Genomic DNA, 57,671 nt, shown 5'->3' with positions numbered 1-57,671 from the left:
ATTTTTACTCGTCAAACCCGAATTGACTTCACGCCAGGTCTCACCATTGTCCGTTGATAGAAAAACACCGCCGCCTTCGGTTCCGGCAAACATATTAATGCCGCTGACCGCGAAGCAATGGATGTAGCCGCCATAGGGGCCGCCGGTCTGTATCCATTGTCCGGAAGACGGGTTTTTGGGAACACAAGATAAAAAAGCGAACAATAGAAAAGACGCGATTAATAGAAGATGAAAGCGTAGAAGAGTCCGGTACATCGTTTTCATAATTTTTTCTCCATGATCGACGCATTCCAATGCAATTTCACAGCGTATAGTTGAATTTCAGGATTAATGTTACTATAGTACCAGAAGATGATTAGAAAAGCAATATCAGGTTCAATCATAATTATTGTATTTATTTTTTTCTTTATTTTTGATGCACATGTAGCTCAATCATCGACGACTCACATATCGATTAAAATAGCACTTATTTTACTGCTTGCAATTATTTCATTTAATTTCATAGGATTTCCTGTAAAGATACTGAATGTAATTAGTGATTGTAACGATAGATAATTAAATATAAATTTCAAGAATTTTATCTATGGGATTTTTATACCTTCAGGTGTTTTAATATCGATTTGTGATTTATTGACCAATATAATTGTTAACCATGACAGAACTCAAATATTTATCGGATATATAAATTCGTTTATTCCCTATATTCTTTCTATTTTATTTGCAATATTATTAACAAAAAACAATTCATACATAAAAAAACTGGAAATGATAGATCAATATTTTTCACCTATTTACTACAGAAAGATATACGATTGTATGCTGGATCAAGTATATATTGAATTGTTGAACAAAGGATTCCTGAGAATCGATGCCGCTGAATCCGGACGTGATCGTTTCCGTCAAAAAACTGCGGACTGATCCCGAAGATCAGGTGCGTAACGTCGTTTTTGATTTTATACGAATGCTTACCGATACAAATGATGTTCTATGAATCTCCGATCGTATCCGGCGCCCATTATTTCAGGCAAAAATAAATTGACTAACCCGTTGCATTACTTTACACTTTTCCGGACAGATATGCAAAGCGTACGATGGAGGTATATATCGTGAGAGAAATATGCAGGGTGTTGAAAAATAAAGGATATTTTACGGTTACGGGGTTTTTTTTGTTTTTGCTGATCTTGGTCGGAACGATATCCGGCTGCGGTTCTTCGGGAAATACCGTCATCGAAGATACCGGCACTTCGGAAGCAGCCGCTGTTGCCGAAGATACCGGCGCTCAGGAAACCGCCGCTGATGCCGAAACTGCCGGTACGGTTGACGATACCTGTATCACCGAAGACACAACAACGTCTCTCTATAAAAAATATGCCGATTATTTTCCGGTCGGCGCGGCGGTCGACTCCCGGTCGTACAAAGACGCCCATGTCTATTTACTGAAAAAGCATTTTAACAGTATTGTCTGCGAAAATGAAATGAAGTGGGAGTCGTTGCAGCCGAGTGAAGGTGTGTTTCGCTATACCGTGGCCGACAGTATCATCGGGTTTGCCGAAGACAATAATATGACGGTCCGCGGCCATTGTCTTGTCTGGCATAATCAGACTCCCCGCTGGGTGTTCCGGGATGCGTCGAACGCACGGGTCTCGAAAGAAACGCTTCTTGAAAGGATAAGAAATCATATCACCAACGTGATGACCCATTTCAAGGGAAGGATTTGCTGCTGGGACGTTGTCAATGAAGCGATCGCCGGCAACGACGGGAACGGAAACGACGCGGGAGAGGACCTGTCACGTGTCGAATCCTGGGGGTATCGCAACAGCGAATGGTACACCATATGCGGCGAAGACTATATCTTTGAGGCATTCAGGGCCGCTCGTGCCGCCGATCCAGGCGCGCGGCTGTTCTATAACGACTACTGGAATTATCTCGATGAAAAACGGGAAGCGATCATTGTCATGATCAAAAAATTACAGGCCGAACATCTGATTGACGGCGTGGGGTTGCAATGCCACCTGAATATCAGTGTCGCACAGGAAAAAATTTCGAACCAGACGATATTTCAGACAGTCGAAAACCTCGAAAAAGAAATCAGGGCATACGCCGCGCTGGGGCTTGAGGTTCAGATTACCGAACTCGATGTTTCAATGTACACGAGGGATTACACCTCGAGCGACAAATCGAGGTGGTATACGGAAGCCGAATTGAATGACGAACTGGAAGATAAACTGGCAGCCCGTTACGAAGAATTCTTTAGTATGTTCCGAAGAAACGGCGAACTCATCACCAATGTCACTTTTTGGGGAATCGCCGACGACAACACATGGCTGAGTGAGTTCAGTTCGGGCAGGCCGGATCATCCTTTGTTGTTCGACAAACACCTCAAGGCAAAGAAGGCTTTTTTCGCGATTACCGATTTTTAGCAAAAGAGGTTTTTTCGCATATAACCCGAATGACGCCTTCGCGGTGTTTGATGTGTCCTTTTTTTAAATATAGCCGTTAACGGAGGTATTGAAACGGATAGGAGAAAAGACGGTGCATGAAAAAAAAGCATGGACGCCGATCGATTTTGCATGGTCTCTTGAGCATGGGCCATTCTTTGGATTTTTGCACAAAATCTCAATGTCTGTTGTTGTCTTAATGTCGGTGTCAGTAACGCGATTATTATTTTATTACCGAATTAATTATTAAAGAAATCAAGTCGGAGTGTAATCATGAAGGAAGAATATTTGGATGTATTGGATGAAAATGGAAATCCACTCGATACACCGGTCAAAAGATCTGAAGCACATCAAAAGGGGATATGGCATCGGACTATATCGATATTTGTCATAAACTCTTGCGGAGAAATATTGATAGAACAGAGAAGCAAACACAAAGATTTGTTTCCCGGATATTACGATATCGTCGGGGGACACCTCAAATCCGGTCAAAATCCTCTTGATGCAGCAGTAGAAGAAATATATGAAGAAATATCTTTAAAAATAAAAAAAGATCAACTCGAAGCCATTTCAACTGATGATGAAGTGATCGAACGTGTAATCATACCGGAAAAAGGTATTATTAATCTTGAAAGAAAAACAATATACATTTTAAAAATAACAGGCCAACATGAAGATCAGATAATTCACCATGCAACGGAACAAGCCGCATTGTCACCGGAAGAATTGAAAGTGAAAGGGTGTATGGGCGAAGTTTCCCACATCGAGTTTTGGTCATGGGAACAGCTTATAAAAGCCTTTTATTCACACTCTGCTTCTGTATTAGCAAGCGGAATATATTCTTCACTTTCGATACATTCGATTCGTAAAAAGCTAGAGGTTTACTGTAAAGAATGTAGGATGGAAAGTTCAAAAAGATTTCTCATCAAATATCCGTTTGTTTCCCGCTATTTCGATCACGAAGAAGGCTTTACAATCAGCCTGCTGAATTATTTTTATGATCCCCCGGGCAAGAAGGCGAACATCTCGACGGTATATGAAATATTTCGGCATGGCACCAATCAAATGGCTGGTTCTTATCAAATGGGACAATTTCGGAGACGTTTTTTAGACAATTCATTCTGGAAAGAAAAATATAATGATCCCTGCGAAATATATATTGACAATTTGCTGGAATCGATTGCATATAATCGGAATAATGAATTTCGTGATTATTTAAAGGCGGTTGAACCAAAAATAAAACAATTTGTATCGGATTTTATGGAATTGCCTTTATCAAACGGTTCGCGATTGAGGGATTCATTGAGTAATCTGCAGGATATCGAAGTTGCCCGCTGTGCGGTATTGAGATGGCTGGAGAATGATTCCGATATTATTTCCCGTGAAGTATTGAAATATCCTACTCGGACAATAACAAAACAATGCCTTGAGCTGGGAAAGATACTTTTTAATGATCATAAGGGGAAAATACCGGAAAATGGATTTGAACGTTTACATTATTTAATTAAGCTTGGGCTGAGTGCATCTAAAGCAGATTTTAATAATCCGTATTTTCAGAAAACGCTGCGAGAAAAAGATATTAGTGAAAATATCCGTTTCAGTATTCAGGAATTGTCACCAAAACTCGGAGGAATGCATTTTTTATCTGATTTTTATCAACGATATATAAAGGATGAACCTGTTATAGATATTGTTTACCTTCCGGGTACGGCCGAACAAGCCATTGTCAGTATCGCAATCGTCCAGGAGATACTTGATCAGAATAAACATGCACGAATTAGATTTATTCCAAAGTCAGGATTCCCGGGCAATGATTTATCCTATCATGAGACAGTTATCCTCATGGATTCATTGGATGATTATTTTAGAAATCTCCTGGTTCAATATACAGGACGGTTTGAAATACTCAACAACGGACCGCGTATCCACGGTCTTGACCCGGCAAATCTGGATAGAGATGTCGCGCAAGCAATTGCCGCTTCGGATGTGATTGTAGCTGAAGGCCAGGCATATGCTGAAATTCGTGGATGGAAAAAACCAGTATTCATTGCTTTCAGGGTAAATGGACGGGTCGCAAAGGCGATACATGGCGATACTGCGGAAGGTGAATGCGGGTTTGTAAGGTTGACACCCGGAGTAGATCATTTTATCAGTTTCAGTGACGAGGATAACGGTATTCATGAAACATCTTCTTTCATTCTTCAGACAACGGTAAACTATGTCAAAGCCATACTACATGAAAATTTTAAATTAATTGTCAAATACATATACCGTGGCAATCTGGAGGAAGCGATAAAGCGTATACAAATAGAGGCAAAAAAACTCAAACGGACATTTACAAGCATCATATTAGGGATCATGGATGAATTACCTGGAGAAAAAGAAATACGGGAATTCCGACAGCGTCATTATCCTGTATTTGCGATAGGAGGAGGAGGGGGATTTAGTGCCGTAACCCTCAGGGCATTAAAACAATTGAAGATACCGACAGTCGCAGGTGTTCCATGTACCGATGACGGGGGTAGTACCGGTTTGTTACAAAATGCACTGAAAAAGGAACGTGGATTTGTATTTGGAGTGGGTGATCTCGCCGCCATTCTTCAGGACGCTATGGATAACAACGGGAAACAGGCTATTCTGTCGTTCCGCTTTTCGGAAAATCCTCCATCGATGGTTGAAGGTGTCATCAATCGAATAAGTGATGAGTTGTTATCATCGACATCTGATATCGGCACAGCCGATGATTTCCTTTCTTTTGTTTCTAATCAGCTAAATCTGGCCAGAATAATTGACGAACGTTTTTTAAAAGGTGTCAGTTCAATTTTACCGCTGAGAGATTCAAGCATTCGAAACTTGAATGTTATCGCGGCATTTGAATTATTCGATGCACTCGGCAACAGGAAAAGAATAAATACCAGACAACAAATTTCCGCCTTGATAATACTTGAGAAAGCCCTTGCATTATCTCCATTGATATTGTCGATTCCCGTATCATTTGATGAATGCTCGCTTTATCTTGATTATGAAAAACCCGTCCCCCGATTAATTAAAAAAGCGTATAAAGATGCCTATGACGGAGTCAATAACAGGATAACCGGTCAAAAGTATATCGATAAATTCCCCCATAATGGCGGAAGAAAAATGACAGGGATAGTAAGTCCGATTGGGAAACCGCCAAAAAGCAACAGGGAATATATAAGATTATTGAAATCTTCCGAACTCATCATAATGGGAGCCGGTTCTCTTATCAGCAGCCAACTCTCTCAGCTTGTCATCCCCGGAGTCATCGATGTGTTTCTTGAGGCACAGGATAAACGGCGCATCCTCATTCTCAACCATGTGAAAATGGATGAAACCAGGCAGATGACCGTTACTGATCATGTTCGCTTTATCGAAAAGGTAGTCAATAAATATTGTTCCGTAAAACTAAAGAATAAATTAACATCATGTAACCGTGAAATTAGGATTTCGGATATTTTCACGGATATTGTCGTTCCACGGATAATTGCAAAAGAACTTGAAGGGGAGATGAAAAAAATAAAATATGTATGGATAAAACCGGATCTTGCAAAATTCAAGGACGGGACAAAGCGTTTCCCGAATAAATATGTCGATTTTCTGAATAAAAACAAGGATATAATAAGGAAATATCATATTACCGATATGGAAATGGAAATATTGTCTTACCTCGACCAGCCGGAAGAATTGTATTCTCACAGAAGCGAAAAAGGAAGATACCGCGGAGCTTTATACGCTACAAAAAAAGACTTCGATTACCTATTAAAACAAGGGATACAACTGCGAAATATTCACGAAGTTGATTCAATAGGTAAAAATGTTAAAATAGTCAAGTCAAAAGGTGCAACGCGTGTAGAATATTTTCCGGGGTTGATTCCCGAATCACTCATGGGTATTTTCCGTATTGCGCTGGAAAGGGGGATGTAAGCCGTATATATGTATTCCGCCTAACATCCGGGCGGCATTATCCTTTTTAAATAGTTAATGACAAATCCGCGTATTTCTTCAGCTTCGGTATTCTTGTCGGTTGAACAGCATTCTTGTTTATGTAAATTCCATAGTGATTCGAATGCTGAATCAAAAGCGCTGATTTCATTTTTTATTGTCGTGGTATGATGAGAAACGATTGTCACATCAAAACCGGGTGTTCCCGAAGTTTTAATGCCGTTGAGCATTATATTATGATCGAAAATAAAAATATTTCTATTGTAGGAAAATCTTCCATAGCTCTCCATCGTATTCGGGAAACCCAAAACGAATCGTACTCTTTCAAAATCCTTGTTGGCTTCCAAAAAATCGATAAGATTTATTAGTCTCTTCTTTATATATTCGTTATTATATTTCTTGGGCCATATAATCACCTTTATTCGACAGATTTTTATCATTTCCGATAGTGCTTTCTGTTCGGCCATAAGCAATGACGTCATTTCTGCCGAGTTGTTGTACCAGCATGATAAATCATCGGAAAATGAAAACGACGAATAATTCGACTTGGAGCGTATTATATAGTCATTGTCAATGTGCCTTTTTTGTTCTTGAATAATACCCAGTAATGATTTTGTACGATTCTCCAGACCGATATAAAATTGATCGGTTTTTGGACTGAAGTTGCTGTAACAGGAATCGTCTGTCATCTTTTTCTTTATTTCTATCGCAAGCGCCCTGATCTTTTCACAAGGATCTTCGGCTGTATGCAGATATGATCCCTGTGTATTGAAGATAAAGCCTCTGAACAACGAGGTGTTATTGACACTCATGTCATCTATTGCGATAGGCCAAACCGGTTTTTCAAGTCCCTTTGCAATACCTATTTCCTGCTGCACCCATGTGGATTTTATTGAATAAGCACTCCATAAAACGATGAGCAACCGGGCACTTCGTATCTTAGATAATATTTCCTTATCAAAGTATGAACCGATATGGATATTCCTTTCGGCAAAAAAACAGTCAATCCCTTCTTTTATGAAAATATGATAGATGATTCTTGCCAATACCGTATCTTCATGACAATAACTGATAAAAACCATGTAGAATAGACTCCTTTATCCGTTTTGATTCAATTGCCTTTTAACCGGGAATAAAAAATATACCCGGATATAAACGGCATAGCCATTAACAAGAAATCTGCTAAAGTCTTTTCAACGATCTCCAGGGGAGTGCCTTGAACGGAAGTGGTTTGTATTAAATAATCAATATCGAACCTCTCTTGATATTTCAACGGATCATTATAATCACAAATCGAACAGAATTTCAAATATTTTTTTTAATATAAAGCGAATAATAAGATGATCATTTTTCTTTAATTATCACTGACATAATGATTATACATTTGATAGAATAGATACCATGACCGGGGTACAGGCAGCCGAAACCAGGCTGCAATGGATATATAGAAACAGGGCAGCCGACACATTCATCCCCTTGCAATGGAGTGATATCTGGATTCATAATAAGGAAAAATCGAATCTGTATGGCACCTTTACAAAAGAAATTGAAAATCGTATGGAGAAACGAAACACCGGACTTCCATTCGCCTATATCCTTCATGAGGCCGCTGAAGCCGCATCACGTCACCACAATGATGAAATATGCAGTTCCTCTGCATATGTGGGAATAATGCCGGGTTCGTTTGATCCCGTTCACTATGGCCATATAACTGCGGCCCTAAACGCCGTCGTTCAGCTGAAATTGGATGGCGTTCTGTTTCTCATCGGAGGCACGGTGCCGGAAAAACCGGAAATCACCGCTTTCCGTCATCGATTGCATATGGCACAGGTGTATGCAAATGATAAATGGGGAACCTGGATACGGTATTGTCCTCTTCGATTTGATATGGCCGAGATATATAAGGCCGCATTATGGCCGCTCCCCTCCTCTTTGAAGCAAGGTGCTGTATCCGGTACAATGGCATTAACCATTATAAGGAATATAACGGATATAGCCGCTTTTTGCCTTCTCTTTGCCATGAATCCCCGCGTACAATGGGTTTATATAACGGGGTCTGACAAGATAAATAAATACGGCAATGAAAACGAAAAAGAGCTTGTCTTACATACACTATTCAAACACGGCATACAGGTGTTTTATTCAAACAGAAAGGATTTTCCGATTGATTTGAATCTGATCGGAAAACAACGTTGGTTACTTGATTTATGGAATGGGGGAATGTTTATTGCCGATGACTTGACGCAAAACGACAGGGTAAGTTCGTCAAAAATCCGGCATGAAATAGCCTGCGATACCCCCCTCGTTGAACAGGAAATACACCCGGAGGTCCTGCATTATATCCGCCGCTCAGGTATCGGAGACCTGTATCGCTTCCGGGACATGATAAAAAGCGGCAGGATAAAGAAGAATTCCAAGGAGTATACCACACAGCTATCGGCTTTGTATAATGCCGGTCTTGTCGATTGTCCCGGTACGGACATGTGATCCGCTGTCGGGGCTATTCCGGTACTACTTTTTCGAGAAACTCGAGTACCGCCTGCGGAGAACGGCCGATCCAGATTGTTTTATCATGGGCTCCGTCGATATTGTCGGAATTAACGGCGAAAGTTTGCACAAATGAAAGATTCGGGTCCCTGGCGATGACTTCGTCGTTTCCAAGCTGTGAATCCCTTTCATAAAATTCATCCCCGAAATAGTAAACCTTTCTTTGGGCCAGATCATTTGAATCGATGAAATCCTTTACCGCGGCCGTTTTATCGGCTCCTTTAAGGGTAATATCGGTTGTGGACCGTCCGCCCGAACGGATATTGAACTGATTTTCCTTACCAAGCTTTTCTATTATACGGCGTTGCAGTTCATCACGGATGTCAAACGCCATATCGCCCTCGACCATTGGAGTCGGTTTGATGGCGATACTGGCAATTGTGTTGTCATCTTCCGTTTTACCCCGCACTTCCACCCACGGAAAAACTATCTTTTCCTTTTTCTTTTTTTTATCCTGGAGTTCTTTCGGGGTCACCCATTCGGGCTCCCATGATTCAACATCCCAGAATGGAATAAGATCGAGGTCCTGGTATTTCTCGGCTGCTTCTTTTTTAAATAATTCCTGTTGCTTTTTATCCTCTATAATTATATTGATATCATTTTTAATGTCTTTTAATGCTGAATCGATCGCATTTTTAATGGTTTTATAGCTTTCCGGATCAATTTTGTTATTATGTCTCCTTTCAGTATCTTCGATACAGTCTCCATTATTGTCGAATTTGATCTTTGTTGCGCCGCCGTCGACATAGAATGTCAGATTCTCGAAACCGAATTTGTCGTTTTTCATTTCCTGTTGTATTGCCTTGATAATCCGCGGTATTTGCTCTTCCTTGCTGTTGCCTGAAATGATGGCAACAGGAACATGAATACGCAGGAGTTGAGTAAACAGATAGGCCAGCTCAGGGTAATCGGTAAGGAATTCCGCTTTTTTCGGCAGCATCGTCATATCGACATCGAAACAAAAGCATCCGTCATATAAATTACTGCTTACATTTTGAATACTTCTTTTAACTTGTTGCAGGTCGAAAAGACCGAATCCCGAATATTTCATTCGTTGATTGTTTTCTTCGTTTTCATTTAATGTGCATTGGATATTCTGTGACATAAGCCCGTATTGGGAATCGACGACAAAACCCGCTTTTGTAATGCCCAGCAGACTAAGTATTATCTCGGCTTGAGCTGTTGCCAGAAAGAAACCATACCTGGAATCTTTCGCCTTATCTATATATTGAGTAAAAACTGTATCTGCCGTGAAATTATGAATATTACTGTCCAAAGAATCTCCAATAACACCGATCGTATAATTGATGAATTGATGCAATTCCTTCCAATCATTTTTCTTTAGGGGATTTAAATTATACACAAGATACCGGTAGATATTTTCCAGATTTCTTTCAGCCTTTAATTGAGCCCGGATCTCATCGATGTCATCCGAATCCATGCCCAGAAGACATATCTTCAAATTTGAGGTTCCTTTAAGAACATCCTTTAAATCCGGGACAAGGAGTGAGCCCGCGATATTTGTTTCAAGATATGCATCGGAAAAAATGATAATATCGGCCCGCCTCAGAATTCCAACGACCTCATCTTCAAGTTTCAATTCTTTTGAAATTCCGGCGTTATTTGAACTTTTTCTATCCATATATTTTTTGATGTCATCGAGGTATTTTATGTCGAAACGTCTGATTGTGCTTTGTGTTCTTTCTCTGAATGGTTCCGGAACGGCAGCAATATCCATATCATCAATTATTTTTTGTGCTCCGGAGTAATTTCCTTCAATATGACTGACAAGTGAGTTGATGAAATTGTCATCAACACTTTCGTTTATAAGCCACATCCCGATAAACGGGATATCATCATGGAAAGTGTCATGATAATAGGTTATCGCATTTTCAGAAAAATAGAGTGTGCCCATTGCATCGAGTGCGACAAGATGCTGCCTTTCCTCCGTCACAAAAAAAACCTTGCTTCCTTCTCCAAGGCTGAATAAATTAGTACTCAATTCGTCAATGATCTCTTTCCAGGACACATTTTTATTCTTCTCTCTGTAATAATAATAGGCGCCTTGTATAATAATGCTGCGGAATGGTATGCATTCTAGTGAAGAAAGTGCATCTTTACAATCTCTACGGAAAAAGTCTAGATATGATCTTATTAATTTTCTTTTGACTATGTCAATTTTTAACGCGGCAAAAAAAGCTTTTCTGATAGAATTATTTCGGATTTCATAATGATTATTGCCCGGATCTTTCAAACGGTGAATAAGGTTGTTAAAAGAAACCGAAATATTTTCACCTGTATTGGTAATTTCAATTGAAAGGAATTCCTTGACGTGGCGATCCCCTGCGAGATCGAGCAATGCCTTTCCCAATCCGGGAATACCGGGGGTCCTGAACAGCCGTGAACCTTCGAACCAGCTCCCGGAATCATCGGTACCGCTCAGAAGAATGGTTGTATTGACGTTCGGAAGGGCCTTCAGCAAATTTGTCAGTGCCCTTCCGCTTCTCCCCCTTCTGAAAAGGACTATCTCGATCGGATTTTCCAGTGTACTCAGGAATTCTTTCTGATTGAATATACTGTTATAGAGGAGTTCGGCCGCCGCGTTATCTATCCCTGAAAGCGGCCGGAAAATATCTTTGGACTTCACCCCCCCGATTTCAGGCCGGTTTCTGTTTTCAAGCATATTCAGTTTCCATAGCAAAACCTGCCGGATATTCTCCGGTTTCTTTAAAACACTGTAGCTTTGAATGAATTTGATCAATTCGTCTCCCTGATCACCAAACAACGAGAGATCGGTACCGTGAATCATCGGAATGATTTTCTCCGTTTTCAGTTTTTCTATCAGTCTGATAATTTCCAGATTTAGTTTATTCATAATTATCTCCTGAATACCTCCGTATCAAGATTTCATAATTTTAAATAAAAACACGACTATTCGGCTGTAATAATATCCCACTATATAAAAAGTATCAATTACCCTGAAAAAATATAGATGTCGAAAATAAAAATGATAAAATAAAGACTTTGAAAATCACCGGAACGATTGTGCCTGTCTGACATCTATAACGAGATATCGATGTTCGCAAACGAAAGCTGTTCGGGCGTGAATATGCTGTCGTGTTCGTAATCAAGACCGGTCAGCCCGTTCCATTTTCCGCTTGTATCGTGAAGACGGTTGACGAAGCAGTCGAAACCCATAAGGATATTTGAAGTGTGTCCGCGATCTGCGATCCGTGTCCTCACTTTCACCCCGAGATCACGCCGTTGAATCCAGGCGATGAGTGTTTCGCAAGATAAGCCGGGACGAGTATTGCCGCGGCACTGGCTTCCGGATTGCACGGCGTATCGTCGATTCTGTTGAATTCAGTGATAAGCTTTACGTAATATCGGGCGATCAGGAGTGCATCGACGATATCGACGGTCTCGGAAAGATTAACATCCGCGTCTTCGAGATCTATCAGGACATTCGTTTCCACGTCGTAGCGGGCAACAATGAGGGCGTCAACGATCGAGACCATACCGCTATTATCGAAGTCACAGAAGCAGCTGGCTTGAAGTGGCGCGGCAATACAAAGAACAATCAGGAAGACTACCGGAAGTGGCTTTGACATCATATTTTATCTTTTTTAACGACATATACACTGGCTATACTATATCATACCGGGAAATTGATGTCTCCACATTTTGTATATGAATGAGGAAATGGCGCCCGTCATAGCGGCGTCACGATTGGCCGATAATGTCAAGGGAGAAGTAAATTGTGCTTGTGAGGAAGATCGAAAACATATGAAATACATCGCACACGCTAAAAACAGCGAAAATAGGCCGAACGGTTGAAATGAAAGTTGTATGCAAGGAGATATTGTGAAAGATGAGGAATATTCTCATATTGAAATGGATTCACCGTTCAAAGGCGATTTCTTTTTCAAAAATAAAAACGAAAAGGCGGTCATCGCCCTCGGCGGCAGTGAGGGGGGGAGACTGTGGTCGACAATCGAAAGTAAATTAAAAGACCTGCTGCAATTGGGGTATGACGTTCTCACTCTGGCTTATTTCAGGGAAGAAAATCTGCCGCGGAAACTCGAACGGATACCGCTTGAATATTTTAGACAAGCCATTGACTGGCTTTCCGGCAAAGAATATTCAAGCATCGCGGTCATGGGATTGTCCAAAGGGGCCGAATGTGCCCTGGTCCTGGCGAGTTATTTCAACCGGATCGCCGCCGTTGCAGCAATCGTCCCTGCCTGCGTTGTCTTTCAGGGAATAAACGGGAGCGCTTTCAGGAGAACCTCATCATGGTCTTATGAAAAAAAGGAACTGCCCTATGTAAAATTACACCACTTTCATAAAGGTTTTTTAAAAGAAAGATTGAAGGGGGAGTATTATCACTGCTATATGCATTCGTTATTGAATAACCGGAATGAAAAGGCAATAATTCCGGTCGAGCGTATCAGGGGGCCGATATTGCTCTTGTCCGGAAAAAACGATACAATGTGGCCTTCAGAGTTCATGGCGGACATGATCGTTAAGCGTCTCAAAGAAAAGCAATTCGGTTATTCCTGCGAACATCTTGTTTTTGATACCGGGCACGATGTCTTCGAAGACAGTGAAAGCTGGGGAAAAATCATGGATTTTTTCAAGAGAATACGTATGTAGCTGTCAATTTATAAAGAGCCGCCGACATGTATCGAGCCTTAACGGAATCAAAGGAGGTTATGATGGATTACAAGCGTCATGTCGATCAGCTCGAAAAAAACAGCGGGATCGTCGCGGACCTGGCCGCGAATTTTTCCAGTGAACAGGCCGCCTTCAGGCCGGCCAAAACCAGATGGACGGTGCTTGAAACCGTGAATCATCTCATCGATATCGAAACCATGGATTTCCGGTATGTCTTCGAGCTGATCCTGTTTCATCCCGCAGACAGCTGGCCGAAATTCAGTATCGAGACGTTACGGACCGCGGGGAAATACAATGAGCGGGACCTTTCAACCTCCGTCCGGAATTTCATCCGCGAACGGAAGAAATCGGTCGCGTGGCTCAGGAAACTCGGCAATCCGGACCTCAACGCCCTTCATTCGGGAAAGGGTTTCACGGGCGAAAAGATGAGGGCGGGGGATGTCCTTGTCTCATGGGTGGCCCACGACCTTTATCATATCAGGCAGCTTTCGCTTTTGTACTGGAATATTCTGAACGAGTGGGGAAAACCCTTTTCACCCAAGTATTCCGGATTCAAACAATAGATGCGGCAAGACAACCCGATATCCCGTCCGGTATAGGAAATCAAAACTCAATAACAGACGTAAATGCGTTTCCGGGTGCACAATGCCATATCCTCACCTGTTTGTTATACCGGACGGTGTGTACTATAATTGATGAAACGTGTCGAATAATTAATCCGGGGATTGAACCAGGGAGGATATATGAGACAATATCTTTTATTCATCTTGATGATTGTATCATTGACCTGCTGCCTTTCCGATAACAGCCGGCCGGCCGTGCGGTTTGACAGTGAAGGCCTGAAACGGGAACCGGTCTCCTCATCATCACTCGAACGGACGAAAGTCATTCCGTACATCCGGCATCAGCGTATCGAGCAAGGCGTCAACTATGTTTATTGTCCTGCCTTTCAACTTGCATGGAATATGTTGTGTGAGAATATTATACACGAGGAGGTCGAGATCGAACCGGAAACCGAACTGGCCGGATTTCTTAACAAACGGTATTTTACAAAGGAACAATTATCGGAAGGATCATTTGTCGCACTGGCGGGCTATGCCAGTGAAGGAATCGTCGAAACCATCAATAATGAATTGAAAAAAAAATTCACGAATCCTCCCGTTTTTCGGTATGAAACAAAGGATCCCCGAGAAATCATCACGTACTCGTATATGTTCAAGGAATTGTCGTTTGCAGTTCCTTTTGAAGGCGAACACGATCTGACGTTCGATCCTGAAAACGTCGGCGTTACAGTCGAGGCGTTCGGTTTCATGGACACAAGCGGCAGCAGGGATATGAAAAGCCAGGCGATACTTGAGTATCGTGGTAATCGCGGAGAAGAGTTTATCCTTTCGATCCGGACGGAAAACCATAACGATGAATTGATTCTTGCCGTGGTTGCGCCAGCCGGGACGATCGAAGAAACATACGACGAGATCATGCAGTTGCGCGCGAATGACCGTCACAGAGAGCTTATGGGAGATGTCGTTTTATTGATACCAAAGATAATGATTAATGTCGAACATCGCTATGATGAACTCAAGTATAAACATGTACTCAATTTCGGCGACGGTTCATATTTTTTCGCTGAAAATGTGCAGACGATCGTCTTTGTCCTGAATGAACGGGGCGCGATTGTCGAATCGCAATCGGCTTTGATCATGGCAATGGCGGGTCCGGAAGCGTATATTTTCAATGAATCCTTTATGCTGATTATGAAAGAAAAGGATAAAACACTTCCATACCTCGTTCTGTGGATCGCGAATGAAGAATTGTTAATGAAGAAAGAGGGGTGATACGTCAGTGTTGTTCCGGCGTGAAGTGTATCGGAATGAAAGGAGACTTCCATCTTCGGGTACCTCGGTCCGAATGCCGCGCTGGATGTCAAAGCCTTTCTTTCCCTGAATTTCACGGTGTGGCTTTTGGCCCTGGCAATGTCGTCGATCGCCTTCTTTTTTTCCTGCTTGTGGAACAGAATGAAACACGCAGCCGCCTCGAGTGTCGCCGTCATGTGCTCGTTTATCGTCTTTTCCGCGATCGGCAATGTGGGACGCCATCACGGCGTGTATACGATCGTGGAGAGTTTTTCCGTTTTTCAACTGCTCAAGGCGAGGGACATCGTCGCGGGCCGGATCGGCATGGCGGTCAACAACGGAATACTCCTTTTCATTATCGCGGTTTTTATCGGGGGCGGAATTTCCGTTTTCAGGAACAAGGATCTGCCGCTGTAGAATAGATAAAACCATCAGTTTCCGGCATGATGATTTCTGCGTCAAACGGTGCTCGTTAGGACGGCTTTTAAAAAAGGCTACAACGAAAAACGGCAGGCGATGACCGGGGAAATCGAAGCAATAAGCATTGATGTGATAATGACCGGATTGTATGCGTGAAGCGATCCGTTTTACATTTTTTTTACGATTCTTTTACACATGCCTGACAAAGCCCGTCCTCTTTTTTATTATCTTTATATCGGAAGACAATGGACATGCCCTTTATGAAACCGCGTAAGGAGGCGCGGTGAGTGAATCCTTGCACAATGACTTTGAACGTGAGATAATATAAGGGGCATACGGCAGCCTGCGCGGAGGTGAGGCGGTATGAGGAAATGGACGGTATGAGGATACAACCTAAAATCGCTGTTATTTTTGTTCTTTGCGTGCTGGTTCCCAGTTTCATACTGGGAATTCTCGCCGTGAGGGCGATCGACATGCAGGAGGCGTATATTGAAAAGCAGATCGAAGGAACCGTTTCAGCCGAAATCCTTCACCATGTGACGCTTATCAACAACAGGCTGAAAGAAATCGAGGACGATCTCTCGTCGATATTCGATGCCGCGGGAAACGGGGATGACGGTACGGCTTTTCTCCCCGACGCATCGGAATACGAGGTGATCGGGATTCCGTATCTCCTTTCGCCCGATCTCGCCATTATGGTCCCGGATCAAAGCGGCCGCCTGAGCGGGGAGGAAGCGGAATTTATTGAGGAAAACGCTTTATTCCTGACGGACAAAGCGGCGGTGCCCGTGTACGAAAATATCGCGGTCGCCTACAGTGACGTCATCATGGATGAGATCACCAGGAAAAAGGATATACAGCAAAAAAAGAAAGAGGAAGATACATGGGATACAGGCGGCTCGTCGGCGACCAACGATAACGGGATGGAGGTCAACGATGATTTGATCCAGCAGACCATCCTCAATGAGTTCGAACAGTCGAAGGAAATACGCAACAAGGTCTATGACAGGGCATCGGAGGAGGGCCAGGAAGTTCTCATGAGGAATGTCACACAGATGGACGTGGAACAAAAAGAGAAAAAGAATCCCGAATCGGTTTTTATTCAGAATGACCGCACATTTTCCCAGATCAGGGAAGGAAGCGAACACGGCATTATTCCCAGGATTATCTCCGGCAGCCTCGAACTGCTTTTCTGGAAAAAGGCGGAAGGGGGAGGCGTTTCAGGATGCCTGATCGATACCGGATATATCAGGGATGAGGTCGCGGCGGTCGTCATTCCTTCCATATTTTCAAGTATCCGTATTTTGACCGTTCTGGACGAAAACGGGACCCCCCTCATACGCCGGGGCGCCGATATCATATCCGACTGGAAGACGCCGTTCGCCTCTCGCGAAATATCGACAATCCTGCCCCGCTGGGAGGTCGCCGCCTATCTCACCGATCCCTCTTTTATCTCCGAGGAAGCCGGTGTGATTTCACTCATCATGTGGATTCTCATCCTCATCCTTATCGTCGCCATTACGACAGGCGGTTTCGTCGTTCTCAAATCCTATTATTCGGGAATCACGTTGGCCCAGCAAAAGACGACCTTTGTCTCGAACGTATCTCATGAGTTGAAAACACCGCTTACCTCGATACGGCTTTTCGCGGAGATGTTGCGGGAAAACAGGCAGACCGATGAGGAAAAACGGCGGCAGTACCTTTCCTATATGGTCTCGGAAACCGAACGCTTGACGCGGCTGATCAATAATGTCCTGGATTTCTCGAAGATGGGGCAAGGCACATTGACCTATACGATGGAACGGGCGGATATTGTCGAAGTCTGCAGGGAGATCATCGAAGGCCAGCGGCTGCGATTCGGCCAGTCGGGTTTTTCGTTATCGTTTATCGAACCGAACGAACGGATCGAGGTGACAATCGATGAGGAAGCCGTCAAGCAGGCTTTTCTCAATCTCCTTTCGAACGCCTTCAAATATTCCGATGCAGCCAAGGAAATCGAGGTCGAGATAAAGCGGGAAGGCGGGGAGGCGGTCGTTCTTGTAAAGGACCGCGGCATCGGCATACCCTCAGGCGAGGCAAAAAAAATCTTCAGGGAGTTTTACCGTGTCGATGACCGTCTCACATCCCGTGTGCGGGGAAGCGGTCTCGGACTCGCCATATCCCGGAAAATCATTACCGATCACGGCGGTGAGGTGACGTACGCGCCTCGACCGGGCGGCGGGAGTATCTTCCGGATCGGGCTGCCGGTCGCGGGGAGAAAAGGAGCGTGTGATGAGTAAGAAAACGATCCTGGTCGTCGAAGACGATTTACCGATTCTCACGGGTCTTGTCGATCTCCTTGAAGGGGAAGGATATACGGTCGTTACCGCGCAGGACGGAAACAGGGCCGTTTTGCGTTATCGTGAAAATAAACCGGATCTCGTCCTTCTCGATATCATGATCCCGGAAAAAAGCGGCTACGACGTGTGCCGGGAAATAAGGAAAGACGACGCGGCCACTCCCATCCTTATGCTTACCGCAAAAGGCCAGGAAGTGGACAAGGTCGTCGGGCTCGAACTCGGCGCGGACGATTATATCGTGAAACCCTTCGGGGTTCAGGAGCTTTGCGCCCGAATACGGGCTTCATTGCGAAGGGCGGCGGGCGGTGAATCGGAAGGGGATGTCTCCGGTGACGAAAAACCTCTCTGTTTCGGCGATGTGGCGATCGAACCGTCGACACTCACAGGGAAAAAGGGCGGGAAAGAGTTCACGGTAAGCCCGCGTGAAATCCGGCTTCTCAGGCTGTTTCTTTCAAACAGGGATAAAGTACTGCACCGTTTCACGATTCTCGATGAGGTATGGGGAATACGGTATGAAGGAACGACGAGGACACTCGACCAGCATATCGCAAAACTCAGACAAAAAATAGAGGACGATCCGTCGCACCCCCGTTATATCCTTACGGTTCATACGGTGGGGTACAAGTTCAGTTCGTGCCCCTGAAGCCGGTTCGTCTTCCCGTACCGGACAATGCGTGGTTTTCCTTTTTACGGCGTTATAATAAGGGAGGGGGAGGAAACCTGAGTGAAATCGACACAGGCTGTCGTAACGCTGCTGGTGACAAATCAAGGTTTTTATGCTATCAATTGCACAGAGGGTAAAAAAAGGGGAATGACGGAGAGGTATCCCGATAACACAGACGATCGCCTGAAGCAGGAAGAACTCTACACATCCGGATGGTTTTCGAAGGCAAAGGAGAAAGACGAAGAAGGGCTGACCGTATTCTATCATCTGTATAAAAGGGAGCTTTTCGCCTATATCGTGCGCCGTCTCGGAAGGTATGAGGATGCGGAGGACCTTCTCGTAAAAGTTTTTGAAAAGATTTTTCTCAATTTTCACAAAATATTTTCCATGTCGGCACTCAGGCCTTATATATACAGGATTACCCGGAACGCGGTCTTTGAATATTACAGAAAGAAAAAAACGGTGAAAAGCCGGGAAACGGTGAACCTCGATGACGTCGTACTTGAAAGTCATTACGGTAATCCCGGCGATATACTCGAAAAAAAAGAGGAAATTATCCGCCTGCGCGAAGCAATGCTTATGCTGCCAGCCACCGAATATGAGGTGCTGAAGCTTTTCTATGACACGCGGAAATCGACAAAAGAAATCGCGTCTGCGGCCGGTAAATCGGTCAGATCGATCGAATCGATCCTTTACCGCGGAAGAAAGCGACTCGGCACTATCCTGGAACAACCTGAATCGTCCGTATACCCCGGAATCGTCAATGCGGGAAAGGATTCGGCCGTGGATGGAACGGATTCGGCCGTGGATGGAAAGGATTCGGCCGTGGATGGAAAGGATTCGGCCGTGGAGTGGAAGGAGTCGGTATGAAAGGTCAAAACAAGTATTTCGATTATCTTGAAAAAGGAGTCAATATCAGGCTGCCCGATGGCCTCGACGAACGGATGAAACACGTGATCGGAAAGGCAAAAGAAGAAAAGCCGTCTCCTTTTTTCGCTTTACTGTTCAGACCGGGATTTGCCTTTGCGGCGCTTCTTATCCTTGCTTTGATTCCGTCCGTGATCGTCATCCTGGGACAGTGGCGGCAGACGGGGGGAGAGCGTTATTCGGAGGTGAACGGCACCATCAGGGTCGTGGATAAAAGCGGCTATTCCGAAGCCCTGTACAGGGAGAATGTCACGCCGCTTATCGCCAGAAAAATTTCAAAAGGGGTGGCCCTCAAATGGAAGAATCCTCAAAGCGGTTTTTTTAAAACGGTTGTCATTGAAAAATACAGTAAGGGACGGGAAAAGCCAGAATATATTCTTCCCGCCGGTCTCACCTCATATTTTGACAAGGATTATGAAAAGGATACCTATTATATCATCAAGTGTGTTTCGATTGACGATGAGAAATCCGCCGGGATTCGGATCAAACCCGAGTAATAATACACCTGTAATGGACGTGTTCCGAACGGCGGCGAAATTTTAAAAAATCAGTAATAATAGTTTATCCTGAAGTTTTCGCGTATGGAAAAACCGATTTTTCTGTACAGGGTAATCGCCGGCGTGTTGTTCTTTTTGACGAAAAGAGTGGCAAGCTTGTGTTTTTTGAAAATGTCGTTCAAGAGTCTCGCCATAATGGCATAACCGATCCCCCTGTTCCGAAACTCTTTCTGTGTAAAAACCCCACCGATCTGATCGACCAAAAACCCCTGCGCATTCGTTCCCGCTTTCGCGATCGGTATCCCGTTAATTTCAGCAAGGTAGTTGATTTCCGTGCCGAGATTTCTTTTCAAATGGGCGAGACAGCCGGACGGTTTGAATCGCGCCGGATTGAGGAATACCTCTTCGAGTTCGTACTGCTTCTGGAGGGGATAAAGCAGTCCCGCATCACGAATACGGGCGCGCCTGATCGTTATGTAGGGGATATCGATTCTTTCCGGAATTTTCGCTTCATGCGGGGCTGCGGTCATGAGATAGTAATCGACTTTTTCCGAAGGCTTGTCTCCCAGGATCCGTTCGATCGTGACAACATGTTCCATCAAGCCCATCACCGAATGAAGTTTTTTCATGTAATCGCCAAGGCATTGCAGAATCCCGTTCAACGATACTTCCCCGGACGGCGGGTTCGATTCGAGAACAGGAAGGATGAGTCCGTATTGCGTGAACATGACCGCCTCACGGATACGTTGGGGATGGGTGTCTTTATTGATGATAATGATGCAATGCTCTTTCTGCTTGAGACTGATTGAATGCATTCTTTTGAATCTGTCACTGAACGACGCACAACTCCATTCTCTCGCGAGAAGAAAATCCTTTATTTCCGGATACGAAGTGCGCCCTGCGATCTTCCAGCCCATCGCTTATAAGTATGCCTGTCCTTTCTGTTCATCGATGTACTGGGAAGCGGCGTGCGCTGCGATGGCCCCTTCTCCGGCCGCGACGACGAGTTGCCTGAAAGGGGTTGCCCTCACATCTCCGGCCACATAAAGCCCGGCAACTTTCGTTTGCATCTTCTGATCGGTGATAACGGAGCTGCTTTCATCGTAGTCCAGATCAAAGCCTTTTACCAGTTGTGTCTGTGGTTCCGATCCTATGAAAATGAAAACAGCATCGGCCGCTTCCGAAAATTCCGATTTTTTTTGATTATCGTAGAGGAGGACACTATCGACCATGACACCGCCCTTTATCTCCTTCAATTCGGTATTGAACCGTACTTCGATATTGTCGTTGTTCAACACCCTCGCCGCCAGGGCTTTCTGTGCACGGAAACGGTCCCGCCTGTGTACCATGATAATATTATCGGAAAGTTTGGCGAGAAACATCGCTTCATCACAGGCCGCATCACCGCCGCCGACGACGAACATTTTTTTCCCCTTGAACAGGGGGCCGTCGCAGGTCGCGCAATACGAAACACCCTTGCCGCTGAACTCTTTTTCACCCGGTATGTTCAGTGTCCTGTGTTTTGCCCCTGTCGCAAGCAGCACCGTATATGACGTGTAGTTCCCCCCGTATGTCTCCACGTAAAAACACCCGTCTTCTTTTTTCAGCGAGGTTACCGTATCATTGAGGATCTCGGCACCGAACCGGCGGGCCTGCTCTTCCATTTTTTGTGAAAAAACATACCCGGTCACCGGTTCGACAAAACCGGGATAATTCTCAAGCCTGTCGATGATCATTGCCTGTCCTCCGGCCGCCATCTCCTCGATCAACAATACGTTAAGATTCGCCCTCGCCCCGTATTGTGCAGCACTGAGTCCGGCCGCGCCGGCCCCGATAATGATCAAATCCCTGTCAGGTTCCATTGTTCCTCCTCATCGGAATATTGTTTTTTTACCGTATTCTGTTGAATATTATACCATCTCTCTATAAATTTAAAGATATGGACCGACAAAAATGGATGGGATGTGGTTTTGTTTTTCTACTTTGTATCGCGGGAATACCAATTGTGTTTCCGGACGACATGGCGGGAACTCCGCGGCTCGAACCGCAGGCATTCGTGAAAGAACTCGCCTCATCGGAGGAGGTTCTCACGGACCGCGAAATCGTCACGGCGGCGCTTGTATTTTCGGGTGCCGCTTCGGAATCGCTCACCGTATATATCGATATGATCGACGCGCTGTGTTCGGATTACGAGATCCTGGGGCGTGAATATAAAAGCGAAAAGGAGAGTGCGGAGAACGCCCTCCTTTACCTTCACAAGCATATACTGGATTCATATGATGAATACCAGACATCGGTCGACGTGGTCCTCGAAAGCGGCCGGTACAATTGTGTTTCGTCGGCCGTATTGTACATGATTCTCCTCGGCCGGCTTTCGATCGAGGTTTGGGGCGTGAAAACCACGGATCACGCTTTCTGCCGGGTGCGGGCGGACGGCGTCGAATACGATGTGGAAACAACCACCGCTTTCGGGTTTGAACCCGGCAAAAAAAAGGAGTTTGTCGACGCGTTCGGGAACGCGACGGGATACTCGTATGTGCCGCCATCCAATTACAGCCGGCGTCAGAATATAAGCCGGCTCGAATTGCTTACCCTCATTCTCCAGAACCGGATTACCGCCTATACCAATAAAGATATGTTCGGGGAAGCGGTCGGTCTGGGCGTCGATATTTATACACTGCTGAAAGACGATTTTTCCTTCGACAACATGGTCAAAACATTCTACAATATCGCCGCTTTCTATGACAACGAACGGAGGTACGAAGAGGGATGCCTGTTTTTCGACAGGGCTATCGATATATACGGAGACGATGAAAAGATAACGCGATTACGTTTGCAGCTTGCCAATAATTACGTGATTCACATGCTCACCGCGTACAGGTTCGACGACGCAGAAACCTTTATCAGCCGCCGGTATGAAGCGGGCCGTTTGGGGGAGGCGGAAAAGACAGAGTTTTCCGTCATCATCGCGCTGAAAAAAAGTGAATACACGGCAAAAGGGTCCTATGAAGATGCTCTTCGTATTATCGATAGCGCAATCATGATGTACGGACCGGATAAACGGCTTTTGGAGACAAAGGGAGGACTCATCAATAACTGGATTGTCGGTCTTCTTGAAAAAAAAGAGGTCGACGCGGCGGAGATTTTGCTCGAGACATTGAAAAGACGGGGTGACGTCGATGAGGCAACATGGAAAAAGTTCATGGTTATCGTATATCAGGAACGTGCGGCAACCATCGCGGAACGGGATGGTTATCTCCCGGCGGCTTTTTATCTGGAAAAAGCCATGGAGATTGTGGGGAACGATCGGGTATTACGAAAAAATCATGAGGTGTATCTCTATAATTATTCAGTCGATATTCATAACGAGGTTATCGAACTCTGGAACGCGGGGGATTACGAAGGGGCGAAAGCACTCCTCGAGTCCGCGCTGAAAGCAGTCCCGTCGAGTACGATACTCCAGGGGGATCTGGATAAAGTAAAGAAACTGCTCGGTCAGGGACAGCGGGGAAAATGAGAGTATGAAAACACACGCGGCTTTCATATTGTTCTCCTCGATGCTTGTATTTTCATGGGGGTGTCGAAATATGGAGACGACGATATATCGTTACTCAGACGGAAGCGGTAACAGTTACGTTATCAGAGGGAATTCGATCGAGTATATACCCGTCCAGCCGTCATTCTCTTCATCAGGCATTTACAGCGGTGGGGAACGGAGCGTCACCGGAATCATGAAGGCCGACTATAAACGACTCGTCTCGCTTTTTGAAAGGGCGATTGAAAATACATCGGTGCATATCGGAGAACGGCGGATGGGTTCGGGGTATATCGAAAAAGAAACGGACGGCCGCAGGTTCAACATCATAGTGGAGCCGGATTCGAATGCACGGCATGAAATTGAAGACATGCTGCGGAAGCTTGTCGCAAAAGGATTGTAAAAAAAATATCATGGAGTAGACCATGAACAAAATAACAGTCATCCTGTTAATCGTTTTCGCGGCATTTGGCTGCACGGGTAAAAATCCGGCCGTCGATCGCGGACCGGGCAATCACGAGAGAGGAGTGGAGGATGTCATGGTAAATTTTCAGACAGATACATTTCAGTTGGAAAACGGAACGCTGAGCATTTCGTTTATCGGACATGGAACGCTTCTCATGAATTATAACGGTAAAATCATTCATATCGATCCGGTTTCCATGTATGCTGATTATTCCGCAATGCCTGCGGCCGATGTGATACTTGTCACGCACAGCCACCCCGATCACCTGGATTCGAATGCGATCGAAAAAATACGAAAAATCTCGACCGTCGTCATCCTCGACGGGGAGTCTTCCCGGCGGATACAAGACGGTATCGTCATGAAAAACGGCGATATACGGGAAATCGACGGTATAACGATCGAGGCGGTTCCTGCGTATAATACGACAGCCGGTCGAAGCAATTATCATCCGAAAGGGAGGGATAACGGGTATATCCTCTCGCTTGGCGGGAAACGGGTATACATCGCCGGAGACACGGAAAATACCCCTGAAATGCAAAAACTCGAAAACATCGATATCGCATTTCTCCCCATGAATCAACCGTACACGATGACACCGGGCCAGGTGGCGGAAGCGGTCAGCGCATTCAAGCCGGGAATTGTCTATCCGTATCACTATGGGAAAACGGACACATCGCTTTTAACCGGTATGCTGGCACGGCAGGACCATACGGAAATTCGCATACGCGACCTTCAATAACGGGTGATTCGGCCCGGTTCGACCGGTGTTCGTGTCTCACCGAAATCCGATGAAAAAACCTCGAACAGAACCCGCCTTTTCTACGGAAAGAAAGCAGGAAGCAGCTATGTTTCCATGAGCGGAACATTCCCGGGCGCAGCGGGATCCCCGGTTGCCCGAAGTGTTTTTTCCCTTGCAATATCGGATTGGCCGGGATATACTGAATCGATTATATCATGAAAACATCCGATCATCGACATCACATTCACATCCGGGACCTTGTTGCCATCGGTATCGTGATGGCGGTATGCGCGATCCTCCCTTCATGCAGCATCATCGGAAAGAATATCAGCGTACCGGTCGTAAAAGGGGGCGTTCTCGATCTCCGCGACTGGAATTTTCGGAAAAACGGATCTGTCGCACTGAACGGGCAATGGGAAATTTACTGGAACCGTCTGCTCGTTCCTGAAGATTTTATCGGAGAGAATAAACCCGCGCCGACCGGTTACATCGATGTTCCCGGATTCTGGAAGGGAAAAACGATCGGAGGCACACGGCTCGATGAAAGCGGTTTTGCCACCTACCGTCTCAGGCTTCTGCTGCCGGATAACGAAAGGAGAGTGGGACTCAAATTCCAGATCGTTTTTTCCTCTTACCGTTTATTCGTCGGGGACAGATTCTTGCTTGAAACCGGAAAAGTGGGCAGAACCGGAGAAACCTCACGGCCGGAGATGAAGCCGCGTATCGTCTTTATTGAAGCGGTAAAGGAAGCCGATGTACTGCTTCAGATATCGAACTTTGAGATGGAACAGGGTGGAGTCTGGACTTCGATGACGATCGGGGACCAGGAGCATATTCTGCAGGAACGGGAGCAGCGCCTCGGTTTTGAAATATTTCTCTTTGGAGCGATTCTCATCATCGGCTGTTATCATCTGGTTTTCTTCGCGAGTAAACTCCGGGAAAAATCTTTTTTGTTTTTCGGACTGTTCTGTATTTTTATCGCGTTCCGGATTATCCTCCATTCTGAGCGTTTTTTCCTCTCGCTTTTCCCCGACATCAACTGGCGGCTTTTTATTAATCTTCAAGTGCTTACCTTTTACCTGAGTGTCCCCTGTTTCATCCAGTTTATTTTTTACCTGTATCCCGATGAAACTTCCAAATACTTTCCCCGTATTTTTACCGTTCTGCACGCGGTCGCCTGTTTTACCCTTTTGCTTCCATATGTCATAAGCAACGCGATCCTGACCGTTATGCAGCTTGTCACCGTGGCCGCGTGTCTTTACATATTCATTATCATCGCTAAAGCCTTCAGGAACAAACGGAACGGCGTTATCGTGTTTTTGATCGGATTTTCTGTTTTATTCGTCACCGTCGTTCACGATCTTCTCTACACACAGGAAATTATCGTCAGTACGCATCTTATTCCCATCGGACAGTTTGTCTTTATTTTCTGTCAGGCGATTCTTCTCAATCTTCGTTTTTCATCGACCTTTGTCGAAGTGGAAAAAATGTCGAGAAACCTCAACATGCTTTTGGAGCAGCGTAAGAAATATTCGGAAGAACTCGAAAAGGAGGTGGAATCCAGAACAAAAGACGTGATCGAAGTCAACAGGGCACTGGTAAGGTCGATGGACGAAGCAAACAGGGCGAATCAGGCAAAGAGTATTTTTCTGGCGAATATGAGTCATGAACTGAGAACACCGCTCAATGCAATTTCGGGATTCGCCGAAATTATCGAAAAATCGAACGATATCGAGGAAACAAAGAAATTCTCGAAAACCATTGTCAAGGAATCGGAAAAACTACTCGAACTCATCAATCAGGTGCTGAACATGTCGAAGATCGAGGCCGGTAAACTCGAACTCGAAATTGTTCCGTTCCTGCTTTCCGAGCTTCTTTCATCGATCGCCAGTTTTTACGGTCTCCAGGCGGAAGAAACGGGCCTCAGTTTTTCGATGACCGTCGATGACGATGTCCCCGCCGCCCTGAAAGGGGATCCCCTCAGACTGCGTCAGATTCTGGTGAACCTCATCGGCAACGCGGTGAAGTTTACCGAAAAAGGTGGTATTTCCGTCAACGTAACAAAAAATCGTAAGCGGGGAACGAGAAAGGTCGAACTGAAGTTTTCCATTACGGATACCGGTATCGGGATTCCCGACGACAAGCAGGATATCATATTCAATAATTTCGAACAGGTCGAAACATCGATTGCGAGAAAATACGGCGGCACGGGGCTCGGAACCGCGATCGCGAATCAACTGACCGGCCTTATGGGCGGGAAGATGGGGGTGAAAAGCAAACCGGGTGAAGGAAGCACGTTCTGGTTTACCGCAAGCTTCGGGATCCCTCGTGAAGACGAACTGAAAGACGTACACAAATTCGAGATAAAGAAACTGCCCTCGAAGATCGATGCGACCGTACTTATCGTCGATGATTATCAGACGAATCTGAAAGTCGCACAGATACATCTGCAAAACACGGGATGCCATGTGCTCGCGGCGGAAAACGGGAGAAAAGGGATCGAGGTGTTCGGGGCTCACCATTGCGATCTTGTTCTGATGGATATACAGATGCCGGAAATGGACGGATATGCGGCGACACGGTATATACGAGAGGAACTCGGCAACAAGGATATACCGATCATCGGGCTTACCGCCCACGCATTCGACAGCGACCGGCAAAAATGTCTGGAAGCGGGAATGAATGACGTACTTACCAAACCCTTTCAAAAGAAACAACTCATTGAAAAGGTGACGTATTGGCTTGTCAGTTCCGCGGCATTCGACGCGTCGAAAATCTGTTACAAACACGAATATGTGCGGCCTTCCATAAAAGACCGGGTTGTCGCGGAAGAACCGGATGTCCTCAAGCCGGTGGATATGGAACGGGCGTATGAGGAGTTTGAAGGGGATATGGAATTTTTTTTCAATATTCTTTTTAAATTCCTTGAAAACCTCAAAACACAGATTATACTTATGAAAAGTGCGTTCGGAAAAAAGGATAAACGGACACTGGTCATGGAAGCACATAAATTGAAGGGGGGGGCGGCGAATATCACCGCGTACCGTATCTCGCGTGTCGCCTTCGCGATACAGAAAGGTGCGGAAAACGAACGGTGGGATACCGTTCGATCGGCCATTGATGAACTTTCATCCGAAACCGATCTGCTCAATGATTTTTATATCTCCGAGAAAGTAAACAGTAAGGAAAAAGGAGCGGAAATAAAGCGTTCACAATGAAATTATTAATCGTTGACGACGAACTGGTAAGCAGGGAAAAATTGAACCGTTATATCACGGATATGGGGTTGGAGACCATGGTCGCGCATGACGGTCTTTCGGGCTATGAAATCTGGGAAAAGGAACGGCCGCATATCGTCGTTACCGACTGGCTCATGCCGGAGATGACCGGAATAGATCTTCTAAAACGTATCCGCAGAAAAGAAGGAGATAAGTCGACCTATGTGATTATCGCAACGGGTAAAAGTGAAGTAAAACAGATGGCGTTCGCCCTCGAACACGGGGCGGATGATTTTATCACAAAGCCGTTTCAGAAAGCGGAACTGACGGCTCGCATCAAATCAGCGGAACGTATCATCAATTTAGGTGTGAGGGATTCCATTCTCGTCGCACTCGCGGAAGTCGCCGAATCGCGCGATCCCGCAACCGAATATCATCTTTCCCGTATCCGGTATTATATAAAAACATTGACGGACGAACTCGGGCGCAGGGGAAACCTTACCTCAGAAACGGTCTATACATTCAGCGAGGAACTCGCGCTTGCCGGTCAGCTGCACGATATAGGAAAAATCGGTATACCGGATGCGGTGTTGCTAAAACCCGCTAAACTGGATAGAGATGAATACGATATCATCAAACGTCATTGCGTAATCGGGTACCGTACCCTGGACCGGGTAGAAAAGAATCATCATGAATCATCTTTTTTAAAGCTTTGCAAGGATGTCATCCTCTATCATCACGAGAAGTATGACGGAAGCGGATATCCGTACGGCCTGAAAGGAGAGGACATACCCCTTCCCGGCGCGATCGCGGGACTGGCGGACGTCTATGATGCGCTTGTGACAAGACGTGTGTATAAAAAGGCCCAATCATTCGAAGAAGCGCATGATATTATCGTGTCGGGTACGGGCACACACTTCAATCCCTCCGTAGTGGAGGCATTTTCCGGATGTCACCGGACCCTGGAACAGATCGCCTCCGATTTTAAGCCGTACGCGTAATTGCCCTTATACAGATGAATAACGGGAATTTCATGAGGTCTTCATAATCCTCAGGGGAGGTGAATTTGAATTCCGGAAGCGGCCTGGGTTCCAGTATCCGTTCGATGACGAATCCGTTACCGCTTAAGGCCTCAGCAATACTTCCCAGGCTGTGATAGTAACTCGGCATTGTCACGTGTTTGCCGAAACCTTTCCAGACACAGCTTACTTCTCTGGTTTCAAAATAATTGTCGATGTTAAAATAACGGTAGGAAAAAAAGGGATGCTCCGTTGAAAAGACAAGCCAGCCGCCCGGATGTAAAACACGGCTGAACTCGGCAAAAAGCGGCGTATGATCCTTTACATAGGTAACCGCTAAAGAACTGAGTACGCCGTCAACGGTATTGTCACCTAAAAACGCGAGCGGCTCTTCCATGTTCGCCCTAAGAAGCGTGACTTTTTCTCCGACACGAGCCCGCGCATGCCGGATCATCTTCTCGTTTGCATCAAAGGCGGTGACAACGGCACCTTTCTTCAATAAAATTTCGGTAAAAAAACCGGGACCGCAGCCGGCGTCGAGGATATGAGCGTTTTGTACATCCGGCAGCAGGGAAATGACTGCCGGTGTATTGTACAAAGCGTTATGTGGTTTTGTATCGACCATCACAGCGTATGAATCGGCCAGTTCATCATACGCGTCGTACGGTAACGGTTTTTTCATCATGGCGTCCTGTACCGATATTATTACGGGAAGAAGAAAAAGTCCATACTTCGCCGTGACATAAAAAAAGCGTGAGGCCATTATCAATTAATCCTTCGACTATTGAATCCTCCGTATCCATCTGGTATAGTTTATAAAGGGATCGGCAATGGTCTTTTGGATTGCCATGTGTTATCTTTATTATTGAAGGAAAGTGATATCGCCATGGACAAGCAGACGATTTTAAAAAGGGCAGAAGATTATATCTTTCTTGAAAAAGACACGCGTTTCAGAGAGGAAGTGGAGCGACTTGTCGCAGAGGGTGATATCGATGCTTTGAATGACCGTTTTTATACCGATCTCGAGTTCGGGACCGGGGGTCTTCGTGGGATTATCGGCGGCGGGTACAATCGAATGAATCCGTTCGTTGTGAAGCGTGCGACACAGGGGCTTGCCAATTATATCAAGAAAACCGCCCCGGCGGAAAGCGCTTCCGTCGTTATTGCCTATGATTCACGGCTTCATTCGGATACCTTTGCTGAAGAAGCAGCCGGGGTTCTGACCGGAAACAATATACGCGTGTATCTGTTCGGCAGACTGAAGCCGACCCCGGAGCTTTCCTTTGCCGTACGATATTTCAAGGCCGCGGCCGGCATCGTGATAACGGCGAGTCATAACCCGCCAGAATATAACGGGTACAAAGTCGTCTGGAACGACGGGGCGCAGATATTGCCGCCGCATGATGAGGGAATTATCGAAGAAGTAAAAGCGGTAACGAACGATATCACCGTCCTCGATAAAAAAGAAGCGATCGATCGGGGTCTTTTAATCATGATCGACCGGGACGTCGATAAAGCCTTTATCAAGACGGTGAAGGATCTCTCGCTTCGTCCGCAGCTCGTCAGGGAACGGGGAAAGGAACTTAAGGTCGTTTATACTCCACTTTGCGGAACGGGTGCCGTTCCCGTATCCAGGGCGCTTTCCGAACTCGGGATCGATGTGATATTCGTGCCCGACCAGAAAGATCCCGACAGTAATTTTAACGGATTGAAGTATCCCAATCCGGAAGAAGCTTCCGCCCTGGAGAAAGCGGTCGCGCTGGGAAGAAAGGTAAAGGCGGACATCGTCATGGGGACCGATCCGGATGCCGACAGACTCGGTATCGCCGTTCCGGAAAAAAACGGGCGCTTTAACCTGTTGACCGGAAATCAGCTTGGCGCGCTTCTTGTCGATTACATATTTATGAGTCTCAAGGAGATGGGAAAACTTCCTCCCAGGTGCGCGATGGTAAAAACAATAGTCACATCGGAACTCGGACGTCTCGTCGCCGAGGATTACGGCGCAATCTGTTTCGATACCCTCACCGGTTTCAAATATATCGGTGAAAAGATTCGGGAATTCGAATCGAATCATGACGGCCCGCAATTCGTCATGGGATATGAGGAAAGCTACGGATACCTGATCGGAACGAATGTCCGTGACAAGGATGCGGTAACGGCCGCGACATTGGCGTGTGAAATGGCACTCTACCATCTTTCGAAGAATATATCCGTACTCGATCGTCTCAACCAGCTTTATCATAAGTACGGTTATTTTGAAGAAAGCCTCATATCGAAATATTTCAAGGGAGAAAGCGGAATAAAAACAATGCAGCTCCTTATGGACAAACTGAGGAATGAGGCGCCGGAGAAAATCGGCGGAGAAAACGTGAAGTTGGTCAAGGATTATAAAACCGGGACGACCCGGTATATGGAAACCGGGGAAAAGGTGAAAGATATCAGCCTGCCTTCGTCGAATGTTCTCCAGTTTTTCCTCGCCGACGATAGTATCATCTCCGTGCGGCCGTCGGGAACGGAGCCGAAGATCAAATTCTATACATCAGTCAGGAGTGACGCCGGACTGGATTTGGAAAAAGCGAAAACGATCGTGGGTGAAAAGACAGAAAAGATATCCGAAGAGATTAATAACCTCATCGATTCCATATAACACGAAGCCGGAGGAAGGTATGCCGGATAACGAAAGAAAAGAGAAACGGAAAACCAATATACTGAAGGCGGCGCTCGGCACGGGAATTGTGTTGTGTTATGTGCTAATGGGAGGCGTTTTCCCGGCGACGTTATTCGATACTATTGTCGCTCCCCTTTTTATGTGCTCGTTTGTCGCAACGAGCGTTCTTACCGGGTTTCTCGCCAAGCGATTGGGCAGATCGGGTGCCGGCTGGGGTTTCGGCACTTTTTTTACCGGATTGGTTCCCTCGGTCGTTCTCCTGTTTCTCGGGAAGAAGAAACAGCTTCTTCTCCGGGAAAAGTATGAAGCACAGATCGCCTCAAACAAGATACAAAAAACAGAGAAAGTGATACTTTCCATCGCGCAAAAAAACAAGGGGAAGGTGACACCGGCGCTCGTCGCACTCGAAGCGGATATCGGTATCGAGGAAGCGCATAAAAAGCTCGATGAACTCGTGCGCCGGGGATTCGTCTCTATGGAAGTGACAAAAGGCGGGGCGGTCGTCTATATCGTGCCGGAGTTTTCGGATGAAGGGAATGACGAGTTTATATAGCTGAAACACCGTCGCGAGTTCGAGAGGCCCTCATCTTTTTACGATATTTATTCTGATAATGACCTGGCGGTCTGAAAACCTTTTCTTTATGAAAGCGACAACCTCATCCATGAGTGCCTTGTCGCATGCTTCGATACGGTAGTCGAACCAGCTTTTCTTTTCCGCCATTTTCATACCGCAGAACGTAAAAGGGATTTTCCTGGAAAGCAATTCGTTTTCGATTTCAGTTCTTGAAATACCGTTACAGTTGAATCCTATTCGCAATGCATAATATGCAGCCTGTCTCTTTCTTTCTCCAAAGCGCATGACGCCGAGCAGGAACAGCAGGCCGCCCGTACTCAAGGCGATGAAAGCGGCCAGGATATAAAACTCGAGACCGCACGCCATCCCGATCACGATCGAGATAAAAACGAACGCCATATCGCGGTAATTCTGCACCGCGGTACGGAATCGTATGACGGAAACGGCGCCGACGAGCCCGAATGCACGGGCGAGTTCGTTTCCCACGATCATCATGGCGGCGGCGATTGTCATCGAAAGAACGACAAGCGACTGCATCATCAGATGGATTTCTTCACGCTCCGGATTGAGGCGTTTGTAAATAAGCGACAATAGAAAACTGAGAAAGGCCGAGAGAGCGAATCCGACCATCATCGACGTTATATTTATATTTTCATTGACGAGCGGTTTCGAGAGGAAATCCGCTATCGCATCGAGCATATCATCTCCTCATTTAAAAAGACAAGGTTCGTTATTCCCGTATCGTCAACGGCTATTCGTTTCCAAAACGGTTTCCCGGGGTATCCGTACGAACGACATCCGTCATTATTGTATGTGATACAGGGGATTGTTGTCAAGGGAGGAAGGCTTTTACCGGACCGATTGACAGGACAGATATAAAAAAGCTATAATCGACGCCTGATATGCGTGACAGAAAAGTAATGATCTTTTTTCTTATACTCGTTTCCGTTGCAGCGAATATACAGGCAGAAAAGAAGGATATGGATATCGATGCGCGCTTCGTTCTCGAGGCTGGGTGTGAACTCGAGGATGTCGATTATTACGATATCGAAGCCGAAATAGCGTTTTCATTCGAGGTCACAAAAGAGGTATTATTGAAACTCGAACTCGAAGCGGACAAATTCGAAGTCGAATCCGAAGAGATCTCCCTGCGGTGGTCCGCCCTCGAGTTTATGTGGATTAAAGCGGGTCAATTCGAACCGGAACTGATGCTGGATGAGGTTATCGGGCGCCGCAGCCGTTTGTTTTCGACAAAAACAGCGGTGGCTGATTATGCGGATGCATCGGGCTATTCGATAAATAATCTCGGTGTAAAAATATACAGGAATTATGTCAAAGATACCTTTCCTTTTTCATACGCGTTTCATGTCGCTTTCAACACCGCCCATTTCGAATCGCAGTTTATCGGAGCCTTTTTTTATCATTTCGATAAAGAGGACAGGTTTTTGGGTATAACGGCAAGCTATATCCCCTCACTCTTCCACGACAGGTGGCTTTCAGACGAATCGTATTACAAACTTCATGCATTTCTCGTCGATCTGGTTTTCGCCGACTATGAAAGCGATATCCGTTATGGATTGGAACTGACCGGAGGTTCCAATCTGATCGATCCGATCGGATTGCTGCATTATCCCGGTGCCGATGACAGCTTTTTCGCCGGAGGAGACGCCCACGCCGGGATCGTATTTTCATTCGGCGATATCGAGTGGATTCCCGCACTCAGATACACCATCCTCTTTCCCGATATCGGACGCCCCGATTATCCCCGGATGGAAATTATCGGCGGAAGCAGGCTCGATTATAAAAAAAAGGTATCGATTGTCTTCGACGGGGGCGTGGGTATCAATATGTTCGCGGGAGAAGATGATCCTGTGACGCAACTAGAGTTTTTATGGTCGCTGCAATTAATGGCAACATATTGAAACGGGGATTTTTTTTAATCCTCGTACTCTGCATTACGGCCGGATGCGGTGAGGTGATCTGTTTTTCTCCGGTACCCTGTCCGGATTTAGGCCCGATTACCCGCATCCATGTCTCCCTTTCACCCGCTTCCCTGAAAAAGCTCTATAACAGTGTCGCGGAAGACGACTATGCACCGTGTCTTTATGAAGAAGACGGGCGGCGTATAAAGGCATATATAAAGGTAAGGGGCTTCACCTCGAGGATATATCCGAAAAAATCCTTTACCGTCAAAATCTCGACGGAAAACCGCACGATTCGATATTGTCTCGAATCATTCAATATCGAGAACAGACTCGTTTTTTTCGCCTATAAAAAAGCGGGGCTTTGCGTTCCGGAAACGAAAGGGGCGGCGTTGTTCGTGAACGGGGAGTATATCGGCTGTTACACGAAAATACCGATTTATAATGAAGACGATCTGGAAGCATGGTACGGTGAGAGCGACACGCAATTGTTCAAATGCCATTTCGGGAATATGGGATTCGATCTTCCCCTTCATTACCGGTCGGAAAAATGCTTTCCGGACGATTCGGACTTTACGACGCTGGACAGGCTTGTCTATAACGTTGCGCATATGGGCGACGAAGAATGGAACGCGTGGATGGATGAGTATATCGATAAAGACGATTTTATACGGTATATGGTCGTGCACGATTTTTGCGCGGTCAGGGACACTTCGATCCAAAACTTCTATATCTACCATCATGACACCGTTAGCATTCTTCCGTGGGACAACGGGATAAGCATGAATCCCGACAATATACCGGCCGTCGGGGGCCACAATATACTCACGGGTCGTATTCTGGAAAACACCGAAATGAAAACACGATACAATGCCATGTTGGAACTTCTCTTCATTCAGGCGGGAGAATCGAACATAACAGACGATATGACGGATGAACTCGAAAGGATCTATGCCGAGATCGACAGGGCAGTGTATCATGAACCGACCTATTATATCGATTATAGCGATTTCATCAATAAAAAAAACAGACTTATGACCTTTCTTTCGGAAAGATCCGCATCGATTCCCGACCCGCCCCTCCCGTAGATTTGTGGAAAATTTTTTTAATATAGAAGAGGAATTCGCTTGACATTCATGTTCAGATACTTTAAATTACAAAGTAGCTATGAAATATAAAGTAGCTTTAATCGACAAACCGAAAGGAGTATCGTATTATGCCGGATAACGGAATGCTTGATAACAGGAAAACCATCGACGAGTTTTCAGATAACCTCAAAACGATCAAGGAGCTTCTCTTTGAAGTAAAAATAAAAACGATCTACGCACGGTGGGCGTTTTATGTGTGGGGGGGGCTTCTCATTGCCGGCGGTATCGTTCATTTTCTGGTCGAACGCTATGCATCCCTTGCCCCGATGGAGTATTTCTATTATATCTGGGTTCCCGTCATTATTTTAGCCGGACTTTTTGAATTAATTTCATTCATACAGAATATGACGCGGCATTCGTTGAACATTCTCTCTCCGCCGCTCGTCAAATACTATATCGGGCTGGTTCTTTTTCTTTTTATCGCCATCCTCCCCTGTCTCGTCTTTCTCAAACTCGAAGTTTACCGGGACATCCCCGTTTTTCTGACCGCGGCGGCCGGCGGGTTTTATATACTCTATGCCCTTGCCACTCATATCAACTATCTCGTTCCGGCGGCCATCCTCACCGCATCGAGTTTTATTTTTTATTTTTCGGGACTTCCGACACACCTCCTCGTCCTCGTTTGCAGTATATGCGCGGGGGGCGGATGGATCGGCGGCGGGTTCATCTGTTACCTGCTTCAAAAAAAGGATGCCGCGGATGAGTGATCTCTACCTGGGATTCGATCAGATATTTTTCGAAAAAACCAGGCTTTCGATGATTTCCCTTCTCTACAGGGAAAAATATGTCAGTTACAACCGGTTCAGGAAAATTATCGGCGGAACAGACGGCGCGGTCTATTCACATCTCAAAAAACTCCTCGAAGGCGGGTATATCAGGAAAAAGAAGGAAATTATCGAAGATACGGCGCATACGATCTATTCCCTCACCCGAAAGGGGGAAAAGCGTTTTTCCGATTATATCGATTTCATGGAAAAGGTCGTTCGGGAATATAAAGGAGGACAGACGAATGGAAACGAATAGCTCACTCAAATCACGCCTTCTGGGAAGGTGGGGCCGTTGGGCGGTTACCAACTGGCAGCGCGCACTCCTCATCGGGTTTGCCGTTACCATTATCTTGGCAATGGGATTTTTCTTTCTTTCGATGGAAATGACATTCTATTCGATTCTTCCCCGGTATTCGAACAAAGTGGTGGAACTGAAGCACATTGTCGAGCAATTTCCACTTTCCTCCGCGATTACCGTCGTTGTCGAAGCCCGGGATAAAGGCGACAGGGAAAGGGCGGCGTTATCCGTGGCTGAAAGTGTCGATGCTCTTACCGATGAGTTCGGAAAAGCGGAATATAGCGAATACATCGATAATGTCACCGGAAAACTCGAAAAGGAGTTTTTCGGGAGGTATGGTCTTATCATCCAGAAAAAGGAGGACCTCGAGAGATTCGTTGACATTTTCGGCAGCCTTGACTTTATCCCCCTGTTGATCGGCCTCAATAATGATTTCGAGGCCGAGTATTCGGGGAATGAGGCCAAACTCGAAGAAGACGAACGAACGGCCGTTTCCCAGTTCAGGGGACTTGAAAAACTCCTGTTGATCATGAAAACGGCCGCGGAAGGAAAGGCAGTCAGCGACGAGACGATCGAAGAAACGACCGACCGGCTCCTCTTCGGCGACGAGTATTTTTTTAACAGGGACAATACCATGGCGCTTTTCATCATCCAGCCGACCTTCGATGTCAATGACCTCGAGGCGCTCGTCACTGCGGTTCCCCTGATGGACCGGGTCGCCAAACGGATCGCGAAAGAACACGGGACGACGGCCGGTCTTACCGGCCTGACTGTCGTCGGCAAGGATGAAATGGTTACCTCGGAGCAGGGACTCGCCCTTTCCATGTCGATCGCCTTTATCCTCATTATTTTGCTTTTGATTATCGTTTTCAGAATGTTCGCCATCCCCCTTATCTCGGGTATTCCCCTCCTCGCCGGGGTGGTCTGGACCGTCGGCATTACCGGATTGGTGTTGCACCGTCTCAACATCATGACCGCCATGTACATGGTGGTCATGATCGGATTGGGCATCGATTACGCGATCCATCTTCTCACCACCTTTGTTCAGGAAAAGGATGACGGCAAGGGGACGGTGGATGCCATGTATGCCAGTTTCGTGAAATCGGGATCGGGAATCGCGACCGGCGCCCTGACCACGGCGGTTGCGTTCTTTGCCCTTGTGATCGCAGAGAGCGAAGTGGTCAAGGAACTGGGATTCGTCGCGGGTGCAGGGATTATCTGCGAATACTGCGCCATGATGATTTTTATCCCCGCGCTTATCGGGTTCAGATCACATCGGCTTGAAAAACTCGGAAAGAAAGAGTCCGATCTTTTTCTCCACAAGGTACTACGGCAGCCCAGGACCCTCCCCGGTATAGGCAAAGTGATCGCAAAACATCCCGCACTCATCGCCTCTCTCTTTATTCTGGCCGGCATAGTCATTATCACACAGGCGCCCGGAGTAAGGGTCGAGGATAATATTATGGAAATGGAGGCGGAAGGACTCGAATCCGTGGAATTGCAGGATGTCATGGTCGACGAGTTCGAAATGGCGCCCGACTCCCTTTCCATCCGAACCTCATCAATCAAAGAGGCCGCATCGTACGCCGACGACCTTGAACGGCTCGCTTCGGTGAAAGCGGTGGATTCGATCGCGCCGTTTATCGCGACGGAGGAAGAACAGAAGGAACGGCTGCCCGTGATCGGTGAATTCGAAGAAAAACTCCGGGTCTACGCCCCCGGCGCTTCGATCGATGCCGGGAAGCTTACCGGAGAACTGGAGCGGTTGTGGATGAACTTTTCGGAACTTTCGATCCTGGCATATGGAAGCGGTATGAGCAGAATGTCATATATCCTGGACCGGCTTACCGGTGTGAACGAGGAGGGGGAGAAGGCGGAAGTATCGGTAATCGATGAGATCATCGGACTTCTTGAAACGGATCAGCAGGCAGTCGAAGGACTTTCGTCACTCCAGAAACGGCTGGGTTCGAGTTTCCGTCAAAAGCTTCTTCATATGACGGAAGGAAAAACCATCGGTATCGGGGATCTCCCCCGGTCGATCAGGGACGCATATATTTCAAAACAGGGGGATGAGTACATCGTCAATATCTATCCCAAACAGAACCCGTGGATCAAACAGAACAGGGACGTGTTCGTGCGGCAGGTGGAAAGTATCAATGAAAACTCGACCGGTATGATTCTTGTTGCGGACCAGATGTCGCGTATCGCAGAAGTCGATGCGGTCCGGGCTTCGATTGTCGCCGCGGTCATTATCTTCATTCTTCTTTTTCTCGATTTCAGAAACATCAAGCTTTCGATCATAACGATGCTTCCGCTGGGATTTTCAATCTTTTCCCTTTTCGGCATCATGGCCATACTCGGCATCAAGTTCGATTTTATCAATGTGATCGGGATTCCGCTTCTTATCGGGATCGGGATCGATGACGCGGTGCATATCAGCCATCGCTACCGCTACGAAGGAAAAGGGAAGATCGGCACGGTGATTGAAAAAACGGGCGCGGCGATATTCATGACTTCGCTGACGACGATGATCGGGTTCGCTTCATTTATTCCCTCGGTCATGAAGGCGATGAAAAGCACGGGGGTTGTCCTCACCATCGCGATCGCGCTGGCATTTGTTTTTTCTCTCTTTTTACATCCCTCGATGCTTGTGCTCATGTATGAAAAGCTGCATTTCAGTTTTCTGCCGTGGAAAACGGCTAAAAGAAAGGAGTAAAAAATGAAGACGTCTATATCGATACTGGCCGTGATCCTCGCGGCGCAGACGGCGCTGTTCGCCGATACGGATATCGAAGGAATCGTCCGCCGGGCGGACGCGCTGCTCCGGACGGAGAGGGTTCATTCGGTGAGCGAGATGATCATTTACCGTTCGGGAAAAGCACGGCCCGCTATGAACGTGGAAGGATACGAAATGAACGGCGAAGACGGCTCGATGTCGTTGACCGTTTACCGGTCACCGGCGAAAATGAAAGGAACCGCATACCTGATGATCGGGGACGACATATGGGTCAGGTTCGGAAACACGGGAAGGATCAGAAAATTGAGTTCCTCCGCCAAGAAGAACTCGGCCGGGGGCTCGGATTTCTCCTACAATGATATGAATGATACCTCTCAGGGACTTTCCGAAAAGTATTCCCCCTCATTACTCGATGACAATACCTCAGTCGACGGAGCGGTCTGTTATAAAGTGCAGTTTTCAGCCATAACGGGCAAAGAAACCCCCTACGAGAAACTGGTATGCTACATAACGAAGGATGATTACCGGTATGTGAAAATAGAATATTTCGAAAACTCAGGCCATATAAAAACCCTCACCCTTTCGGACTGGCGAAAAGAGGGTGACCGTTCGTATCCGTACCTTATTACCATGCACAGCCACACGAGTCCGTCCTATACCGAATACCGTATCGTGTCGATCACCTTCGACAGCCCCCTGGTCACCGAAAGGCTGTTTACACAAACCTATCTCGGGCAGATAAAATAACGGGAGGAGGAACACCGATATGAAACGAACTGCCGCAACGATATTTCTGGCCGTTATATCGGTCTCATTCATATATGCCGATGTCGGATTTTCGGGCGATCTTACCCTGTCGCTGACTTCGTACCTGGCATTTCCCTACAACGACGAACGATTCGACACCCTGATCAATCCCGGTAATTATGCGGGGGTGAAAGACCTTTCCCTTTCCCATACGATAACGGCGAAGCTCGACGGAAGCGACGAGGCATCGCTTTCGACCTTTTCCCTCTGGTGCGCCTTCGATACCTACCGCATCGCCGAAGCCCTTTTCGCGGCCGCGGCAGGAGATCCTGCACAGACCGCCGCCGTTTCCGAAACACTCCCGTTTCTGGGTGCGTCGTTCGGGACGGTCGAAGTGATTCGCGCGAATGTCGCTTTTTACGCGGGGGATGCCGTCAGGCTGTGCGCGGGAAGGCAGCAGATGTATACGGGGTACGGGTACGGGTGGAATCCCATCGATTTTGCCAATCCGATCAAAAATCCGTACTCACCGGAAGCGGAACTTATGGGAGTGGACGGTATAAAGGCCACGCTCACGGCAGACAACACCGCCTCGACGTCAATAAGCTGCATCATAAGCGGCGATACACCGGGCGGCATCGATTTCCGGGATGCGGCGATAGTGAGTGAAAACACCCTCCGTTTCCCGGATGTCGAGATGGTGCTGAACGGCTTGTACGAGTACGACGGGCATGAGGGGGAGGACGGGGTACCTTCCGCCCTGGGCTGCGGCATCAAGGCGAACGTCTTCGATATCGGCGTTTACGGAGAGGCGGCGCTCAGGTTCGGAAGCAGGAAACGTTACTATGACCTGCCGTCCGCGGAGCCGGCCGTAAAGACTGAAGCGGTCTTTTCCGGTCTTGCCGGTATCGAATATGTCTTTCCCGGCGAGACGGCACTCGTTCTGGAATACTTCTACAATGGCGAGGGAATGAGTGAAAAGGAAAAGACCGATTACGAGGAGATTGTTGAGGCGGCGGTAGGAGCGGCCGGGGCGCCGTCGGCAACCCAGATCGGGATGATCGTCCCCGGCTATATCAACAGGCATTACATCCTCTGCCGCCTCGAGTACCCCCTTTATGACATCGACTCGGACGCGGAGCTCACGGTCATCTTTTCACCTGACGGCCTGATGCTGAACGTGCTTCCCGCGTTTTCGGTGTCGGTGACGGGAAACCTCACGGTGACGGCGGGCTACACGGGGCTTTTCGATTTTGACGGGAACAGAATCAACGAAGCCTCACTCAGCCCGGCTTCCCATATGGCGGAAATAAAGGCGGTCTATTATTTTTAGGAGAAAGACGTGTCAGTCGAAGGTCTCGCCGCCGTTCGTCGAAACGGCGAGCCTCAGCCTGTTGTCGTCGTCGTCGTCCGGATTATCGCCGTCATCGACATAGGTGACGACGACGAGGCTGCCTGACGCCGCGACCGAACAAAGCCTCCCGGTGCCGGAGCCGGCCGAGGACTCCAAATCCACGGTAACCGCGTTCCATGTAGAAACGGGCCTTTTCGAGTATCTGAATTCTTTAGCGCCTGCAAGGTAATAGGCTGCATGCAGGCCGCCTTCTTCCAGCGTCATGGAAATATCCGTCGAATATACAGCATCCCCATTAATATTAGCAGGTCCGGTCCATGTACCGCCATTATTACCGGAATAAAAATACAACGCACCCCCGCCTCCCGCAACAGCGACATGGATAACGCCGCCGTCATCGATGATCGCCTTGCACGATTGAATTGGAGTCGTCGATATCTGAGACGGCGCTTCCCACGTTTCGAGATCCGCGGAATACGTGTGGTGTATATAATCATCTGTTCCCCTGAAGACGATATGAACGTCATCGTTTAACGTACTGTAGGCGATCGAGGAGGGTGAAGAGAAGCCGGGAATGTCCGCCGCGGCGGCAACCGTTGTGAAGGTAAGCCCCCTGTCCTCCGACCATGCGCACATGATGTCACAGATGTCCTCCGTGTCATTGTGCGCGTTACAGTAGCTTATGTAGACATTGTCGCCGTAACCGGTAATCCCCGGATACCCGTCGCCGCTCGTAAGGTAAGCACCGATATCGCACCTCCGGACGGAATCCCCCCCGTCATAGGAGACCATGGCGACGAGACGGTCGCCGCTGTTGAAGGCGATATACAACACACCCTCGACTTCGGACATATTGATGAGAGTTGCCGCCCTTGAAGAGGAATCGAGTACCGCGGCGCTCCAATTCACCCCCCGGTCCTTCGATCTGGTGAGGATGAGGCCGTCTTTTATTTCATCGTAATACACCACATAGACATTATCCCCCCGTGCTGCGGCATTGTTGTAGCTCCAATGCCCTTTTTCACAGAGGATCCTCGAGACGCTTCCGGAAGACGGCAGGGTATAGCTTCCGCCGTAGGAAAGAATTTTGATGCCGTGCATGGGATCGAAATAGGGACATCCTGTCAATATTACAAAAACGATCGCCAAAAAAAGAATATATTTGACCATGCGTCTCTCCTTCGTTAATAGTTCAGCTGGACTGCGAGACCCGCAGAATATGCGAAATAAGCGGAGTTGTCAAAGGCGATAGCGATAATATTATTGTAGAGATAAAGAAAGAAATCGTTTCCTATCGCCACCCCGGCACTGACGCCGGGACTCGCGAATAGTTTCGTCGTCACAAGATCATCCACTTCGCCGGATTCGTATTGTATATCATTGACCGTAAACCCCGCTGAAACGTCGCAGGCGAGAAAGAAGGGCGCGGCGATATCAAAACTCAGCCGGATATGGAAGGCGACGGGCAGTGATGTCAGTCCATACTCATAAAACGGATCGGGATAATCGTCTGTCGTATGGTGGTACTGGAAACCGAAGAGCAGCCCGTATCCGAAGGTGGCCCATCCCAGTTCGGAGAGGAAATCGAGGTAGGCGAGGGGAGTAACGGTAATGCCCAGGGCGGTGTTGAGGTCTCCGAACGGGATCGTGACACCTGCCCCGCAGCCGACGGCCATGGCGGGCGAGCGCGATTCCGTATCTTTCCTGAAAGCATCGCCGTCCGGAACAATGTCCGGGTTCGTCTTCTTTTTTTCGTCCGATTTTACTGTTTTATCCGGTTTTGTTTTTTCATCCTCCTTCGTTTCCGAAGCGATCGCTTTTGTCTCCCCGCCGGAAAGGCGTTCGGCGAGTTTGTAGAGGTCGTCGACGATCTCGTCGATGCCAGCATACACCCCTTCGACGGTATTCATTGTCCTGCCCGTTTCCGTTTGAAGCAGCTTGATGGTGACAAGGTACCTGGAGCCCACCTTTCCGATATTCCCCGTCACGATGTATTCGGCGGAAAGGAGTTTTCCGATTTCAAGAAGGCATGTTTCATCCGAACAACCGCTTATGGAGAACTCCATTTCACGCAGCAGTGAATCACGTTCCTGGATATCGATGAGGATGAATTTATCCGTCTTGAACAGGGCGGACGAAAGAAAGGAGATGATCGATCTCATCTCGCTTTTGGAAACACCGGACGTGGTGAAATCCATGACCGTGACAATCGGCTTATTCTCGGCACAGAGGGGATAAGCCAGTATCAGGACGAGTAAAATGACGGCTTTTTTCACGACAGACCTCACAATGATTAATATCTGATGAGAAAATAATACATATTTCTTGTTAATTCAATGACAGAAAGAATAAATTTGAGGTCGTGAACAGGAAAAACGGCATTCCGCATTATTTTTGTCGACAAATCATACAGAGAAATTTCCTATACAAAAATAATGAAATTCACTGATAGGTTTCAAAGGGATATGTGATATACTGAAGATGACCTATGATTTGTATTGTTAAGGTATGTTCAAAGAGAAAAAAGGAGTATCGTATGAGGAACAACACGTTTACCAATAAATGTCCGGGAATCGTCTGCGCGCTTTTACTTTTTTTCGCGACCGGGCTCTCGGCACAAACGCCGGGCGATGTTAACGGCGATAACACGATCAATATCGTCGATGCCCTCCTTGTGGCACAGTATTATGTGGGATTGAATCCCTCGCCTTTCGAACGCGACAGGGCGGACACAAATTGCAGCGGGGCCGTCGATATCGTGGACGCCTTGTTGATCGCGCAATACTATGTCGGACTCATCGATTCATTATCCTGCGACACAACCCCTGAACCGACGGCATTCGCAACCGATACCCCGGCACCCACGCCGACGGAAACAGTCACCGCCGCTCCCACACCGGACCCAGGATCCACGCCGTCCGGTTCAGGAGTAAGCTGCGCGGGGTATCCGGTCTGGAACTCGAACGTCGTCTATGACGAATCCGGGACCCTCGTCCAGTATAACTGCAATCTGTACAGGAACAGCTATTTTTCATACGATCAGAATCCGGAAGAATATTCGACGAGTGAATACGATACCTGGGTCCTGATCGGGACGTGCAACGACGAGTGCAGAATGGGTGAAGGCCCGTGGGTCGCCTGCGGCGAGTGGGACGACTGGGAAAACGGGGGGTACACCATCTACAACAACATCTGGGGCGACGGTGCCGGAACGCAATGTATCTGGGCGGAATCCTACAGCAACTGGGGTGTCGAAGCGGATCATCCCTCAACGAGCGGCGTCAAGTCGTATCCGAATGTGTCAAAGAATATCGAAAAAAGCCTGAGCGCGATAGGAAGCCTCTCGAGCAGTTTTAACGTGACCGTACCGGGAAGCGGGGCGTACGCCACGACATACGATGTCTGGGCCGGCGGAGATCAGTTTGAAATCATGATATGGATGAACAAGACGGGCGCCGTCGGACCGATTGCCGGCGGCTGGGACGATGACGGAACACCGATACCGGAGGCGACAAATAAAAGTGTCGGGGGACATACATGGAACATCTACAAGGGAAATATCGGTTTTACGGTTATTTCATTCGTCAGAACGGCAAACACCACCTCGGGCACCGTCAATATCAAGGCGCTTCTGGAATGGATAAGGGATCAGGGGTGGTTCGGCGATGTGATCGTCAACAGGGTCCAGTTTGGTTTCGAGATTACCTCTTCACCGGGTAACCTGGAGTTTATCTGTAACAGCTATTCCTGTAACTAGCAGATACCGGAAAACCGGCATTCGCCCGTGGATGCCGGTTTTCTTTTTTCATGATTGACAGAGGTTTGAAAAACGGCTACCATGTGATTCACCGGGAATGGTGAACTCAGGTGAACAATCATGTCGCTGTTTTGTACGGTGACGTCGAGCCCGACGCCCGTGCAGATGAAAAAGACGTCCTCCTTCAGACAGCATCGATATCCGCAATCCTCGAAGAACTCGGTTATCGTGTGACGCGTATTCCGGTCACCCTTTGTCTCGACCGTGTCGTCGAAGCGCTTCGTGAATGCGAACCGTTTGTCGCCTTTAATCTGGTAGAATCAATCGGAAACAAAGGCCACTATATTGTTTTTATCCCCTCGATTCTCGACGAACTGGGAATCCCCTATACCGGATGCGGGTCGGAAGCGATCATGCTGACATCGAACAAACTCATAGCGAAAGACATCATGTCGGTGCATGATATTCCGACACCGTCATGGGTCCCGCTTACGAAGGACATTGACATTGACGCGCTTTTCGATCCGCCCTATATTATCAAATCGGTATGGGAACATGCTTCGATAGGCCTCGACGATCATTCGGTCTTTTTCTCGAAAGAGGACCTTCAAAAGAGACTCGCTTCATTAGATTTCAATCCCGCTTTTTATCCATGGTTTATCGAAGCCTACATGGACGGCAGGGAAATTAATATCTCCATCATCCAGGATTCATCGGCTCCCAGGATACTCGAGCCCGCTGAAATTCTCTTTACCGGCTATCCCGAGGGTAAACCGAAGATTGTCGGGTATTGTTCGAAATGGGAGGAAACCTCCTACGAATATCAAAACACCCGGCGTTCCTTCGAGTTTAGCTCAGATGATGAGTCGATGATCGCCGATGTAAAAGCGATATGCCGTCGATGCTGGCGTCTGTTTTCCTTACGCGGGTATGCGAGGATCGATTTCCGGATCGATGAAAACAACCGTCCGTGGGTGTTGGAAATAAATGCGAACCCCTGCCTGACACAGGACAGCGGATTCGTTGCCGCCTTGCACAGGTCGGGGTTGACGATAAACAAGTTTGTCGAAAGGACGATAGCGTATGCGGTCTTGCGGTAATTCAAAAAATAATCAAACGGATATAGGGCCGGAGATAGTACTGCGGGATACCCCGATAGAAATGGACAGGGAGACGATCCGGAGTCTGGCACGCGGATCAGGTGTTTTCCGGGAGGATGAGGTTGCGATCGCGGTCGAATTGCTGGATGAATGGCTGGTGAAAGGACATGCGAGCGGTTATCATTTTCTCTTTTCCGAAATTTCAGGAAGGGTGAATGGTTTCACTATATACGGTCCCGTTCCCTTTACCAAAAATCGTTACGACCTTTACTGGATTGTCGTTGATAAAGCGCTTCAAGGCAGGAAAATCGGGACGATTCTGATACGTGAAACGGAAGCGAAGATTCGTGGTATGGGCGGGGAACGAATATACATAGAAACATCTTCGACCGCCCCTTACGAACCGACACGGTGCTTTTATCGAAACAAGGGATACAAAGAGGATGCCGTTTTAAAGGATTTTTACCGGGATGGCGACTCCAAGGTCATTTTTGTCAAGGTCTTGTAAAATGGTAACGGTGTCATGAAAAACGGCAACCCGAATCATTATCACATCGCAATGGCTTCCGACTGGGAGTATGATCTGGATTTCTTTCATATGATCGAGGCCGCCGCCGCAGACCGCGGGCTTTCGGCCTATTATATCCATCCGAAAAATCTCGACGATGTCTACACCCTGCTTCAACAGGATAAGGTTTCCTTTGATTTTTATATCGATCGTGCATCGGATACAACCCCATCGTTTATCGGACTGCAGCACCTCGCCGCGGGGAAACATATCCGCGTGCTGGACCCGGTCCACAAGATCGAATGGGCGCTGGACAAGGCGACGATGCATCTCGAGTTTATATCCCATCACCTGATCACCCCCTTTACGATCATTCTTCCGCCATATGATTCAAAGGAAAAATGTTATCTCTCCCTCGAGGATCTCTATCGGTTGGGCCATCCGTTCATCATCAAACCGGCGGTGATTACCGGGGGTGGTATCGGTATCGTCGACGGTGCCGAACGTTTATACGATATTTTAATGGCACGTCAGGAGTTCAAATCCGATAAATACCTGCTGCAGGAAAAAATTATTCCCTATGAAGCCGATGGAAAACGATTCTGGTTCAGGGGGTTCTATTGCTGCGGAGCCATACATTGTGTCTGGTGGAATGACACATCCCACATCTACGAAGAACTCCTGCCCGAAGAAATCGAAACCTATCAATTACACGAGTTGTTTACAATCGTCGAGAAAATTGCGCGGATCTGCGATCTGCAATTTTTTTCAACAGAAATCACTAAAAATAAAAACAACCAATTTGTCATCATCGATTATGTGAACCCCTCATGCGATATGCGGCCGAAATCGAAACATGAAGACGGCGTCCCCGATGCCGTGGTAAAAGCCGTCGCCGGTGAAATTATCGCCTTTACCCTGTCCGGCACGTAAGACCGGACGTGATCAGTAGCAGGCATGAAAGACCAGACTTTTTCCGTGCGTCCGGATTTCCGAGCGTATAAATATTATTTTTTAAAATGAAATATCCGTTATGATGGAAAACAAAGCAACGGCCCTGAAAACGAAAAGCGACCTCGCCTTTCTCCTCTCGATCTCATTTCCAATGATTATATCACAGGGAACCGACACGGTCATGCTTTTTGTCGACAGGTTGTTTCTTTCCAGACTCGGTACGGAATATATAGCGCCCGCGATGAGCGGGGGGCTTACTTCTTTTGTCATTATATCACTGTTTCTGGGCATAACGGGGTATGTGAACGCAATTGTCGCACAGTACTATGGAGCGAATTTGAGAACGAGATGTTCCAGTGCGCTTGCCCAGGCCGTATACCTTTCCTTTGCCGGTTATCCGGTTCTCATATTCGCCTCACCGCTTGTGAAACATCTCTTTATCGTGGTCGGTCATACCGATAGCCAGGTATTACTCGAATATTCCTATTTTTCCGTTCTCATTTTCGGGTCACTCTTCAGTCTCCTGCGTAACTCGCTGGCGGGATTTTTTATCGGTATCGGTAAAACCCGGATCGTCATGACCGCCAGTATCATCGGGATGTGCGTCAATATTCCGTTGAATTACCTCCTCATCTTCGGGAAGTTGTTTTTTCCGAGACTTGAAATAATCGGCGCGGCGATCGGGACGATCGGGGGAAACATCGTCTCCGCGGGAATACTTATCGTCGTCTACTTGAGTAGGCATTACCGGCATTGCTTCAAGACAAGCCGGAACTGGAAACCCGATATTCCGCTTCTCAAAAAGCTGCTATACTATGGTTTTCCGTCAGGGATCGAAGGGTTTCTCAATGTTTTTGCATTCAATCTCTTTCTTCAATTGTTTCATTCGGTGAGTGAGGATGTCGCTGCCGCCGTGACCATTACCTTCAATTATGACATGGTTGCTTTTATTCCGATGGTTGGACTCAATATGGCCACGACAAGTGTGGTCGGCCGGCACATGGGCGCCGGAGATATCAAGGGAGCGGAAAAGGCAACATGGCTGGCATTGAGGGTTGCCTGGGTGTATGCGGGAAGCATGATGCTTCTGTTTGTCTTTGGGGCCCCCTTTCTTGTCCGTGTCTTTTTGCCGGAAGCGGCATCGGCGTTTCAGGGGAATGTGGTGTCCCTTGCCGAAGTGATGCTCCGTCTTGCCGCATTTTATACCCTCGCAGACGCGACACAGCTTGTTACCAGCGGTGCACTCAAGGGAGCGGGTGATACGCACTGGATTATGCGGGCGACGGTAACGGCACATTGGATAATGGCCGTAATCTCGTTTTTTATGATCAAGGTGTTCAGTTTTCAACCCGTCGTTATTTGGATTTTCTTTATCTTTTTTGTTATTTCACTGGGTTGTCTTCTGGTCGTACGGTTCAGGGGAGGGACGTGGAAGAGAATAAGGCTTGTATAGCGATAAAAAAATATCTCACGCATTTATTTTTAAAAAAAGCTTGACATTTTTGAAAAACCGGTATTATATTGATATTGAGAATCAATTGCAATAAGAAGATGAGTAGACAGGAGATCATTCTAAAAGAGTATCTCAGGAAACGGGGATTGAGGTATACGCCCGAAAGGAAAATAGTACTGCAGGCGATCCTTTCGATCGACGGCCATTTTGATGTCGATGACCTGTATGATTGGGTCCGACGGCATGACGAGTCATTGTCGAAGGCGACCGTTTACCGGGCAATTCCCCTTTTCGAGGAAATCGGCTTTCTCAAGGAGTCAATTCGTTCGGAGGGGAGGGCGACCTATGAATGCGCGTTCGGGCATGAGCATCATGATCATCTTGTTTGTGTCTGTTGCGGCAAGATTATCGAATTCAAGGACGAACTGATAGAGGAACTTCAGCAGGCCGTGTGCAGGCGATACAGGTTCGACGCCATCGAACATAAACTTTCTATTCGGGGCTATTGCAGTGAATGTGCCGAAAACATGCAGAAAAAGTCACAGGAAGGAGATGAACATGGAATTGGCGGCCTTGAAACAAGGTGAAAAAGGTATATTTGTCGGAATAAACGGCGGGGGACATGGGATCATCAACAAACTGGCTTCGATGGGCATCAGGCCGGGTGTGTTGATTATAAAAAAGAGTAACCCGTTTTTTCATGGTCCGGTTGTTATCGAGGTGGGAAGAACGCAGCTGGCAATCGGTTTTGGAATGGCCCGCAAAATGCTTGTCGACCCGGTTTTAGAGAAATGAGTTCAATGATGCAAAAAATACTTCTCATGGGAAATCCGAATGTCGGAAAAAGCGCGTTATTTGCTCGGCTTACCGGTGTGAACGTCATTGCATCGAATTATCCCGGCTCGACCGTTGAATATACAAAAGGGTATATGAAAATTTCGGGTGAGCGGTATGAACTGATCGATGTACCCGGAACATATTCACTCGATCCGACCTCGAAGGCGGAAGAGGTCGCGGTTGAAATGGTGAAAGACGGGGATATTATTCTGAATGTCCTTGATTCGACGAATCTTGAAAGAAATCTCAATCTCACCTTTCAGCTTATAAAAAGAAATATCCCGATGGTGCTTGTGCTCAATTTCTGGGATGAGACGAAACACAAGGGGATTACCATCGATGCTGCCGGACTGGAAAAGCTTCTCGATATTCCGGTTGTTCCGGTCACTGCCGTTACCGGAGAGGGGATAAGCCGGCTTGTCGAGGGGATATCCCGCGCGAAGGCGTCGGCGATCAGTTTTAATGAAAATGATCACTGGAACGCGATCGGCGGTGTGGTGGGAAAGGTTCAGACACTTTCCCACCGTCATCATACCCTGCTCGATATCATTACCGAAGCCTCCATCAAACCATTGACCGGTATTCCGATCGCCGCACTCGTTCTTTTTTGCTCTTTTTCGATTATCAGGATAATCGGTGAGGGGATTATCAACCTTGTCATGAATCCTTTTTTCGAGGGTGTGTTGAAACCTCTTCTGATGCGATTATCCGCTTTTCTTTCCGGTTCGGGCATTGTTCATGATCTTTTGATCGGACACATGGTCGGGGGAGAGATTGCGTTTCTTGAATCGTTCGGGATTCTCACGACGGGTCTCTATGTTCCGATCGCCGCGGTACTGCCCTATATTGTCGCCTTTTACCTTGTTCTCGGCATTCTTGAAGACATCGGTTACCTGCCGCGGCTCGGGGTACTTCTTGACAGGATGATGCATGTCGTCGGACTTCATGGTATGAGTTTCATTCCGATGCTGCTGGGATTGGGGTGTAATGTTTCCGGCGCGCTTGCGTGCAGAACGCTTGAAAGCAAAAAGGAACGATTCATCAGTGCCACCCTTATGGCAATCGCGGTACCGTGCTGGGCACAAATAGCGATGATATTCGGGCTTGTGGGGAAATACGGTGCGGGCGGCCTTTTTCTTGTCTTCGGTTCACTGTTCCTGATCTGGATCGTGGTGGGGATTATTTTGCGACGGGGAATGAAAGGCGAATGCCCGGAAATGTTTTCGGAAATGCCGCCGTATCGTATTCCCTACCCCCTTGTTATCTTCAAAAAACTCTGGATGCGGTTGTGGAGTTTTATCAGGGAAGCGCTCCCCTTTGTTCTTCTCGGTGTGCTGCTGGTCAATATGCTCTATTCGCTGGGAATCATCGGTGTTATCGGAAAAATTACGGCACCGGTCGTTAAACACCTTTTCGGCCTGCCTGAAGAAACGGTCGGTGCGCTTATCATCGGTTTTTTACGAAAGGACGTCGCCGTTGGTATGCTCGTGCCCCTCAATCTATCGTTCAAACAGTTGATCACGGCAAGCGTTGTCCTGACGGTATATTTCCCCTGCATCGCGACCTTCACCGTCCTCGTGAGAGAACTGGGTCCGACCGGAATGCTCAAGGCGGCTGGCATTATGACGGCTACCGCGCTGATATCGGGGACACTCCTCAATTTTTCAATCACCGGTGCTATGATGCTTTTCCCGTAAGCTGATCATGCGATATCACGATCTTTCAGGATTATGTCTGTTTCACCGTACGAAAGGACATTTTGCTGTTGATTATTGCGATGATTTCGGTAATAGTATCAATGCGGTCTTGTTACGGCAGCAGGATCAGGGAGCAGATGATGAAAATAATTCCGCATCTTTTTTTCCTCGTTGTTTTATTATACGGATGTGAAACACTTCCGTCACCGCTTTCAATGGAAGATGAGGATATCCCGTTCAAACCCACAGGCGGGTATCCGCAGTTTCAGGAAACCACCGGAGTGAATATCGGGTTCCCGATTGACCGGGACGAGCTTGTGATGATCAAGGATGCCGGATTTCGCTGGATACGGACGGATATGAAGTGGAGCGGGATTGAAACCGTTTCCGGCTTTTATCCCGAAGGCGGCGGGTGCGGAAACAGGATAAACATTCTCACGAGAAGTACGGTGAGGGCATATAACGGCGATTATTCGCTGCTTTTCGACTGGCGGATCGATACGGAAAAACAGGACGGAAAGCCTTGTTACGCAGAGATCGGGAGAATGTACCGGCTGCCGGATGACACGAAACGTATACATTTTGCCGCCTACGGAGATAACTCACGTCACATGCTTTTTGTCCGGATCATGGATGCTGCGGGGGAGATTTTTCAGTACCCGGCGGGCCCCCTTTCTTTTTCGGGATGGAAAACACTGACCGTCACTCTCTCATCGTCAGCCGAATCATGGGGGGGGGAAGGCAACGGAGAACTCGATTATCCTGTATATCTTAAAAGCATCGCGATTGCACTTCAACCGGGAAGAGCGGAAGGACAGCTTTTTATCGATGAGATTACACTGGAGCGTTCATCGCGGCGTACCGCGATCGTGATCGAGAATTTTGAAGACAGGTCCGGCTATGATTTCGAGGGAACCGGCTATGACAGTTTTGTTGCCGAAGCGCAGGGAATGGGTCTCAATAATTATTTTGTCCTGTACGGTTCGAACAGATTATATGAAACGGATATGTCGGTCCGCAGTGAAAAAGGAAGAAACGCGTTTGCCGCGTTCGCCGCTGCAGCTGTCGCGCGATACGATCAATATTATACGATATGGGAGATCTGGAACGAACCGGATACCGCTTCCTCATGGACGCCGCAGCCGTCAATCGATGAATATATGCTGCTTGTCGAAAAGACCTCAGCGGCGATCGAAAAGACGGATCCTTATGCGATTGTCTACGCCCCTGCGGTCTCCGGTTTATCTCTTTCGTGGCTTTCCGAATGTTTCGGGGAAGGACTGCTCGAACTCATTGACGGAGTGTCGGTCCATCTTTACCGGAACAACGCACCTGAAAAAGTGATCGAGGATTACGGGAGGCTTCGGGAACTCATTAATGCGTATAAACCTGAAAACAGGGAAATTGCATTGGTTGCGGGTGAATGGGGCTATCCATTGATCGGTTCAGGAGAAAACACGCTTACAGAGGAACTCCAGGCTTCGTACGCGGTGAGGATGATGCTTATCAATTATTACCAGGGGGCATCCAGGAGCATCTGGTATAATTTCCGCGCAGGTTTTCGTGATTCCGTCAATGACCGGGGCGATACGGCGGATTTCGGGCTTGTCACATCGACTTTGCAGCCGAGGAAGGGATATGACGCCCTCTCGGTATGCAACAGGTTTCTTTCAGGGTATACATTCGGCGGTAAAATAAAATCGAAGAAAGGAGATTATATTCTCCGGTTCGAAAATGAAGCCAAGAAGCTCGTCTACACACTCTGGACGGGTGGAAGTGACCACGAGGTCGTGCTGCCGCTTGAAAGCGGAAAGTGGGAATTATTCGATATGTACGGGAAGCGGATCGAGTTGAACGGCATCGATACGGGATGTTCGGTCCGTGTTTCGGGTGATGTTGTCTATTTGAAGCAAAAATAGAGGCCGGGTTGTGTATCGGACACGTCATGCCGGGAATACTCCCCTGAAAGTGAGATTCTTTTTCATAAAATTGATATAAATCATTCTCAAATTAAGAACACGGATTTGAAAAGACTACTATACTGCTACCATGGGAAATAAATCAAATACAGTATGTATGAAAGCTTGTAGTAAAAAAACGAAAGGAGACATGTCATGAAAACGTCTATGAACACCTATCTTCTCATGATAACGGTATTGCTTTGTACCGCCGTAATGCTTCAGGCAGTCGAATTGTGCGGGGATGATACCACGGACATCAACAACGGGGAATACACGGTCATGAATAATATCTGGGGAGAAGGCGCGGGGGAGCAGTGTATCGAGGTGAACGGGACCGGTTTTGAGATCACTTATTCCACACATACCAACGGAAGCCAGGTGAAGGCGTATCCCGTCATTTACAAAGGGTGCCACTGGGGACATTGTACGGCCGATATCAACAGGAATATGCCGATTCAGGTCGGAAAGATCGATTCGGCTCGTTTCAGCATGAGTATCGGCACTTCGGGCGCGGGAGGTACCTGGAATGCCGCTTTCGAAGCATGGTTCAGCCGGACCGGCGGGGGAGACCCCGCAAATGGAGCCGAACTGATGATATGGATCAACCGGGGGGGCGGTGCCGGTCCCGGCGGGTCACAGGTCGGAACGGTAACGATCGGCGGTGCATCATGGGACGTCTATTATGCGGACTGGGACTGGAATTATATCGCCTATATCAGGACGAGCGGGACTTCGAGTGTCTCGAATCTCGATTTCAAGGCATTCATCAATGATTCTACCTCACGAGGTTATATCGATACCTCCTGGTACCTTGATGCAATGGAAGCCGGTTTCGAAATCTGGGCCGATGGCGAGGGGCTTACCCTCAACTCCTATACGGCGGCCGTTACCGGTGAAGCCATGGTCGTTATTCCGCCCGAACCGCCGCCCGTGAGTGAAACGCCGGTAACCGGTGTATGGTACAAAGTACTGGCCGGTCATTCGGGGAAATGTATGGAGGTCGCCGATTCATCGGCATCGGCAGGCGCCAATATCCAGCAGTGGGACGATACGGGAGGGCAGTACCAGCAGTGGATGCTGGAAGCGGCGGAAGAAAGCGGGTATTATAAGATCGTCAACAGGGGAAGCGGTATGTGCGTTCAGGTTCAGGACTGGTCGACAGCCGACGGCGGTAATATCCAGCAGGGCACGTGCGGGAGTTACCAGAACAATCAGCAGTGGCGGCTTGAACGTGAAGGCGATTATTATCAAATCATCAACAGAAACAGCGGCAAGCTTATCGACGTACAGGCGTGTTCGGTGACAAACGGCGCAAACCTCCACCAGTGGAGTTATTACAGCGACGGGGCGGAAAGCCAGCGGTGGAGTTTTATCAGGGTTGACGGAAGTGCAACCCAGCCGCCTTCGACGACGCCCGTTCCGGCCACAGCGGTACCGACCACCCCCGCTTCATTGGGTGATGTCAATGCCGACAGTAACATCAATATTGTCGATGCCCTACTTACGGCGCAATATTACGTGGGCCTCGAACCGGCCGGTTTCGACACATCACGTGCGGATACGAACTGTGACGGAACCATCAACATCGTCGACGCTCTTTTAATCGCCCAATATTATGTCGGGCTTGTGAATGGATTTTGCCCGTAGCAGCGTCCGGGTCACGCAATGTCGACGGTAAAACGGATTTTAATGTATTGTCTGATACCGGTAGTGCCGTTTTTAACTTCCGGTTGCGGGCGGGAAATAAACGGGGCGGATCACGCATCCCGGTCCGCGGTAACGTTGTACGAGACGGCTTTAGGCGGCGATTATGCGGGAGCGGCACGATTGATCGGGCGGGGTGAAAAGCCCGGCGGCAGGTTCACCCCGCAGGCTGCAACCCCCCTCCATGCCGCGGTGAGAGGCGGCCATGAAAAAATCGTCGCCCTCCTTCTTTCCTCGGGCGCTCCGGTGGACGCACGCGACAGAATCGGTATGACACCTCTTTACTACGCGGCCGTTCACGGCCGTGAAATGATCGCCCGCGTTTTGATCGATGCAGGCGCTTCAATTAACGCAGCGACCAAAGACGGGACGCTTCCCCTGCACGCGGCGGCAGCGGGGGGCTATATAAGCATCGTCAAACTCCTTCTTGCCAACGGGGCTTTGGCAGATGCGTCAAATATTCTGGGCGACACCCCGTTAATTTCAGCAATCGACCACGGACATGTCGCGACCGCAGCCCTCCTCATCGATCATGGTGCGGACATCATGGTCAAGGATAAAAAGTACGGATGGACGCCGCTTCATTATGCGGCGGCTTCGGGCAGCCGGGAATCGGTTCTCCTTCTCATCGATCGCGGTGCCGTTGTGACGGCGGAAGATGAGGAAGGCAGGACCGCATCCGATATAGCGGAAGCAACCGGCGACACCGGGATTTTTGATATTCTTTCGGCGTATCGGTAGGATTAAAAAAAATACGGCTGCCCGTCATACTATGACCGGACAGCCGTATAAAACTAAACAGAAGGATTATTCAGGAAAACACACATATAAGGAATCTGGTTGCGAAGGCCGACAGCTAAACCAGTTTGAAATATTGTATCACATATCGACTATTTGTCAAGCTTTTTTTGATCGGCGGTGATTGATGAAAAAAGGACACTGCGGAAGCATCTCAATGGCATATTTTCTGTACAAATGTAATAAATTTATGGTATAACAGAAGCAAGCATTGAAAAATCACAGTCCGGAGCAGCATATAAAAAATCATGAAAGGAAAAATGATGAAAAAAAACAAGATTGTCATGGCGCTTGTTTGCGGCATCGGTCTTTTTACCGCAAACGGACTGTTTTCACAGACACTCGGCGATGTCAATACCGACGATACGATCAATATCGTCGATGCCCTGCTTACCGCGCAGTATTATGTGGGGCTTGATCCGGCAGGGTTTACCCCCGGCGCGGCGGATGTCAATGCCGACGGACAGCTTAATATCGTCGATGCCCTCCTTATCGCGCAATATTATGTGGGACTGATCTCTTCGTTTCCGGGTGAAAGCCGGACCGCTTCTCCAACGGCCGCACCGACACCAATACCATCGGATATGCAGCCGCCAGAGCTTTCAGGCGACTGGCGTCTTGTTTTTCAGGACGAATTTGACGGCAACAGCCTCGATACGGCAAAGTGGAGTACGGATTATCCGTGGGGCCATACCCATAACCATCGGGGATACACCGACCCGGCAAACGTGATCGTTGAAAACGGCCTCCTGCGTCTCAAGGCTGAAAACTCACGGCACCCGGATGCGCCCGAAGGGATCCGGCGCGACGATTTCGGCTGGCTTCCGCTCGACTTTACCACCGGGTGCGTGACGACATCGGGCAAATTCCATATCTCGAGCGGCTATATCGAGGGCAGACTGAAAATGCCGAAGACAAAGGGATTCTGGCCCGCGTTCTGGACGCTCGGTGACGGATGGCCGCCTGAAATCGACATCATGGAGTTTTTGTCGTCGGTGTCGACACGGTTTTATACGAATTACCACTGGGGTCAGCCGGAATACGGTTCCCATTTTACCGAACACAACGGGCCGGATTTTTCCGCGGCTTTTCACGTTTACGCCGTCGAGTGGGACAGCACTCATATGAGGTGGTTCCTCGACGGGTCGGAAGTCGCGCGCTTCGACAGCGGCTATTGCTCACAGGCAGTCAATCAATACATCCTTCTCAATCTCGCGATCGGCGGATGGGAAGAAGATCCGGATCAATCGACCTCATGGCCCGGCTGGTACGAGTGCGACTGGGTAAGGGTTTGGCAAAGGCAGTAGCTCGATGTACGATATTGCTGGCGGTCCTGAATGATATGCGGCCGCAGTATGGAATGATATGCGGCCGCAGTATGGAAT

48 protein-coding genes (1 of these 48 running past the window's edge) are annotated in these 57,671 nt (G+C 47.6%); 37 read left to right on the top strand and 11 right to left on the bottom strand.

Features of this window, described 5'->3' with window-relative positions:
- The coding region annotated (locus tag JW881_21450) for a hypothetical protein (GenBank protein MBN1700091.1) crosses the window boundary (this coding region is incomplete at its 3' end): on the bottom strand, positions 1 to 264 show 264 of its 1,307 nt. The annotated region extends 1,043 nt beyond the left edge of the window.
- A gap of 902 nt (positions 265 to 1,166) precedes the next feature.
- Here JW881_21450 and JW881_21445 point away from each other — a divergent pair.
- Positions 1,167 to 2,420, top strand: a complete 1,254-nt coding sequence (locus tag JW881_21445) for an endo-1,4-beta-xylanase (protein MBN1700090.1) — start codon at positions 1,167 to 1,169, stop codon at positions 2,418 to 2,420.
- 291 nt (positions 2,421 to 2,711) lie between these two features.
- Positions 2,712 to 6,383: a YvcK family protein gene (locus tag JW881_21440; protein ID MBN1700089.1), complete on the top strand. Its 3,672-nt coding sequence runs from the start codon at positions 2,712 to 2,714 to the stop codon at positions 6,381 to 6,383.
- A 20-nt stretch (positions 6,384 to 6,403) separates the two neighbouring features.
- Here JW881_21440 and JW881_21435 read toward each other — a convergent pair whose 3' ends face one another.
- Positions 6,404 to 7,483 (bottom strand): toll/interleukin-1 receptor domain-containing protein, encoded by a 1,080-nt coding sequence (locus tag JW881_21435; protein ID MBN1700088.1) that lies wholly within the window; start codon positions 7,481 to 7,483, stop codon positions 6,404 to 6,406.
- 319 nt (positions 7,484 to 7,802) lie between these two features.
- Here JW881_21435 and JW881_21430 point away from each other — a divergent pair, with 319 nt between their 5' ends.
- The gene (locus tag JW881_21430) at positions 7,803 to 8,888 is read left to right on the top strand and encodes a hypothetical protein (protein MBN1700087.1); all 1,086 of its coding nucleotides are present in this window, start codon (positions 7,803 to 7,805) and stop codon (positions 8,886 to 8,888) included.
- A gap of 13 nt (positions 8,889 to 8,901) precedes the next feature.
- On the opposite strand, the gene JW881_21425 is transcribed toward JW881_21430, so the two are convergent.
- The 3 genes from JW881_21425 to JW881_21415 form a co-directional block, all read right to left on the bottom strand.
- Positions 8,902 to 11,823 (bottom strand): hypothetical protein, encoded by a 2,922-nt coding sequence (locus tag JW881_21425; protein MBN1700086.1) that lies wholly within the window; start codon positions 11,821 to 11,823, stop codon positions 8,902 to 8,904.
- A gap of 185 nt (positions 11,824 to 12,008) precedes the next feature.
- Positions 12,009 to 12,197 carry a hypothetical protein gene (locus JW881_21420; protein MBN1700085.1) on the bottom strand — a complete coding sequence of 63 codons (189 nt, stop codon included), beginning with the start codon at positions 12,195 to 12,197 and terminating at the stop codon, positions 12,009 to 12,011.
- On the bottom strand, positions 12,194 to 12,562 hold the full coding sequence (locus tag JW881_21415; protein ID MBN1700084.1) for a hypothetical protein: 369 nt from the start codon (positions 12,560 to 12,562) through the stop codon (positions 12,194 to 12,196). The genes JW881_21420 and JW881_21415 overlap by 4 nt, the downstream gene beginning before the upstream one ends.
- A gap of 250 nt (positions 12,563 to 12,812) precedes the next feature.
- Here JW881_21415 and JW881_21410 point away from each other — a divergent pair, with 250 nt between their 5' ends.
- The 8 genes from JW881_21410 to JW881_21375 all read left to right on the top strand — a co-directional run bounded on the left by JW881_21410 (position 12,813) and on the right by JW881_21375 (position 20,325).
- A complete protein-coding gene (locus JW881_21410) occupies positions 12,813 to 13,604 on the top strand; it encodes a hypothetical protein (protein MBN1700083.1) in 792 nt (263 codons plus the stop codon).
- A gap of 59 nt (positions 13,605 to 13,663) precedes the next feature.
- Complete coding sequence (locus tag JW881_21405) at positions 13,664 to 14,188, top strand: DinB family protein (GenBank protein MBN1700082.1); 525 nt, start codon at positions 13,664 to 13,666, stop codon at positions 14,186 to 14,188.
- A gap of 180 nt (positions 14,189 to 14,368) precedes the next feature.
- Entirely contained in the window at positions 14,369 to 15,460 is a 1,092-nt protein-coding gene (locus JW881_21400; GenBank protein ID MBN1700081.1) for a hypothetical protein, read from the top strand.
- Positions 15,461 to 15,586: 126 nt separating this feature from the next.
- Positions 15,587 to 15,895 carry a hypothetical protein gene (locus JW881_21395; protein ID MBN1700080.1) on the top strand — a complete coding sequence of 103 codons (309 nt, stop codon included), beginning with the start codon at positions 15,587 to 15,589 and terminating at the stop codon, positions 15,893 to 15,895.
- Between the two features lie 383 nt (positions 15,896 to 16,278).
- Positions 16,279 to 18,177 (top strand): HAMP domain-containing histidine kinase, encoded by a 1,899-nt coding sequence (locus JW881_21390; GenBank protein ID MBN1700079.1) that lies wholly within the window; start codon positions 16,279 to 16,281, stop codon positions 18,175 to 18,177.
- A complete protein-coding gene (locus tag JW881_21385) occupies positions 18,170 to 18,880 on the top strand; it encodes a response regulator transcription factor (GenBank protein ID MBN1700078.1) in 711 nt (236 codons plus the stop codon). Before JW881_21390 ends, JW881_21385 begins: the two co-directional genes overlap by 8 nt.
- Positions 18,881 to 18,961: 81 nt before the next feature.
- Positions 18,962 to 19,771 (top strand): sigma-70 family RNA polymerase sigma factor, encoded by an 810-nt coding sequence (locus JW881_21380; GenBank protein MBN1700077.1) that lies wholly within the window; start codon positions 18,962 to 18,964, stop codon positions 19,769 to 19,771.
- Positions 19,768 to 20,325 carry a hypothetical protein gene (locus JW881_21375; GenBank protein MBN1700076.1) on the top strand — a complete coding sequence of 186 codons (558 nt, stop codon included), beginning with the start codon at positions 19,768 to 19,770 and terminating at the stop codon, positions 20,323 to 20,325. Before JW881_21380 ends, JW881_21375 begins: the two co-directional genes overlap by 4 nt.
- Positions 20,326 to 20,375: 50 nt before the next feature.
- Here the strand turns inward: JW881_21375 and JW881_21370 are convergent, their stop codons facing one another.
- On the bottom strand, positions 20,376 to 21,242 hold the full coding sequence (locus JW881_21370; GenBank protein MBN1700075.1) for a GNAT family N-acetyltransferase: 867 nt from the start codon (positions 21,240 to 21,242) through the stop codon (positions 20,376 to 20,378).
- A gap of 3 nt (positions 21,243 to 21,245) precedes the next feature.
- Positions 21,246 to 22,187 carry a thioredoxin-disulfide reductase gene (gene trxB / locus JW881_21365; protein MBN1700074.1) on the bottom strand — a complete coding sequence of 314 codons (942 nt, stop codon included), beginning with the start codon at positions 22,185 to 22,187 and terminating at the stop codon, positions 21,246 to 21,248.
- Positions 22,188 to 22,264: 77 nt separating this feature from the next.
- On the opposite strand from trxB, the gene JW881_21360 reads away from it, so the two are divergent.
- The 5 genes from JW881_21360 (at position 22,265) to JW881_21340 (ending at position 29,284) form a co-directional block, all read left to right on the top strand.
- On the top strand, positions 22,265 to 23,842 hold the full coding sequence (locus tag JW881_21360) for a hypothetical protein (GenBank protein ID MBN1700073.1): 1,578 nt from the start codon (positions 22,265 to 22,267) through the stop codon (positions 23,840 to 23,842).
- A 70-nt stretch (positions 23,843 to 23,912) separates the two neighbouring features.
- Entirely contained in the window at positions 23,913 to 24,263 is a 351-nt protein-coding gene (locus tag JW881_21355) for a hypothetical protein (GenBank protein MBN1700072.1), read from the top strand.
- 22 nt (positions 24,264 to 24,285) lie between these two features.
- Positions 24,286 to 25,065 carry an MBL fold metallo-hydrolase gene (locus tag JW881_21350; GenBank protein ID MBN1700071.1) on the top strand — a complete coding sequence of 260 codons (780 nt, stop codon included), beginning with the start codon at positions 24,286 to 24,288 and terminating at the stop codon, positions 25,063 to 25,065.
- A 215-nt stretch (positions 25,066 to 25,280) separates the two neighbouring features.
- Positions 25,281 to 28,283, top strand: a complete 3,003-nt coding sequence (locus tag JW881_21345) for a response regulator (protein ID MBN1700070.1) — start codon at positions 25,281 to 25,283, stop codon at positions 28,281 to 28,283.
- The gene (locus tag JW881_21340; GenBank protein ID MBN1700069.1) at positions 28,280 to 29,284 is read left to right on the top strand and encodes a response regulator; all 1,005 of its coding nucleotides are present in this window, start codon (positions 28,280 to 28,282) and stop codon (positions 29,282 to 29,284) included. The genes JW881_21345 and JW881_21340 overlap by 4 nt, the downstream gene beginning before the upstream one ends.
- Here JW881_21340 and JW881_21335 read toward each other — a convergent pair.
- The gene (locus JW881_21335; protein MBN1700068.1) at positions 29,268 to 30,065 is read right to left on the bottom strand and encodes a methyltransferase domain-containing protein; all 798 of its coding nucleotides are present in this window, start codon (positions 30,063 to 30,065) and stop codon (positions 29,268 to 29,270) included. The genes JW881_21340 and JW881_21335 overlap by 17 nt on opposite strands.
- A 123-nt stretch (positions 30,066 to 30,188) precedes the next feature.
- On the opposite strand from JW881_21335, the gene JW881_21330 reads away from it, so the two are divergent.
- Positions 30,189 to 31,949: a phospho-sugar mutase gene (locus JW881_21330; GenBank protein MBN1700067.1), complete on the top strand. Its 1,761-nt coding sequence runs from the start codon at positions 30,189 to 30,191 to the stop codon at positions 31,947 to 31,949.
- A gap of 19 nt (positions 31,950 to 31,968) precedes the next feature.
- On the top strand, positions 31,969 to 32,523 hold the full coding sequence (locus JW881_21325) for a hypothetical protein (protein MBN1700066.1): 555 nt from the start codon (positions 31,969 to 31,971) through the stop codon (positions 32,521 to 32,523).
- A gap of 30 nt (positions 32,524 to 32,553) precedes the next feature.
- Here JW881_21325 and JW881_21320 read toward each other — a convergent pair whose 3' ends face one another.
- The gene (locus JW881_21320) at positions 32,554 to 33,243 is read right to left on the bottom strand and encodes a DUF4956 domain-containing protein (GenBank protein MBN1700065.1); all 690 of its coding nucleotides are present in this window, start codon (positions 33,241 to 33,243) and stop codon (positions 32,554 to 32,556) included.
- Between the two features lie 203 nt (positions 33,244 to 33,446).
- Here JW881_21320 and JW881_21315 point away from each other — a divergent pair, with 203 nt between their 5' ends.
- The 7 genes from JW881_21315 to JW881_21285 all read left to right on the top strand — a co-directional run bounded on the left by JW881_21315 (position 33,447) and on the right by JW881_21285 (position 41,496).
- Complete coding sequence (locus tag JW881_21315; protein ID MBN1700064.1) at positions 33,447 to 34,466, top strand: hypothetical protein; 1,020 nt, start codon at positions 33,447 to 33,449, stop codon at positions 34,464 to 34,466.
- A complete protein-coding gene (locus JW881_21310; GenBank protein MBN1700063.1) occupies positions 34,436 to 35,554 on the top strand; it encodes a CotH kinase family protein in 1,119 nt (372 codons plus the stop codon). Before JW881_21315 ends, JW881_21310 begins: the two co-directional genes overlap by 31 nt.
- Before the next feature lie 128 nt (positions 35,555 to 35,682).
- Entirely contained in the window at positions 35,683 to 36,321 is a 639-nt protein-coding gene (locus tag JW881_21305; GenBank protein ID MBN1700062.1) for a hypothetical protein, read from the top strand.
- Positions 36,314 to 36,637: a transcriptional regulator gene (locus JW881_21300; GenBank protein MBN1700061.1), complete on the top strand. Its 324-nt coding sequence runs from the start codon at positions 36,314 to 36,316 to the stop codon at positions 36,635 to 36,637. The genes JW881_21305 and JW881_21300 overlap by 8 nt, the downstream gene beginning before the upstream one ends.
- On the top strand, positions 36,624 to 39,395 hold the full coding sequence (locus JW881_21295) for an MMPL family transporter (GenBank protein MBN1700060.1): 2,772 nt from the start codon (positions 36,624 to 36,626) through the stop codon (positions 39,393 to 39,395). The genes JW881_21300 and JW881_21295 overlap by 14 nt, the downstream gene beginning before the upstream one ends.
- A 3-nt stretch (positions 39,396 to 39,398) precedes the next feature.
- Positions 39,399 to 40,163 carry an outer membrane lipoprotein-sorting protein gene (locus JW881_21290; GenBank protein MBN1700059.1) on the top strand — a complete coding sequence of 255 codons (765 nt, stop codon included), beginning with the start codon at positions 39,399 to 39,401 and terminating at the stop codon, positions 40,161 to 40,163.
- 19 nt (positions 40,164 to 40,182) lie between these two features.
- The gene (locus tag JW881_21285) at positions 40,183 to 41,496 is read left to right on the top strand and encodes a hypothetical protein (GenBank protein MBN1700058.1); all 1,314 of its coding nucleotides are present in this window, start codon (positions 40,183 to 40,185) and stop codon (positions 41,494 to 41,496) included.
- A gap of 12 nt (positions 41,497 to 41,508) precedes the next feature.
- Here the strand turns inward: JW881_21285 and JW881_21280 are convergent, their stop codons facing one another.
- Complete coding sequence (locus tag JW881_21280) at positions 41,509 to 42,687, bottom strand: exo-alpha-sialidase (GenBank protein ID MBN1700057.1); 1,179 nt, start codon at positions 42,685 to 42,687, stop codon at positions 41,509 to 41,511.
- Positions 42,688 to 42,701: 14 nt separating this feature from the next.
- Positions 42,702 to 43,793, bottom strand: coding sequence for a hypothetical protein (locus JW881_21275; GenBank protein ID MBN1700056.1), 1,092 nt, complete (start codon positions 43,791 to 43,793; stop codon positions 42,702 to 42,704).
- Positions 43,794 to 44,053: 260 nt separating this feature from the next.
- Between JW881_21275 and JW881_21270 the strand changes: the two genes are divergently transcribed.
- The 12 genes from JW881_21270 to JW881_21215 all read left to right on the top strand — a co-directional run bounded on the left by JW881_21270 (position 44,054) and on the right by JW881_21215 (position 57,593).
- A complete protein-coding gene (locus JW881_21270; GenBank protein MBN1700055.1) occupies positions 44,054 to 45,274 on the top strand; it encodes a hypothetical protein in 1,221 nt (406 codons plus the stop codon).
- Positions 45,275 to 45,384: 110 nt separating this feature from the next.
- A complete protein-coding gene (locus JW881_21265; protein ID MBN1700054.1) occupies positions 45,385 to 46,374 on the top strand; it encodes a hypothetical protein in 990 nt (329 codons plus the stop codon).
- Positions 46,358 to 46,882 (top strand): GNAT family N-acetyltransferase, encoded by a 525-nt coding sequence (locus JW881_21260; GenBank protein ID MBN1700053.1) that lies wholly within the window; start codon positions 46,358 to 46,360, stop codon positions 46,880 to 46,882. The genes JW881_21265 and JW881_21260 overlap by 17 nt, the downstream gene beginning before the upstream one ends.
- A gap of 15 nt (positions 46,883 to 46,897) precedes the next feature.
- Positions 46,898 to 47,815, top strand: coding sequence for a hypothetical protein (locus JW881_21255; protein MBN1700052.1), 918 nt, complete (start codon positions 46,898 to 46,900; stop codon positions 47,813 to 47,815).
- Positions 47,816 to 47,915: 100 nt separating this feature from the next.
- Entirely contained in the window at positions 47,916 to 49,289 is a 1,374-nt protein-coding gene (locus tag JW881_21250) for an MATE family efflux transporter (GenBank protein ID MBN1700051.1), read from the top strand.
- Between the two features lie 98 nt (positions 49,290 to 49,387).
- A complete protein-coding gene (locus tag JW881_21245) occupies positions 49,388 to 49,876 on the top strand; it encodes a transcriptional repressor (protein ID MBN1700050.1) in 489 nt (162 codons plus the stop codon).
- The gene (locus JW881_21240) at positions 49,848 to 50,084 is read left to right on the top strand and encodes a ferrous iron transport protein A (GenBank protein MBN1700049.1); all 237 of its coding nucleotides are present in this window, start codon (positions 49,848 to 49,850) and stop codon (positions 50,082 to 50,084) included. Before JW881_21245 ends, JW881_21240 begins: the two co-directional genes overlap by 29 nt.
- Before the next feature lie 5 nt (positions 50,085 to 50,089).
- Entirely contained in the window at positions 50,090 to 51,823 is a 1,734-nt protein-coding gene (locus JW881_21235) for a ferrous iron transporter B (GenBank protein MBN1700048.1), read from the top strand.
- Between the two features lie 137 nt (positions 51,824 to 51,960).
- Positions 51,961 to 53,742, top strand: a complete 1,782-nt coding sequence (locus JW881_21230) for a cellulase family glycosylhydrolase (GenBank protein MBN1700047.1) — start codon at positions 51,961 to 51,963, stop codon at positions 53,740 to 53,742.
- 195 nt (positions 53,743 to 53,937) lie between these two features.
- On the top strand, positions 53,938 to 55,431 hold the full coding sequence (locus JW881_21225) for an RICIN domain-containing protein (protein MBN1700046.1): 1,494 nt from the start codon (positions 53,938 to 53,940) through the stop codon (positions 55,429 to 55,431).
- 42 nt (positions 55,432 to 55,473) lie between these two features.
- Entirely contained in the window at positions 55,474 to 56,229 is a 756-nt protein-coding gene (locus tag JW881_21220; GenBank protein ID MBN1700045.1) for an ankyrin repeat domain-containing protein, read from the top strand.
- 320 nt (positions 56,230 to 56,549) lie between these two features.
- Positions 56,550 to 57,593: a family 16 glycosylhydrolase gene (locus JW881_21215; GenBank protein MBN1700044.1), complete on the top strand. Its 1,044-nt coding sequence runs from the start codon at positions 56,550 to 56,552 to the stop codon at positions 57,591 to 57,593.
- Positions 57,594 to 57,671 lie beyond the last annotated feature (78 nt).

The organism is Spirochaetales bacterium (assembly GCA_016930085.1).
Taxonomy (GTDB): domain Bacteria; phylum Spirochaetota; class Spirochaetia; order SZUA-6; family JAFGRV01; genus JAFGHO01.
The sequence above is the reverse complement of the archived record's forward strand: the minus strand, read 5'-3'. Positions and strand labels throughout refer to the sequence as shown.

Coding starts and splice junctions, on each gene's coding strand:
- JW881_21440 (MBN1700089.1), top strand. CDS start 2,712: ATGAAGGAAGAATATTTGGATGTATTGGATGAAAATGGAAATCCACTC.
- JW881_21435 (MBN1700088.1), bottom strand. CDS start 7,483: ATGGTTTTTATCAGTTATTGTCATGAAGATACGGTATTGGCAAGAATC.
- JW881_21430 (MBN1700087.1), top strand. CDS start 7,803: ATGACCGGGGTACAGGCAGCCGAAACCAGGCTGCAATGGATATATAGA.
- JW881_21425 (MBN1700086.1), bottom strand. CDS start 11,823: ATGAATAAACTAAATCTGGAAATTATCAGACTGATAGAAAAACTGAAA.
- JW881_21415 (MBN1700084.1), bottom strand. CDS start 12,562: ATGATGTCAAAGCCACTTCCGGTAGTCTTCCTGATTGTTCTTTGTATT.
- JW881_21405 (MBN1700082.1), top strand. CDS start 13,664: ATGATGGATTACAAGCGTCATGTCGATCAGCTCGAAAAAAACAGCGGG.
- JW881_21400 (MBN1700081.1), top strand. CDS start 14,369: ATGAGACAATATCTTTTATTCATCTTGATGATTGTATCATTGACCTGC.
- JW881_21390 (MBN1700079.1), top strand. CDS start 16,279: ATGAGGATACAACCTAAAATCGCTGTTATTTTTGTTCTTTGCGTGCTG.
- JW881_21385 (MBN1700078.1), top strand. CDS start 18,170: ATGAGTAAGAAAACGATCCTGGTCGTCGAAGACGATTTACCGATTCTC.
- JW881_21375 (MBN1700076.1), top strand. CDS start 19,768: ATGAAAGGTCAAAACAAGTATTTCGATTATCTTGAAAAAGGAGTCAAT.
- JW881_21370 (MBN1700075.1), bottom strand. CDS start 21,242: ATGGGCTGGAAGATCGCAGGGCGCACTTCGTATCCGGAAATAAAGGAT.
- trxB (MBN1700074.1), bottom strand. CDS start 22,187: ATGGAACCTGACAGGGATTTGATCATTATCGGGGCCGGCGCGGCCGGA.
- JW881_21360 (MBN1700073.1), top strand. CDS start 22,265: ATGGACCGACAAAAATGGATGGGATGTGGTTTTGTTTTTCTACTTTGT.
- JW881_21355 (MBN1700072.1), top strand. CDS start 23,913: ATGGAGACGACGATATATCGTTACTCAGACGGAAGCGGTAACAGTTAC.
- JW881_21350 (MBN1700071.1), top strand. CDS start 24,286: ATGAACAAAATAACAGTCATCCTGTTAATCGTTTTCGCGGCATTTGGC.
- JW881_21345 (MBN1700070.1), top strand. CDS start 25,281: ATGAAAACATCCGATCATCGACATCACATTCACATCCGGGACCTTGTT.
- JW881_21340 (MBN1700069.1), top strand. CDS start 28,280: ATGAAATTATTAATCGTTGACGACGAACTGGTAAGCAGGGAAAAATTG.
- JW881_21335 (MBN1700068.1), bottom strand. CDS start 30,065: ATGGCCTCACGCTTTTTTTATGTCACGGCGAAGTATGGACTTTTTCTT.
- JW881_21330 (MBN1700067.1), top strand. CDS start 30,189: ATGGACAAGCAGACGATTTTAAAAAGGGCAGAAGATTATATCTTTCTT.
- JW881_21325 (MBN1700066.1), top strand. CDS start 31,969: ATGCCGGATAACGAAAGAAAAGAGAAACGGAAAACCAATATACTGAAG.
- JW881_21320 (MBN1700065.1), bottom strand. CDS start 33,243: ATGCTCGATGCGATAGCGGATTTCCTCTCGAAACCGCTCGTCAATGAA.
- JW881_21315 (MBN1700064.1), top strand. CDS start 33,447: ATGCGTGACAGAAAAGTAATGATCTTTTTTCTTATACTCGTTTCCGTT.
- JW881_21310 (MBN1700063.1), top strand. CDS start 34,436: ATGGTCGCTGCAATTAATGGCAACATATTGAAACGGGGATTTTTTTTA.
- JW881_21305 (MBN1700062.1), top strand. CDS start 35,683: ATGCCGGATAACGGAATGCTTGATAACAGGAAAACCATCGACGAGTTT.
- JW881_21300 (MBN1700061.1), top strand. CDS start 36,314: ATGAGTGATCTCTACCTGGGATTCGATCAGATATTTTTCGAAAAAACC.
- JW881_21295 (MBN1700060.1), top strand. CDS start 36,624: ATGGAAACGAATAGCTCACTCAAATCACGCCTTCTGGGAAGGTGGGGC.
- JW881_21290 (MBN1700059.1), top strand. CDS start 39,399: ATGAAGACGTCTATATCGATACTGGCCGTGATCCTCGCGGCGCAGACG.
- JW881_21285 (MBN1700058.1), top strand. CDS start 40,183: ATGAAACGAACTGCCGCAACGATATTTCTGGCCGTTATATCGGTCTCA.
- JW881_21280 (MBN1700057.1), bottom strand. CDS start 42,687: ATGGTCAAATATATTCTTTTTTTGGCGATCGTTTTTGTAATATTGACA.
- JW881_21270 (MBN1700055.1), top strand. CDS start 44,054: ATGAGGAACAACACGTTTACCAATAAATGTCCGGGAATCGTCTGCGCG.
- JW881_21260 (MBN1700053.1), top strand. CDS start 46,358: ATGCGGTCTTGCGGTAATTCAAAAAATAATCAAACGGATATAGGGCCG.
- JW881_21255 (MBN1700052.1), top strand. CDS start 46,898: ATGAAAAACGGCAACCCGAATCATTATCACATCGCAATGGCTTCCGAC.
- JW881_21250 (MBN1700051.1), top strand. CDS start 47,916: ATGATGGAAAACAAAGCAACGGCCCTGAAAACGAAAAGCGACCTCGCC.
- JW881_21245 (MBN1700050.1), top strand. CDS start 49,388: ATGAGTAGACAGGAGATCATTCTAAAAGAGTATCTCAGGAAACGGGGA.
- JW881_21240 (MBN1700049.1), top strand. CDS start 49,848: ATGGAATTGGCGGCCTTGAAACAAGGTGAAAAAGGTATATTTGTCGGA.
- JW881_21235 (MBN1700048.1), top strand. CDS start 50,090: ATGATGCAAAAAATACTTCTCATGGGAAATCCGAATGTCGGAAAAAGC.
- JW881_21230 (MBN1700047.1), top strand. CDS start 51,961: ATGATGAAAATAATTCCGCATCTTTTTTTCCTCGTTGTTTTATTATAC.
- JW881_21225 (MBN1700046.1), top strand. CDS start 53,938: ATGAAAACGTCTATGAACACCTATCTTCTCATGATAACGGTATTGCTT.
- JW881_21220 (MBN1700045.1), top strand. CDS start 55,474: ATGTATTGTCTGATACCGGTAGTGCCGTTTTTAACTTCCGGTTGCGGG.
- JW881_21215 (MBN1700044.1), top strand. CDS start 56,550: ATGAAAAAAAACAAGATTGTCATGGCGCTTGTTTGCGGCATCGGTCTT.